Raw genomic sequence first — 55,811 nt, 5'->3', positions numbered from 1 at the left:
CGCGGGAATGAGGTCGTAAAAAAAGCCGACGGCGCGCAAGCGCCATCGGCTTCGATGCTAACAGGCCGGAGGCTCAGCACTCAACAATATTCACCGGCACTTCGATGACGTTGATGGCGAGGCCGCCGCGCGCGGTTTCCTTGTACTTGGTGCTCATGTCCATGCCGGTGTCGCGCATGGTCTTGATCACCCGGTCCAGCGACACGAAGTGCTGGCCGTCGCCGCGCAGCGCCATGCGGGCCGCGTTGATGGCCTTGACCGAGGCCATGGCGTTGCGTTCGATGCAGGGCACTTGCACCAGGCCGCCCACCGGGTCGCAGGTCAGGCCCAGATTGTGCTCCATGCCGATCTCGGCGGCGTTTTCCACTTGTTCCGGGGTGCCGCCCAGCACTTCGGCCAAGGCGCCCGCGGCCATCGAGCAGGCCGAACCCACTTCGCCCTGGCAGCCCACTTCGGCGCCGGAGATCGAGGCGTTGAGCTTGAACAACACGCCGATGGCGCCGGCGGTGAGCAGGAAGCGCACGATGCCGTCGTCGCTGGCGCCGGGCACGAAGCGGGCGTAATAGTGCATCACCGCCGGGATGATGCCGGCCGCGCCGTTGGTGGGCGCGGTGACCACGCGGCCGCCGCCGGCGTTTTCCTCATTGACCGCCAGCGCGTACAGATTGACCCAGTCCATCACCGTCAGCGGGTCGCGCAGCGCCGCTTCGGGCGAGGCCAGCAGCTTGCGGTGCATGTCGGCGGCGCGGCGCTTCACCTTCATGCCGCCGGGCAGAATGCCTTCGCGATCGCAGCCGCGCTTGACGCAGTCCTGCATCACTTGCCAGATCTTCAGCAGTTCGGCGCGCACTTGTTCCTCGCTGCGCCAGGCCAGTTCGTTCTCCAGCATGATCTGGCTGATGGATTTGCCGTGGCGCTGGCACAAGGCCAGCAATTCCGCCGCGCTCTTGAACGGGTGCTTGAGTTCGGTGACGCCCGGCGGGACGAAGCCGGCGTCGATGGCGGCCTCGTCGACCACAAAGCCGCCGCCCACCGAGTAATAGGCGCGCTTGGACAGGCTGGCGCCGGCGGCGTCGAAGGCTTCGAAAATCATGCCGTTGGGGTGGTAGGGCAGGGTTTTCTTCTTGTGCAAAATCAGGTGCTCGCCTTCGATGAAGGGCACGGTCTGTTTGCCCAGCAGCGCGATGGCCTTGTCGGCGCGGATGGCGGCCAGCATGCCGTCCACCGCGTCGGTGTCCACCAGGTCGGGCTGTTCGCCCTGCAAGCCTAGCAGCACCGCGACGTCGGTGCCGTGGCCCTTGCCGGTGGCGCCCAGCGAGCCGAACATTTCGGCGCGCACGCTGGCGGTTTGCGTCAGCAAGCCGTCTTTTTCCAGCCGCGCGATGAATTGGCGCGCGGCGCGCATCGGTCCAACCGTGTGGGAGCTGGACGGGCCGATGCCAATCTTGAACAAATCAAAAACACTGATGGCCATAATGCTTCTCTTTAAGGGCTGTGTCCCGGCAAGCGGGTTGTTGTGAGAACGGCCTGGGCCGTCCTTATTATTGTCGTTGTCATGGTTTCGCATGGTTTTGGCGTCAGGGCCTGCCTGCGCTTCGCCATCTTGCGGCAGCCGGGCAATCTAGACAAGCCGGCGGCGGCTGTCAATTTAGAATTATAGAGTCAGGACTAAGTTGCATCGGGGATTCCGCGAGTCGACGCCGCATCGCACCCGGATGGCATGGTTGGGGCGGACGGAAGGCCCGTTTGGAAAGGCGGGGACGGGGATTGGGCGCGAAAAAGCCCGGGCGCGCCGGGCTTGAGGTTTGGAAGCGGTTTTCGATGGGCCGCGCGTCGGCGCTGGGGGAAACAGACGCATCGACCATTTCGTTCGCCCAGTCGTATGCGCCTGCTCTCGCCCTTGCTCGCGAGACTTTGAACAGGCTTTTAAACTGCGGCGGCGGTGAAGCGACGACGCAGATGCTGCGGTTTTTCCAGTTCGTCGACGATGGCCACGGCCAGGTCTTCCACGCTGATGTCGGCGGGCTTGTCGCCGTTGAACAGCAGTTGATCGCCGCCCAGCCGGTATTTGCCGCTGCGCTCGCCGGGGTGGAGGAAGGCCGGCGGCGAGACGAAGGTCCAGTCCAGCGCGCTTTCCTCGCGCAGGCGGCGCAGCGCCTCGCGTACGCCCAGCGCGCCTTCCTTCCATTCCGCCGGGAATTCCGGGGTGTCCACCAGTTGCACGCCGGGCGCCACTTCCAGGCTGCCGGCGCCGCCCACTTCCAGGAAGCGCTTGACGCCGGCCTGCTTGACGCCGGCGACGATGGCGTCGTGGCCCTTGACCGCCAGCGCCTGGATGTCGGCCTTGTCCCAGCCCGGGTTGAAGGCGCTGACCACGGCGTCGTGACCGGCGACGGCGGCGGCGATCTGGCCGGCCTGGTAGGCGTCGGCGGCGACGCCGCTGAGCTGCGGGTGTTGCGGCAGCTTGGACAGATTGCTGACGATGGCGCTGACTTGATGGTTGCGAGACAGCAGTTCCTGCAGGATGGCCGAGCCGACAAAGCCGCTGGCGCCGATCAGTGCGATTTTCATGAGGATGATTCCTTTCCGCGATTCACGTAATGAAGTTTGACGGCGTTCAGAATAGCAGCTTGATTATAGAGCGATAATCCGGCAAGAATAAGATTGATAGTTTAGCTGAGCTTAATAAATGGATGCATTGCGACGGATGGCGGTCTTCGCCATGGTGGTGGACAAGGGTTCGATGAACGGCGCGGCGCGGGAACTGGGCATGACGCCGTCGGCGGTCAGCCAGCACATCAGCAAGCTGGAGCAGCAGCACGGCGTCAGCCTGCTGCACCGGACTACCCGCAAGCTGACGCTGACCGAGGCCGGCAGCCTGTTCTACCAGGGGTGCGCCGACATGCTGGCGGCGGCGCAGCTGGCCGAGCAGCGCTTGCTGGAGCTGCGCGACGCGCCGGTGGGCGAGTTGCGCATCGCCGCGCCCACCGGTTTTGCCGGCGCGCTATTGAGCGAGGCGCTGACGCCCCTATTGAGCGCGCACTCGGGCCTGAAGCTGCGGTTGTTCTTCCACGATGAAATGATAGACCTGGTGGACAATCGCATCGATCTGGCCTTGCGCGCCGGCGTGCTCAAGGACTCCAGCCTGGTGGCGCGCCATCTGGCTGACTGGCCGAACGTGCTGTGCGCGTCGCCGGCCTATCTCGCGCGTCAGCCGGCGATCACGCGGCCGGAGCAATTGTCCGCGCTGCAATGGGTGGCCTTGTCCGACCGCAAACTGGGTTGGCTGGCCTTCGAGCACGCGGACGGCAGCCGCTTCACCGCCGAGCCGGACGCGCGCTTGGTCAGCAACAACATCGTCGCCGCGCGCCAGTTCGTGCTGGCCGGCATGGGGGTGGCGGTGCAGCCGGAGCCGGAGATACGCCAGGAACTGGCCGACGGCAGGCTGCTGCGGGTGTTGCCGGAGTGGAGCTTGCCGCCGCTGGCGATCTACGCGGTGACGCCGCGTCGCGACATCCAGCCGGCGAAAGTGCGCTACGCGATCGAGGCGCTGCGCGCCAGCCTGAGCAAATGAAAAACGCCGCCGGCAAAGCCGGCGGCGTGATTAGGATTGCGCTTGCTCAGGATCAGAAGGCGACCTTGAAGCCCACGCCGAAGGCTTGCGGGTCGTTGCCGGCGGAGAGCGAAGCGTTGCTGGCGCCCAGGTTGCTGTCGTACACCGGGTTGTTGGCGAAATTGGCCTTGGCCTTGGCGTTGTTGCTGATCTTGGTGTAATAAGCCAGCACTTGGGTGGTTTTGGACAGATTGTAAGTGCCGCCCAGGACCCATTGTTTGGCCTTGAAGTCGTCGCCGTTGACGCCGGCGCCGGTGTTCTTCAGCGTGCCCAACTGACCGTAGGACAGCTTGACCGAAGCCGCGCCGAAGTCCTGGCCCAGCGCGAGCAGCCAGTTGTCTTGCTTCAGCTGGCCGCCGCCAACCTGGTCGAAAGTGCCCCATTCGTAGTTGCCGCCGACAAAGGTGCCGGTGTCGAACTTATAGCTGGCGGCAATGCTGTAGAAGGTGACGTTCTTGCCGGAGTTCAGCGACAGCACCGCGGGGCTGTTGCTGCTGGAAGTGTTGTAGGAGTTGTTGTTGGCGAGAACGGCCATATCGTATTGGCGATCCCAGCCGGCGGCCAGGTTCAGGCCTTGCCAGGTATAGCCCAGGCCCAGGGAGATGCGCTTGGAGTCGTTGCCGGACACGCGGTTCTCGTCCACGCCCCAGGACGCGCCCAGCTTGAAGCCGGCCCAGCTCGGGGAGAAGTAGTGCACCGAGTTGGCCAGGCGGGCTTCGCCGCGGCTGTTGACCGAGCTGCTGCCGAAGTTGTCGGCGGTGGTGTTGGTCATCAGGTCGGTGCCCAGCGCGCTGTTGCCGCTGCCGGTGAACATCTTGTAGGCGGAGTCGTATTGACCCAGCAGCACGCGGCCGAAGTCGGCGTTGTCGATGCCGATGAAGGTGTTGCGGGTGGCGAAGGTAGCCGTCTGGCCCTTGTCGTTGGTGCCGCCCTGCTCGAAGTTGCGCAGGCTGTTTTCCACCTGCCAGATCGCCTTGGTGCCGCCGCCGATGTCTTCAAAGCCCTTGAAGCCGATGCGGGAGTTGTGGTCGACGATGCGAGTGCGGCTGCTGTATTCGGTGCCGCCGGCGCTGGCGCCGGTGGCTTTGCTCGATTCGATGCCGCCGCTCAGGAAACCGTAGATGGTCACGTCAGCGTGGGCTGCAACGGGCAAGGCGAACATTGCGGCAAGCAGTGCTGCCAGATTTTTCTTTTGCATCTTGAATGCTCCAAGTCAGTTTTTGCTTTACTAAAGTCAGGTGCCGAACCTGGCGGCCCCGCAATATTTATTCATCAATAAACTGCGGTATCGCCACAACACTTGTCTTAGTTTAGCCACAAAATATGACGTGGGTGTTGCAATGTTGTTGCATCAAGATAATTCGGACAGGGTTAGTGTTGCAATTACGCCAAGAATTGATTCGGGTAGACCTCGTCCAGCAGGGTGCGGCAGTCGACGATGCGCAGGTCGTTGTCCTTGGCGAAATCCATCAGAAAGCAAAACACCTGCGGGCTGATTTTTTCCAGTTTCTTGTCCACGGCCACGCAGCGGACGCCGTCCAGCATCATCGGGCGGACGTGGGCGTGGTAGTGCAGCTTTTGATCGTCGAAGGAGGCTAGGATACCGGCCAGGCGTTCGGCCCAGTCGCTGGGGCGAAAGGTGCGCCCCTCGGAAGTGATGCCCTGGATGACTATTTCGTATGGATTGCAGATCATGGCGGTGGACCGGAGTGTTTGCTTTTGGTTTAGCCTGTTTTTTATCGTCTGCTAAGCGATTTGCGCTTGGCGTTTTATGTTCAGGCGTTTTGTTTGTTGCTGAATATTTAGCATTTTACCCGAAAATCAGATGCGCTTGAATGGCGGCAGCGAGGCGAGCAGCCGTTTGCCGTAGCTTTGCTTTTGCAGCCGATTGTCCAGGATGGTGACGCGGCCGTAATCGCGCTCGGTGCGGATCAGGCGGCCGACGGCCTGCACCAGCTTGATCGAGGCTTCCGGCACCGTCAGTTCGATGAAGGGGTTGCCGCCGCGTTTCTCTATCCAGCGCGACAGGGTTTTGCCCACCGGGTCGTCCGGCATCGCGAACGGCAGCTTGGCAATAATCACGTGCACGCAGCTTTCGCCGGGAAGGTCCAGGCCTTCGGAGAAGGAGTCCAGGCCGAAGATCACGCTGGGCTCGCCCTGTTTCAGCCGTTGATGGTGCTGTTCTATCAGCAGGCTCTTGGGGATTTCGCCCTGGATCAGCAGCCGCTCGCGCAGCGCGGACGGCAGGCCGGCGGCGACGTCCTGCATCTGCTTGCGGGAGGAGAACAGCACCAGGGTGCCGACCGCTTCCTTCAGATCGATCAGCTTGGGCAGCCATTCGACGATTTCGCGGGTATGGCCGCCGGCGTCCTTGGGGCTGGCCAGCATAGGCGGCAGATAAAGCTCGCCCTGTTCGTCGAAGTTGAACGGGGAGTCCAGCGCCACGCAGCTGACCTCCGGCATCCATTTGAGGCCGGTTTGCGACAGCAGCAGGTCGAATTCGCCCAAGGAACGCAGCGTGGCCGAGGTCAGGATGGCGCCGGCGGCGCGACGCCACAGCGTGGCGGCCAGGCTGGCGGCGGCGCTGACCGGCGAGGCGGAAAACAGGTAATCGCCCTTTCCCTCGGCGCGGCGGGTGATCCATTTGGCGATGGGCGGGCTGCTGGGCTCGGTTTCCTTTTCAAACAACTCCCACACCGCCAGCAGCTGTTCGGCGCGCGCGGTGAGGAAGCCCAGGTCGGAGGCGGTCTTGTCGACTTGGGCCGCTTCGCCGCCCTTGTCCTTGCGCGCCTCGCCCAGCGCGTCGGTCAGCAGGCTCAGTTGCTTGAACAGCGAGCGCGCCGAGGTGGCCATATTGGCGGTGGGGCCTTGGAAGCGCTCCGGCAGCACGCCGTCTTCTATCAGCCAGGTGGGCTCCAGATTGTCGCTGGAGGCGGCCAGCGTGTCTTCGCCCTCCAGCAGCCACAGCCATTCGGTCAGCGTTTCGGAACAGGCGCTGGCGGCTTCTATCGCCTGGCTGACGATTTCCACCTTGTCGGTCAGCGCCTCCACGCGGATGGCGGCGGCGGCCACTTTGTCCAGCCAGGACATGGCCTGAGCCAGCGAATGTTCGGCGGAAAACTGGTTGACCGCCTTTTTGGCCAGGTGGTGCGCCTCGTCGATACAGTAGTAACTTTCTTCCGGCGCCGGCAGGATTACGCCGCCGCCCATGGACACGTCGGCCAGCATCAGGTCGTGGTTGGCCACCACCACGTCCACGTTTTCCAGCACGTCGCGCGCCAGGTAGAACGGACATTCCGGCCGGTTGGGGCAGGCGGCCTTCAGGCAGCCGTGGCGGTCGTTGGTGACGCGCGACCACAGGCCGTCGTCGATCACGCTGTCCCAGGCGTCGCGGTCGCCGTTCCAGCGGCGATAGTAGAAGGCGTCGGCCAGCTGGCGCAGGGTTTCGATCTCGCCGGCTTCCGGTTTGCGGTCCCACAGCGCCAGCGTCGGGTCCAGGTCCAGCAGCTGGCCTTGGGCGTTTTCGGCGGTCAGCGCGTAGATGCGCTGCGGGCACAGATAGCGGCCGCGGCCCTTGGCCAAGGCGAAGGTCAGCGGCAGGCCGCTGTTCTCGACGACGAAGGGCAGGTCGCGGTTGACCAGCTGTTCCTGCAGGGCGATGGTGGCGCTGGTGACCACCAGCTTCTTGGCGCGGGACTTGGCCATCACGCCGCCGGCCAGCAGGTAGGCCAGGCTTTTGCCGACCCCGGTGGGGCCTTCGATCACGGCGATGCTTTCGCCGGCGCGTTCCGGCCAGTCGTCGCCTTCCTTGTCCTTGCTGCGCGACAGGGCGTTGGCGATTTCCGCCAGCATGCGGCGTTGCGCGGCGCGCGGGCGAAAGCCCGGCAGGTTGTCGGCTATGGTCCGGTAATGGTCGCGAATCGCGTCTTTTTCAGCAGGGGTCAGCATGGCGGCGATTGTACCGCAAGGGGGCGGCCTTGTCTGGCCGCGCCGAGCCGGGCGCCGAATATGGGGAAATGCTGATGTGCGACTGCAAAATGACGCCGACGCGCCGATGTGGATAGGATAGGCAAATATAAAAACAAGCGAAATTGCGCGAGCGACTCAGGCAGACAAATCCATCAATAACAGCGCAAAGCAACATCAACAGGAGAAACCCTATCATGACACCCGTTAGCCGAGTGTTGGTGGTCAGCGACGACGCCAAATGGCAGGCCGATGTGCTGGCCGGACTGGGCGCCGCCGCGGTCCGGCTGGAAAACCCATACGGCCTGACTTTCGTCGGCGTCGCCCGCAGCCAGGACGCGCTGGATCAGATCGCCCGAGACGGCGACGTCCAGGTGGTGCTGGTGGACAAGCAGTTGCAGGAGAAGGGCGTCAGCCAGGCGGCGGCGCAGCTGGCCAACCGCATCAGCGCTTTCCGCCCGGAAATTTCGTTGTACGTGCTGTTGTTCGACGACGACGAACGCGCCTTGGTGGAGGACCTGGCCAGCCACGCGGTGGACGGTTATTTCTATCGCGACGAACTGGATTTTCACGGCTGGTTCCGCATCCTGTCGGCGGAGCTGGCGGAGAAGTCCGCGACGCCGTTCTACGACAAGCTCAAGCAATACGTGCGCATGGCCAAGGACTCCTGGCACACGCCAGGCCATTCCGGCGGCGATTCCCTGAAAGGCAGCCCCTGGGTCGGCGACTTCCACGACTTCGTCGGCGAAAGCATGCTGCGCGCCGATCTGTCGGTGTCGGTGCCGATGCTGGATTCGCTGCTGCACCCGACCGGGGTGATAGAGGAGTCGCAGATGCTGGCGGCCAAGGCCTTCGGCGCCAAGCGCACCTATTTCGCCACCAACGGCACCTCCACCTCCAACAAGGTGATCTTCCAGACCTTGCTGGCGCCCGGCGACAAGCTGCTGCTGGACCGCAATTGTCACAAATCGGTGCACCACGGGGTGATTCTGTCCGGCGCGCTGCCGGTGTACCTGGATTCCTCGATCAACAAGCAGTTCGGCATTTTCGGCCCGGTGCCCAAGGAAACCATCTTCGCCGCCATCGCCGCCAATCCGGACGCGCGGGTGCTGATCCTGACCTCCTGCACCTACGACGGCCTGCGCTACGATCTGAAGCCCATCATCGAGGCCGCGCACGAGCAGGGCATCAAGGTCATCGTCGACGAGGCCTGGTACGGCTTCGCCCGTTTCCACCCGGCGTTCCGGCCGACGGCGCTGGAGTCCGGCGCCGACTACGTGACCCAGAGCACGCACAAGGTGCTGTCGGCGTTCTCCCAGGCCAGCATGATCCACGTCAACGACCCCGGCTTCGACGCGCATCTGTTCCGCGAGAACTTCAATATGCACGCGTCGACCAGCCCGCAGTACAACCTGATCGCCAGCCTGGACGTGGCGCGCAAGCAGGCGGTGATGGAGGGCTACCGGCTGCTGGACCGCACGCTGAAGCTGGCGCAGGAGTTGCGCGACAAGATCAACTCCACCGGCGCCTTCCGGGTGCTGGAGTTGTCTGACCTGCTGCCGGAGGAGGTGCGCGAGGACGGCATCCAGTTGGACCCGACCAAGCTGACCGTGGACATCACTCAGTCCGGCTTTACCGCCGACGAGCTGCAGCAGGCGCTGTTCGAGCGCTACAACGTCCAGGTGGAGAAGTCCACCTTCAGCACCATCACCCTGCTGCTGACCTTGGGAACCACTCGCAGCAAGGTGTCGCGGCTGTATGACGCGATGCTGCGGCTGGCCAAGGAAAAGCGCCCGCCGCGGCCGCTGGGGAGGATGCCGGAAATCCCGCGTTTCTCCCGCTTGGCCAGTCTGCCGCGCGACGCGTTTTACGAGGCCGGCGAGCGCCTGCCGCTGCTGGACGACGACGGCCGGCCCAACGCGGCGCTGGTTGGACGCGTCTGCTGCGACCAGATCGTGCCGTATCCGCCCGGCATTCCGGTGCTGGTGCCCGGCCAGGTGATAGACGACACCATCCTCGCTTATTTGGCGCGACTGCAAAAAACCCAGAAATCCATAGAAATGCACGGTTTGGCCGAGGACGGCGGCGAGTTTTTGCTGCGGGTGCTCAAAGAGGGGGAGCTGGCGCAACTGCCGGGACGCGCCTTGTTCAAATGAATGCTTGTCAGACAGGCTGATTTCCGATAAATATAACTCTTGTCGCAATTATGTAAATTATACGCCCTGCGTAGACATGCTTGCGACGCCTGTGAATGACTTGAGACCAGCGTGTAGTAATGTGCCATCGCGCATGAAGGACACTGAAACGGTGTCGAACGCGCGGTGGCCTTTTTTTTGAAATGGAGCACCATGACGTCCCCTAGGCATTACCTGCAATTCAGCGACCTGACCCACGAGGAATACCGCCACATCTTCGAGCGCAGCAAGGTCCTGAAACGACGACGTAGCGACGGCCAGCTGTACCAGCCGCTCGTCGGCAAGGTGATGTCCATGGTGTTCGAAAAGAATTCCACCCGCACCCGCGTTTCTTTCGAGGCGGGCATGGCGCAACTGGGCGGCCACGCGATGTTCCTGGATTCGCAAAGCTCGCAGATGGGCCGCGGCGAGCCCATCGAGGACACCGCCCGCGTGCTGTCCCGGATGAGCGACATCATCATGATCCGCACCTACGAGCAGGCGCTGGTGCAGCGGCTGGCCGCGCACTCCAAGGTGCCGGTGATCAACGGCCTGACCAACGAGTACCACCCGTGCCAGATTCTGGCGGACATCTTCACCTATATCGAGCAACGCGGCTCGATCAAGGGCAAGACCGTGGCCTGGATAGGCGACGGCAACAATGTCTGCCGCACCTGGCTGCAGGCGGCTCGCATCCTGGGCTTCAAGCTCAAGGTGGCGACGCCGGTGGGCTTCGAGCTGAAGGCCTTGGACGGCCAGCATTACGGCTCCGAGCACTTCGAACCCAGCCACAGCGCCAGCCACGCGGCGGCCGGCGCGGACCTGGTGACCACCGACGTGTTCACCAGCATGGGCTTCGAGGCGGAGAAGGAAGCGCGGCTGGAAGCCTTCCGCGACTACCAAGTGACGCCGGAGCTGATGAAGCTGGCCAAGCCGGACGCCTTGTTCATGCACTGTTTGCCGGCGCACCGGGGCGAGGAAGTGGCCGCCGCGGTGATAGACGGGCCGCAGAGCGTGGTCTGGGACGAGGCGGAAAACCGCATGCACGTGCAGAAGGCGCTGATCGAGTTCCTGCTGCTGGGCCAGCGTTACGACTGAACACACGATGCGGGCGAGCGCCCGCCGTTCAAGCGATCCGGCAAGGCCGCGCCAGGCGCGGGCCGGATCCGGCAATCAATGGATTTGAAAGAATACAAAATGTCTGACATCAAGAAAGTGGTATTGGCGTACTCCGGCGGTCTGGATACTTCGGTGATTCTCAAGTGGCTGCAGGACACCTATCAATGCGAGGTGGTGACCTTCACCGCCGACATCGGCCAGGGCGAAGAGGTGGAGCCGGCGCGCAAGAAGGCGGTGTCGCTGGGCATCAAGCCGGAAAACATCTTCATCGACGATCTGCGCGAGGAATTCGTCCGCGACTTCGTGTTCCCGATGTTCCGCGCCAACGCCGTCTACGAGGGCGAGTATCTGCTGGGCACCTCGATCGCGCGGCCGCTGATCGCCAAGCGCCAGATCGAGATCGCCAACCAGGTGGGTGCCGACGCGGTGTCGCACGGCGCCACCGGCAAGGGCAACGATCAGGTGCGCTTCGAGCTGGGCTATTACGCGCTGAAGCCGGACGTCAAGGTGATCGCGCCGTGGCGCGAATGGGACCTGCTGTCGCGGGAAAAGCTGCTGACTTACGCGGAAACCCACGGCATCGACATCAGCAAGAAGAAGAACGGCGGCAGCCCGTATTCGATGGACGCCAACCTGCTGCACATCTCCTACGAGGGCACGGTGCTGGAAGACCCGGCTGCGGAGCCGGAAGAAGACATGTGGCTGTGGACGGTGAGCCCGGAGAACGCGCCGGACCAGGCCGAATACATCGAGCTCAGCTATGAGAAGGGCGACATCACCGCCATCAACGGCGTGGCGATGAGCCCGGCCCAGGTGCTGACCGAGCTGAACCGCCTGGGCGGCAAGCACGGCATCGGCCGGCTGGACATCGTGGAAAACCGCTACGTGGGCATGAAGTCCCGCGGCTGCTACGAAACCCCGGGCGGCAGCATCATGCTCAAGGCGCACCGCGCGATCGAATCCATCACCCTGGACCGCGAAGTGGCCCACCTGAAGGACGAACTGATGCCCAAGTACGCCAAGCTGGTTTACACCGGCTACTGGTGGAGCCCGGAGCGCCAGATGCTGCAAGGCATGATCGACGCCTCCCAGGCCACGGTCAACGGCTGGGTGCGGCTGAAGCTGTACAAGGGCAATGTGATCGTGGTGGGCCGCGAATCCAAGACCGATTCGCTGTTCGACCCCACCATCGCCACCTTCGACGAAGACGGCGGCGCCTACAACCACGCCGACGCGGCCGGCTTCATCCGCCTGAACGCGCTGCGGATGCGGATTGCCGGCAACGCCAAACTGAAACGCGGCTAAAGCCCCGCGCTTGGCCCGAAAAGCCCCCGTTGGGGGCTTTTTTTAATGAAAACTCGATATGGAAACCAATAATCGATCCAACGCCTGGATCCCCTGGGCCTTCGTGCTGCTGTGGAGCACCGGCTTCATCGGCGCCAAGCTGGGCCTGCCTTTCATCGGCCCGTTCACCTTTTTGGCGATAAGGATGGGCCTGACCCTGCTGTGCTTCGGCGCGCTGATCGCCTGCTTCCGGCCCGCCTGGCCGGATCTGGCGGCGGCCAGGCACCAATGGGCTTGCGGCGCCATGTTGCACGGCCTTTATCTGGGCGCCAGCTTCGCCGGCATCAAGCTGGCGGTGCCGGCCGGCATCACCGCGCTGATCGTCGGCCTGCAGCCGATACTGACCGCGGTGCTGAGCTGGCTGATGGGCGAACAGCGGCTGAGCCGGATGCAATGGCTGGGCCTGGCGACGGGTTTCGGCGGCGCGCTGCTGGTGGTGCTGGGCGGCAAGGGCTTGCAGTTAGGCGCCAATCCCGGCCTGTGGCTGACCGCGCTGGCCTTGTGCGCGATCACCGCCGGCACCCTGTACCAGAAACGTTTCGGCCAGGGCGTGCATCCGCTGACCGGCGCCTTTCATCAATACCTGGCGGCCTTCCTGATTACCGGCGCGCTGGCCTTGGGCCTGGAGCGCGGCGATCCCGTCCACTGGAACGGACAGTTGGCCTTGGCCCTGGGTTGGAGCGTGTTGGCGCTGTCGGTGCTGGCCATCCTGCTGTTGATGCGTATGCTGAAGGACGGCGAGGTCAGCAAGGTGGCCAGCTACTTCTATCTGATGCCGGGCCTGGCGGCGGTGCAGGCCTGGTGGCTGTTCGACGAGCAGCTGAGCCTGCTGGCGGTGGCGGGCATGTTGTTGGCCGCGTTGGGCGTCGCCCTGGTGCTGCAGCGGCTGCGCTGGCGTCGATAGCCGCGCGCGGGCATTGAGCCGGCGGGCGATGGCGAGTATCTTATTACGGCCAGGCGGGGCGCATTGCTAAGACCCCGCCGGTCCGTGATCTGCTGTGGACGCAAAGGACAACAAGTGTCGGAAGAACAATTCACCAATATTTCCATGATCGTGTGCCTGGGCGGCCTGATCATTTTCATGGGCTTCATCATCTGGGACCTGGGCAAGAAGGCTCAGGCCGGCAAGATGGGCATGTTCATCCTGTTCCTGGTGCTGGGCTTCGGCGTGTCCGGCTTCCTGTTCAAGAATGTGCTGGTGGAGTTCCTGATCCAGAAGTGAAGACCCGGGATACCGCGAACAGCCGGCAAGCGTGCTTGCCGGCTTTTTTATCGCCTACGGAAAACGCGTGGGCCGCTAGTGGCCGCGGTCCAGTATCAGCTTCAGGCCCAGCGCGATGAACACGCTGCCGGCGACACGGTCCAGCCACTGGCTGGCGCGGCGGCTCTTGGCCAGCCACTGTCCGACCGTGCCGGAAAAATAGCCGAGGCAGCCGAAGATCAACGCGCCTTGCAGCGTGAACACCAGACCGAGCACGGCGATCTGCAGCCCGGCCGGACCTTGGGCCGGATTGACGAATTGCGGCAGGAAGGCGAGGAAAAACAGCACCACCTTGGGGTTGATCGCATTGGCGATCAGGCCTTTGCGGAAGGTGGCGGACAAGGGCGAGGCGTCCTGTCCGGCGGCGCCGGCCCGGAAGCTGGCGCCGGGGCTGCGCAGCGCCTGCCAGCCCAGATAGATCAGGTAGCCGCCGCCGGCGAACTTGAGTAGGCTGAAGGCCAGCGGCGAAGCGGCGATCAGCGCGCTGACGCCGAGCGCGGCCAGCACCGTGTGGTTCAGGCAGCCCAAGGCGCAGCCCAGGCCGAAGGCCACGCCCTGGCGGCGGCCGCGGGCAATGCCCTGGCTCAGCACCATCAGATTGTCCGGGCCGGGCGACAGAGTGATCAGCATCGCGGCGGCGGTAAAGGCGAGCAATTGTTCCGGGGTGACGAGCATGGGTTTCTCTGGCGGTGGTTCGTGTCCGGATGATTCCGCATTTGCCGCCGGGAGACAAGCGCTTTGTCCGACCGCGCCGGCCTCCCTTTGGACCGCAGGTTCAGCCGGCCTCGTCCAGCGCGCTTTCGATTTCGCGGATATGCGCCTGATGGCCCTGGATGCGCTGGCCGGTGGGCGGCCCCTTGAATTGCTTGCGCACGCCCAGCGCGAACCAGAACACCGACAGCACCAGCAACAGCGCGATGGTCAGGTAGAGCACTTTCTCATTGGGCGGCTGCATGCCGACGAAGACCAGCACCGCGCCGCCCAGCGTGGCCAGCGCGGCGATGGGCTTGGACGCCCGGCCCAGGTCGAACGGCCCCTTGTGGGTCCAGCTGCGGCCCTCGGCGAACAGGCCGGCGGCGGAGGGCAGGATGTAGGAGATGTACAGGAACACCGCGGCGCCGGTGGACAGCACCAGGAAGGCGTCGCCGTACAGGGTGACGGCGATGGCGAGCACGGCGCTGACCCAGATCGCCGGGCCCGGCGTGCGGTGTTGCGGATGCACCTGGCGCAGCCAGCGCGAGGCCGGCAGGCCGCCGTCGCGGGCGAAGGCGTACATCATGCGCGAGGTGGAGGTCAGGCAGGCCAGGCCGCACAGATAGTTGACCAGGAAGATGCCTATGCCCAGCGCCGCCTTCAGGGCCGGCGGCAGCGCGCTCAGCAGCAAGTCGAAAAAGCCCATGCCGGCCTTGACCCCGGCGCCCAGGTCCGGCAGCACCAGCACGAAGGCGCAGATCATCAGGTAGCCGAACAGGCCGGACCACAGCACCGAGCGCAAGATGCCCTTGGGCACGTTGCGCGCCGCTTCGCGGGTTTCTTCCGAGGTGTGGGCGGAGGCGTCGTAGCCGGTCAGGGTGTAGACGGTGAGCAGCAGGCCGGCCAGGAACACCATCACGCCATTGTCCATCCGCGGCCAGGCGCTGCCGTCGGCGCCGCTGAAGTTGTGGAAGGTCCACAGCCGGGAGAAGTCCAGCGGTCCGGGCGCGTAGATCAGCAGCGAAGCCACCAAGGCCAGGGTGACGATGAAGATCAGGTAGCCGGACAGATCGGTCAGCCGGGTGGTGAGCTTGATGCCCAGGTGATTGAGCCAGGCCTGGCTCAGCGCCACCGCGCACAGAAACAGGGTCTGATGTCCCCAGCCCAATTGCTCCGGATTGAGGCCCAGCAGCGGCGCGACCAGGGTTTTGAAGAAGGGGTCGTAAACGCCGAAGTTGACCGCGGCGGTGACGAAGATCAGCCCCAGCAGATTGATCCAGGCGGTGGTCCAGCCCAGGCCCTTGCCGCCCAGGATGGACGCCCAGTGATAGAGCCCGCCGGCGGTGGGGTAGGCGGAGGCGATTTGGGCCATCGCCGCGGCGACGATGGCGGCGAACAGCGCGCCCACCGGCCAGCCTATGCCGATGGCCGCGCCGCCGCCGGCGCTGAGTCCGGCCGGGAAGGCGGTGATGCCGCCGGCCAGCACGCAGATGATGGAAAAGGAGATGGCGAAGTTGGAAAAGCCGCTCATGCGCCGAGACAACTCCTGAGCGTAACCCATGCTGTGCAACAGTTTCTCATCCTCGCCGACGGGCGCGGACTCATGCCGAACTGGTTCCATGATGTTCCTCTCTCATTGTGCATGTCTGTTTGCTGCTGTTGTTCCGCCAAGGCGCGGGTACGCGCCGACGCCCGAACGGCGGCGGAGGCCGGCCGGGTTCTGGCCCGGTGGTCCGGGCTTCGTGTCTGTATCTGAATCTGAGGCGAGGCGCGGCCTTGCTCAGCCGGGCGGCGGACTGCCGCTCATGGTGACCAGCGCGTCGAACAGCCTTTGCTGGCCGCTGTCGCGCTCGGCGGAGAGTTCGGGATGCCATTGCACCGCGATCAACTGGGGGAAACCGGCGATTTCTATCGCCTCGATCACGCCGTCCGGCGCCCAGGCCACCGGCACCACGCCGTGGCCGGGGCGGTCTATCGCCTGGTGGTGCCAGGACTGGGTGAGGACTTCGGTGCCGATCAGGCCCGCCAGGCAGGAGTCGGCGGCGACGCGCACCGGATGGGGCGTCGGCGCGCGCGGCGGCGCGCGATGGGGCACGGCTTCGCCCACCACGTCCGGCAGGTGCAGGTGCAGGCTGCCGCCCAGCACGGTGTTGAGGATTTGCAGGCCGCGGCAGATGGCCAGCGTCGGCAGTTTGCGTTGCAGCAGCGCGCGCGCCAGCGCGGTTTCGGTGGCGTCGCGCTCCGGGCTGAGGTTGTAGATGGTTGGATGGCCGCCGCCGTCGAAGCGGGCAGGGTCGATGTCGCCGCCGCCTATCAGCACCACGCCGTCCAGCTTGTCCAGCCAGCTGTCCACCATGTCGGGGCCCAGCGCCGGCAATTGCACCGGCGCGCCGCCGGCGCGCACCACCGCCGCCACGTATTCCAGCGGCGTGTGATAGCCGTGCTCGGGCGCGGCCGGGTAGGTGGTCAGGCCGATCAGCGGGCGCCTCATCACAGCATGCCTTGCTGCGCGGCGAGGAAGATCGCGCGGTAGTCGTCGGCGGACAGCGGCAGCGGGTTGCCGCCGTCGCTGGGGTCGGCCTTGGCCATGCGGCCGATGTCGGCGGCGGCGTCCGCGCCGATGCCGATCTCCGCCAGCGTGTGCGGAATGCCCAGGCCGGCGCGCAATTGCAGCACCCAGGCCAGGAAGCCGTCGAAGCCGGCGTCGGCCAGGCCCAGGTAGCGGGCGGCGGCGCTCAGCCGCTCGGCTATCGCCGGCCGGTTGCGCACCAGCACATAGGGCAGCAGCACGGCGTTGGCCAGGCCGTGGTGGGTGTCGAACACCGCGCCGATGGGATGCGCCAGCGCGTGCACGCCGCCCAGGCCTTTCTGGAAGGCGGTGGCGCCCATGATGGAACAGGACAGCATCTGGGCGCGCGCTTCCAGATTGCCGCCGTCGGCGTGGGCCGCCGGCAGCCAGTTGTGCGCCAGTCGCATGCCTTCCAGCGCCACGCCTTGGGCGATGGGGTGGTAGAACGGCGAGCAGAAGGCTTCCAGATTGTGCACCAGCGCGTCGACGCCGGTGGCGGCGGTCAGCGCCGGCGGCAGGCCGACGGTCAGTTCCGGGTCCGCCAGCACCAGCTTGGGCAGCATGGCCGGATGGAAGATGATGACCTTGCGGTGCGCGGCCTCGTCGATGATCAGGGACGCGCGGCCCACCTCGGAGCCGGTGCCGGCGGTGGTGGGAACCGCCAGCGTGGGCGCGATCCCGGCGGGATCGACGCGCAGCCAGTTGTCGCCCACGTCCTCGAAGTCCCACAGCGGGCGTTTTTGCCCGGACATCAGCGCGATGGCCTTGCCCACGTCCAGCGCGCTGCCGCCGCCGACGGCGACCACGCCGTCGTGGCGGCCGTCGCGGAAGGCGGCGACGCCGGCGTCTACGTCGCGGCCCACCGGGTTGGGGCGCATATCGCTGAACAGCGCCGTCTCCAGGCCGGCGTCGCTCAGCAGGGCTTGCAGCCGCGCCAGCATCGGCAGCCTGGCGAGGCCGGGGTCGGTGACCAGCAGCGGGCGGCGCATGCCCAGTTCGCGGCACAGCGTCGGCAGTTCGGCGGCGCGGCCGGCGCCGAAGCGGATGCTGGTCGGATAGTTCCAGTTGCCTTGCAGTTGCATCGCCTTACCCCTTGAGATGGAAGGATTTGACCCGGGTCAGCTGCTGATAGCCCAGCGTGGACAGGGAGACGCCGCGGCCGGTGTCCTTGACCCCGGTCCAGGCCAGCGCCGGGTCCAGATAGTCGCAGCGGTTCATGAACACGGTGCCGGTTTCCAGCTGTTGGCCGAGATGGACGGCGGCGTCGCGGTCCGCGGTCCAGATCGAGGCGGTCAGGCCGTAAGCGCTGTCGTTCATCAGCCGCAGCGCCTCCTCGTCGGAATCCACCGCCATGATGCCGATGACCGGGCCGAAGCTCTCGTCGCGCATCACGCTCATGGCGTGGTCCACGTCCACCAGCACCTGCGGCGCCAGGTAGGCGCTGCCCGGCGCGTCGGCGGCGAAATGGCCGGCCGGGATCAGCGCGCGCGCGCCGGCGGCCTGCGCCGCCTGGATCTGGCCGCGGACGAAATCGGCGGCGCCGGCGCGCACCATAGGCCCCAGATTGGTGTCCGGGTCCAGCGGGTGGCCGAAGCGATAGGCGCGGGTCAGCTCGACGAAGCCGTCGACGAAGTCGCGGTAGCGCTGGCGCTGCACATAGATGCGCTCGATGCCGCAGCAGGACTGGCCGGAGTTGAAAAAGGCGCCGTCCACCAGGTTTTCCACCGCAGCCGGCAGGTCGGCGTCGGCGCGCACATAGGCCGGGTCCTTGCCGCCCAGCTCCAGGCCGACGCCGATGAAGCGCTCGGCGGCCGCCCTTTGCACCGCGCGGCCGCCGCTCACCGAGCCGGTGAAGGCGACGAAGTCGATCTCGGGCGCGGCCGTCAGCTTCAAGGCGGCGGCATGGTCCAGCTCCAGGGTCTGGAACACGCCGATGGGCAGGCCGGCGGCGGCGCAGGCCTGGCGGAACAGATCGGCGATCAATGGCGTTTGCGAGGAGTGCTTGAGCAGCACGCAGTTGCCGGCGGCCAGCGCCGGCGCGATAGTGTTGATGGCGGTGAGGAAGGGGTAGTTCCACGGCGCCAGCACCAGCACCGTGCCCAGCGGCTCGCGGCGCAGCCAACGCTCGAAGCCGGGCTTGGGCGCGGGATGGAGGTCGGCCAGCGCTTCTTCGGCGATGTCCAGCATATGGCGGGCGCGCTCGGCCAGGCCGCCGATCTCGCCGGGGGACTGGCGGATGGGCCGGCCGATCTGGCGGGTGATGGCGTCGGCGCAGTCGCTCTTGTGGGCGATCAGCCAGTCCACCGCCCGGCCGATCAAGGCCTTGCGCTCGGCCAGCGGCGTAGCGCGCCAGCCGGCCTGGGCGGCGCGGGCGGCGTCCAGCGCGGCCTGGGTCTGGACCGCGCTGGTGTAGCCGCGCTGCAGCAGGGTGGAGCCGTCCAGCGGGGTGATGACGGAGTAGTTTTCGCTCATTTAGATGATCTCGAAGTAGCGTTTCAATTCCCAGTCGGTGACGTGGCGTTGGAACTCGCGCTCCTCCCACTCGCGGGTGGCGGCGAAGTGGTCGACGAAGTCGTCGCCGAACCAGTCGCGGGCGGCGCTGGAGGCGCGCAGCGCCTGGGCGGCTTCCCACAGCGTGCGATGCAGCTTCAGGTGGGGCGGAGCGTCCAGCAAATAGCCGTTGGCGCTGACCGGCTCTTCCGGCTCGATGCGGTGCTCGATGCCGTAGAGGCCGGCGGCCAGGCCGCTGGCCAGCGCCAGATACGGGTTGCTGTCGGCGCCGGGCAGCCGGTATTCGACGCGCTGGGACTTGGCGCTGCCGGGAATCGCGCGGATGGCCACGGTGCGGTTGTCCACGCCCCACAGCGAGCTGGTGGGCGCCCAGTAGCCGGGCACCAGCCGGCGGAAACTATTGACCGTGGGCGCGGCCAGGCTCATGAATTCCGGCATCAGCCGCTGGATGCCGCCGATGAAGTGGCGCATCGCGTCGCTGATCGCGTGTTCGCGGCCAGGCTGGTGGAAGGCGCTGTCGCCGCCGTCGCGGCGGCGCAGCGAGATGTGGATGTGGCCGCCCTGGCCGGATTGCTCCTGGTGCCACTTGGCCATATAGCAGAGCATGCGCCCCTGTTTTTCCGCCAGCACCTTGGAGAAGGTCTTGAAACAGACGGCGTTGTCGGCGGCGCGCAAGGCGTTGTCCACGCACAGCGCGGCCTCCAGCGCGCCGGGCCCGGTTTCCTCGTGCAGGCCTTCGATCGGCATCTGCATCCGCTCGCACAAGTCCAGCAGCGCGCGGTAGAAGTCGGTGTTCACCGAGCTGCGCAGGATGGAGTAGCCGAAGGCGCCGCTGCCCAGCGGCTTGGGGTGTTGGTAGAGGCGCTGCTGCAACGCGTCGTTGTCTTCGTCCACCGCCAGGAATTCGTATTCGAAGCCGGCCAGCACGTCGAAGCCCATGGCGCGCGCGCGCTCCAGCACCCGCCGCAGCAGGCCGCGCGGACAGAGGCTCTCCAGTCGGCCCACCACCTCGCCCTGGACGAAGATCATATCGCCCTCCAGCGGCAGATCGCGGCAGGACTCGGGAATCAAGCGCACCTCGGCGTCGCCGTAGCCGCGGCCCCAGCCGGTGAGCAGGGTGTTGTCGTACAGCTTGTCGCCCACGTCCCAGCCGAACACCACGTCGCAGAAGCCGAAGCCGCCTTCCAGCGCGCACAGGAATTTGTCGCGCGACATGTATTTGCCGCACATCACCCCGTCCATGTCCACCAGGCCCACCTTGATCTGACTCAGGCGGCGTTCTTCGATCAAAACCTTCAAATCCGCGATTGTCTTTACGTCGCGTGCTTCCATCGCTGTCTCTCCCTGATTGCCGCGGTCTGACTTCCCCGATACCGGCCGAGCGTTCATCGTCTGGCTTGCAACTGTCTGTTTTGGCGGTGGTTTATCGCTGCCTTATGGGCTGCTTTTTGTCGCCGCCATGTTGTTTGGGTAGTATTATTCGTTAAAAAAAAATGAATCAAGCCAAATTTGTAATAAATATTAGAATGAGGCCGGCAGTGTGGACGCAATGACACAATGCCGTTTTTACACCGGCGCTGTTATGCTGCGCGGCACGGCAAGCGCCGGCAATCGCCAAAGGGACATCAGAATGAGCCAAAGCCGCTCGATCGCGGAGCAAGTCCGCGAGCTGTTCGAAGCCTTGACCCCCACCGAACGCAAGGTGGGGCGGGCGCTGCTGGCCAACTACCCGGTGGCCGGGCTGGAAACCGTCGCGCAATGGGCGCAGCGCGCCGACGTCAGCGGCCCGACGGTGCTGCGCCTGATCGGCAAGCTGGGCTTCGACAGCTACGCCGCCTTCCAGGGCGCCCTGCGCGCCGAACTGGAGCTGAGGCTGCAATCGCCGCTGATGCGCCACGACCCGGGGCAGTTGCAGGGCGATCACGATTTCCTGGTCAGCCACGCCGAGCGCATCGCCGAACTGATGCGCCAGACCGTGGCCCAGGTGCCGCGCGCCGAGTTCGACGGCGTGGTGGAGTTGCTGGGCGAGCGCAAAAGCCGGATCTGGCTGCTGGGCGGACGGCTGACCGACCCGCTGGCCGTCTATCTCGGACACCATTTGAAGGTGGTGCGGCCGGACGTGGTCCATCTGCGCGGCGTGCCGGCGAGCTGGGCGGATTCTCTGGTGGACATGGGGCGGCACGATGTCTTGGTGATCTTCGACATTCGCCGTTATTGGGACGACGCGCTGCGCATCGCGGAAATGGCGGCGCAGCGCAAGGCCAGCGTGTTGCTGTTCACCGACCAGTGGCTGTCGCCGGTGGCGCGGGTGGCGCGCTACACGCTGGCCGCGCACACCGCCGGCCCGGCCGGCTGGGACAGCAATACGCCGCTGATGATGCTGGTGGACGCGGTGATAGCCGCCTTGAACGCGCGGCACTGGGATCGCATCAGCGGCCGACTCAAGGAGGTGGAGGCAATGCGGGCGCGGCTGGGGGAGGGCGAGGAGGGCAAGGACGACGGGGGGCCGAGTGACAAGGGCGGAGCCAGCCTCTAAAATGGCGGCATCAAGCATTATTAGGAATATTTCATGCCGTCTTTCGATATCGTGTCCGAAGTGAACAAGGTGGAAGTGCGCAACGCCGTGGAGCAGGCCAATAAAGAGGTGTCCACCCGTTACGACTTCAAGGGCAGCGACGCCCGCATCGAAACCGGCGACAAGGAGCTGACCTTGTACGCCGACGCCGAGTTCCAACTGGACCAGGTCAACGACATCCTGGTGAACAAGCTGTCCAAGCGCGGCGTGGACGTGCGCTGCATGGAATATGGCAAGCTGGAAAAAGTCAGCGGCAACAAGGTGAAGAAAGTGCTGACGGTGAAGGAAGGGCTGGAGTCCGACCTGGCCAAGAAAATCGTCAAGCTGATCAAGGACGCCAAGCTCAAGGTGCAGGCCAGCATCCAGGGCGAGGCGGTGCGCGTGTCCGGCGCCAAGCGCGACGTGCTGCAGGAATGCATCGCGCTGATGCGCAAGGAAATCGCCGACGACAAGGAAAACGGCTTCCCGCTGCAGTTCAACAACTTCCGCGACTGAGCGCAGCCGCGCGACGTGAAAAAGGAGCCGACAGGCTCCTTTTTTCATTGCCGGCCGCTTCTCCCGCTCAACAGGAGGCGGCGCGGCGCAGTTGCAGCCCTTCCCATACCCGCCGCGCCTGTTCCTCCTCGGCGGCGCCGGTGGGCGGCAGCGGCAGCCGGCATTGGCCCACCGGCAGACCCTGCGCCCGCAGCATGGCTTTCACCGACATGGAGAACACCGAGGCGTCGGTGTTGGAGAAGGCGAACGATTCCTGCAGGCCGGCGTTGACGCGCCGCGCCTGCGCCGTGTCGCCCTGTTCGAAGGCGGCGATCATGCGCGCGAACTCCGGCCCGGTCCAGTGGGTGGAAGTGCCGACCACGCCCACCGCGCCCACCGCCAGCAAGGGCAGGGTCAGCGCGTCATCGCCGGAATAGAGCGAGAAATGTTCGCCGGCGGCGGCCACCAGCGCGGCGGCGGCGGCCGGATCGCCGGTGGCGTCCTTGAAGGCGACGATATTGTCCACCTCGCGGAACAGCCGCAGCAGCACCTCGGCGGCGATGCGGCGGCCGGTGCGGCCCGGCACGTCGTAGACCATCAGCGGCAGGCGGGTGGCCGCGGCCACCGCGCGGAAATGGGCTTCGATGCCGGCTTGCGGCGGGCGGTTGTAATAGGGGCCGACCACGAAGACGCCGGCGGCGCCCAGGCCTGCGGCCTCGCGCGTCAGCGCGATCGCGTGTTCGGTGTGGCTGCTGCCGGTGCCGGCCAGCACCGGAATGGTCACCGCCTCGCTAACCGCGCGCACCAGATCGCGCCGTTCCTCGTCGCTCAGCGTCGGCGCTTCGCCGGTGGTGGCCGCCACCACCAGGCCGTCGCTGCCGTTGGCGGCCAGATGTCTGGCCAACTGCCGCGCCGCGTCCAGATTCAGCCGGCCTGCCTCGTCGAAGGGCGTGACCATGGCGGTCAGCACCTTGCCCCAATGTTCTGTCATTTTGCTTCCTTTGTTCTTCTTGGCCGCCTGTCTGCGGCTAAGCGGATTCTACTCCTTCCCCCGGTTTCAGCCCAGGCAGGCGCTGAGCGCCGCCTCCAGCTCCGGGCGTAGGGCGGCGAAGTCCGCGGCGGGCCCCTGGCTCAGCAAGGCTTGGGAGATTGCGCCGTAGCACAGACAGTGGGCCATGCTCGCGGCGCCGTCCAGCCGCGGCGGCGGCTCGGCGGCGGCGGCCAGCGCCGCGCGCCAGATGTCCACGTATTGCCGGTAGTGGCGGCGGTAGGCGTCCAGCGGGGACACCCGGCGTTCCAGCTGGAACAAGGCGCTCCAGGCCGCCGCCTGGCGCTGCACCGCGTCCAGCTGCAGCGTCAGCAGCGCGGCGGCGATCTCGCGGCGGTCCGCGCCGCGGCGGGCGGCGGCTTCGCGACGCAACGCGTCGGCCAGCGCGTGCACGTGCTGATGGATGCACAGCGCGGCCAGGCCGTCCATATTGCGCACGTATTGGTAGAAGGTGCCTACCGCCACGCCGGCGACGGCGGACACTTCGCGCACCGTGGTCTTGGCGTAGCCGCGTTCCAGCAAAACCTGAACAAAGGCCTGTTGCAGCGCGGTCAGGCTGGCGCGCGAGCGCGACTGGCGCGGACGCCGGCGCGTGGCCGGCGCGGCCTGTTCCGCTTGTTGCGCCGCGGTGGGGGAAACCCGAACATGTCGCATCGCCGCTTTCCTTATACTTTCGTCATGGCCGCTGCGCGGCGCGAGGAGACGGAACGATGATCTGGCAAACCCATGAAGTGAGCAACCAGTACGAAGAACTGGCGGATTACTCGCTGTACGACAGCGATCCGGCCTTGAACGAAGTCCTGCTGCGCGCCGACGCCGGCTGGGCCGAGGCCGGGTTGCGCGCCTACGGCGAGCGCCTGGGGCGGGCGGACAGTTTCGAACTGGCCGAGCAAGCCAACCGCCACGCGCCGGAGCTGAGGGCCTTTGACCGTCGCGGCCGCCGTATCGATCAGGTGGATTCCCACCCGAGCTGGCACCAGCTGTTGGCGCTGTACCGCGAGCAAGGCCTGGTGAGCATGCCCTTCGACAGCGAACGGACGGGGCGCTGGAGCGCGACGATGGCCGGCCTCTATCTGCACGGCCAGTTGGAAGCCGGCAGCCTGTGCCCGGCGACGATGACCCAGGCCGCCATCCCCTTGCTGCGGCGCGAGCCGGCGCTGTGGGCGCTGCTGGGCGACAAGCTGTTCAGCCGCGTTCACGACAGCCGCGACCTGCCGCTGGAGCGCAAGGCGTCGGCCTGGATAGGCATGGGCATGACCGAGAAGCAGGGCGGCTCCGACCTGCGCGCCAACACTACGCGGGCGACGCCCTTGGGCGCCGGCGGCCGCGGCGGCGAATATCTGCTGCGCGGCCACAAATGGTTCTGGTCGGCGCCGATGTGCGACGCCCACCTGGTGTTGGCCAAAACCGCCGACGGCGCGTCTTGCTGCTTCTACGTACCGCGCTGGCGGCCGGACGGCGAGCGCAACGCGGTGCGGATCCAGCGCCTGAAGGACAAGGTGGGCAACCGCAGCAACGCCGGCTGCGAGGTGGAGTTCCAGGACGCCTGGGGCGTGCTGATCGGCGAGGAGGGGCGCGGCATTCCCACCATCATCGAAATGGCCGGCTACACCCGGCTCAACTGCGTGATCGGCAGCGCCGCGCTGCTGCGCCAGGGCACGGTGCAAGCCTTGGCCTACGCGCGGCGGCGCACGGCTTTCGGCAAGCGGCTGGCCGAGCAGCCCATCATGCGCGCGGTGCTGGCGGACCTGGCGCTGGAGAGCGAGGCGGCGTTGCAGTTGGCGGCGCGGCTGTCCGAAGCCTTCGAGCGCGACGACGCGCCGGCGCTGCGCGGCTGGAAGCGCATCGTCACGCCGGCCGCCAAGTTCTGGGTGTGCAAGCGCGCGGTGGCGCAGAGCGGCGAGGCGATGGAGGTGTTCGGCGGCAACGGCTACGTCGACGGGCCGATGGCGCGTCTGTATCGCGAAGCGCCGCTGAATTCCATCTGGGAGGGCGCCGGCAATGTGATGTGTCTGGACGTGCTGCGCGCGCTGCAGCGAGAGCCCGCCGCCTGGGAGGCTTTGCTGGCCGAGCTGGAGGACTGGGCCGGCGACGAGGCGGCGACGCGGTGCGCGTTGGCTCAGTTGCGGGCGTTGGCCGCCGAGCCGGAACCCTTGGAGTGGCAGGGGCGCCGGTTCGCGCAATTGCTGGTTTTGACGGCGCAGGCCTGCCTATTGCTGCGCCACGCGCCGGCGGCGCTGGCCCGGGGTTTCGTCGACACACGGCTGGACGATGGACAATGGGGGCGCGTGGCCGGCGCGCTGGACGCGCGGCGGCTGGATGTTGAGGCCATTCTGCTGCGCGCCTTGCCCGCCTGAGCCGGGAGGCGTCAGAACGCGTCGCCCGGCACCCGAACCCAGCCTTCCATCAGCACCCGCGCGCTGCGGCTCATCACCGCCTTGGTCACCGTCCATTCGCCGTCTTGCTGGCGCGCCTCGGCGCCGACGCGCAAGGTGCCGGACGGGTGGCCGAAACGCACCACCCGGCGCTTGCCGCCGCCGGCGGCCAGGTTGACCAGGGTGCCGGGAATGGCCGCGGCGGTGCCGATGGCCACCGCCGCGGTGCCCATCATCGCGTGGTGCAGCTTGCCCATGGACATCGCTCGCGCCAGCAGATCGATGTCGGCGGTGCGCACCGTCTTGCCGCTGGAGGCGGCGTAGTCGGCCGGCGGCGCGACGAAGGCGATCTTGGGCGTGTGCTGGCGGCTGGCGATGTCGCCCAGCGTCTTGATCAGGCCCATTTTCAGCGCGCCGTGCGCGCGGATGGCTTCGAAGCGCGCCAGCGCCGCCGGGTCTGAGTTGATCGCGTCCTGCAGCTCGGCGCCGCTATAGCCGATGTCGGCGGCGTTGACGAAGATGGTGGGAATGCCGGCGTTGATCAAGGTGGCCGGGAGCATGCCGACGCCGGGCACGTCCAGCGTGTCCACCAGTTGGCCGGTGGGGAACATCGCGCCGCCGTCGCCGTCGCCTTCGTCGGCCGGGTCCAGGAATTCCAGCGGCACTTCGGCGGCGGGGAAGGTGACGCCGTCCAGTTCGAAATCGCCGGTTTCCTGTACCTGACCGTTGACGATGGGCACATGGGCGACGATGGTCTTGCCGATATTGGCCTGCCAGATGCGCACGCTGCAGACGCCGTCGGCGGGCAGTCGCGCCGGATCGATCAGGCCGCCGGCGATGGCGAAGGGCCCCACCGCCGCGGACAGATTGCCGCAATTGCCGCTCCAGTCGACGAAGGCCTGGTCTATCGCCACCTGGCCGAACAGATAATCGACGTCGTGACCCGGCCGCTCGGACTTGGATACGATCACGGTCTTGCTGGTGCTGGAGGTGGCGCCGCCCATGCCGTCTATCTGTTTGCCGTAGGGGTCAGGGCTGCCGATCACGCGCAGCAGCAGCGCGTCGCGCGCCGCGCCCGGCCGGCGCGCGGCCTCCGGCAGGTCCTGCAGCCGGAAGAACACGCCTTTGCTGGTGCCGCCGCGCATATAGGTGGCGGGGATGCGGATCTGGGCTGGGTGGTTCATATGCTTGTTTTCCTGTGTTTGCCGCTGTGTTCATTTAGCCCGGGCGTTCAGCGCCTGCCATATCGTTTCAAGAACGGTGTCCCGGTGTTGCAAAATATCGTGGTTCCAGAAGCGCATGATGCTGAAGCCCTACGCTTGCAGCCAAGCGTCGCGCGCGGCGTCGCTGCGGCTTTCATGATGTTGGCCGCCGTCCGCCTCTATGATCAGCCGCGCGCCGAAGTGGACGAAATCGACGATGTAGGGGCCGATTATTTGTTGGCGGCGGAATTTCTCGCCGTTCAGCCGGTGAGCGCGGAGTTGCTTCCAGAGCAGCTGTTCGGCATCGGTCATGTTGCGGCGCAAGGATTTGGCGAAATCGAGCTGGCGCATCCCCCTCTCCCCAACCCCTCTCCCGCGGGGGGGAGAGGGGCTTGCTGAGTCGTTGACGCTTGGCCTGCCTACCTTGAGTTTCCTTATTGGCAAACTCAAGTAGTGAGATTGCCAGCCAATGTCAGGAATAAAACAAAATTTAACAGTCACCCCTCTCCCCTTGCGGGAGAGGGGCCGGGGGAGAGGGGTCAGCCTCTCGCCCCCTCCAAAAAGTCCTGCGCGAAGCGCTGCAACACGCCGCCGGCCTCGTAGATCGACACTTCTTCCGCGGTGTCCAGCCTACAGGTCACCGGTACTTGTGCGGTGTCGCCGTTCTTGCGGTGGATCAGCAACGTCAGCTCGGCGCGCGGTTGGCGCAGGCCTGTCACGTCGTAGGTTTCGCTGCCGTCCAGCGCCAGCGTTTTGCGGTTGACGCCGGGCTGGAACTCCAGCGGCAGCACCCCCATGCCGATCAGATTGGTGCGGTGGATGCGCTCGAAGCCTTCGGCGACGATGGCCTCGACGCCGGCCAGGCGCACGCCCTTGGCCGCCCAGTCGCGGGAGCTGCCCTGGCCGTAGTCGGCGCCGGCGACGATGATCAGCGGCTGCTTGCGCCGCATATAGGTTTCGATCGCCTCCCACATCCGCATCGTCTCGCCTTCCGGCTCCACGCGCGCCAGCGAGCCCTGGCGTACCGAGCCGTCTTCGTTCAACACCATTTCATTGAACAGCTTGGGGTTGGCGAAGGTGGCGCGCTGCGCGGTCAGGTGGTCGCCGCGGTGGGTGGCGTAGGAGTTGAAGTCCTCCTCCGGCAGGCCCATTTTCGCCAGGTATTCGCCGGCCGCCGAGTCCAGCAGAATGGCGTTGGAAGGCGACAGGTGGTCGGTGGTGATATTGTCCGGCAGCAGGGCCAGCGGACGCATGCCGCGCAGCGTGCGTTCGCCGGCCAGCGCGCCCTCCCAGTACGGCGGGCGGCGGATATAGGTGGACTGCGGCCGCCAGGCGTACAGCGGGCTGGCCTTGGCGGCGGTGTCGCGCCGGATGGCGAACATCGGCTCGTAGACCTGGCGGAAATGTTCGGGCTTGACCGCCTGGCGCAGCACCGCGTCTATCTCCGCGTCGTCCGGCCAGATGTCCTTGAGCCGGATCTCCTTGCCGTCGGCGACGCCGAGCACGTCTTTCTCGATATCGAAGCGCATGGTGCCGGCGATGGCGTAGGCGATCACCAGCGGCGGCGAGGCCAGGAAGGCCTGCTTGGCGTAGGGGTGGATGCGGCCGTCGAAGTTGCGGTTGCCGGACAGCACCGCCGTTGCGTACAGGTCGCGTTCGACGATCTCCTGCTGAATGCTGGGTTCCAGCGCGCCGGACATGCCGTTGCAGGTGGTGCAGGCGAAGGCGACGATGCCGAAGCCCAGTTGCTCCAGCTCGGACAGCAGGCCGGCTTCCTTCAGATACAGCTCCACCGCCTTGGAGCCCGGCGCCAGCGAGGACTTCACCCACGGCTTGCGGGCGAGGCCCAGCCGGTTGGCGTTGCGCGCCAGCAGGCCGGCGGCGATCACGTTGCGAGGGTTGGAGGTGTTGGTGCAGCTGGTGATGGCGGCGATGATCACCGCGCCGTCCGGCATCAGGCCCTGGGCCTCCTCGGCGCGCGCCTGCGCCAGATTGACGGCGATGCCGCGTTCGGCCAGCGCCGACACCGGCAGCCGCTTGTGCGGATTGGATGGGCCAGCCAGGTTGCGGCCCACGCTGGACAGGTCGAAGCGCAGCACTCTCTCGTACACGACGTTTTGCAGCGTGTCGGCCCACAGGCCGGCGGTCCTGGCGTAGGTCTCCACCAGCCGGACCTGCTCGTCGCTGCGGCCGGTCAGCTTCAGGTAGGCGATGGTCTGTTCGTCGATGAAGAACAGCGCCGCGGTGGCGCCGTACTCCGGCGCCATATTGGAGATGGTGGCGCGGTCGCCCAGGGTCAGCGCCGCCGCGCCCGGGCCGTAGAACTCCAGATAAGCGCCCACCACTTTCTGCTGGCGCAGGAATTCGGTCAGCGCCAGCACCACGTCGGTGGCGGTGATGCCTGGGCCGGGTTTGCCGGACAGTTCCACGCCGACGATGTCCGGCAGCCGCATCCAGGAGGCGCGGCCCAGCATCACGTTTTCCGCTTCCAGGCCGCCGACGCCGACGGCGATCACGCCCAGCGCGTCCACGTGCGGGGTGTGGCTGTCGGTGCCGACACAGGTGTCCGGGTAGGCCACGCCGTTGTCGGCGTGGATCACCGGCGACATTTTCTCCAGATTGATCTGGTGCATGATGCCGTTGCCGGCGGGGATCACGTCGACATTGTCGAAGGCGCTCTTGGTCCACTCAATGAAATGGAAGCGGTCTTCGTTACGCCGGTCTTCGATCGCGCGGTTCTTTTCGAAAGCCTGCGGGTCGAAGCCGCCGCATTCCACCGCCAGCGAATGGTCGACGATCAACTGCACCGGCACCACCGGATTGACCTGGGCGGGGTCGCCGCCCTGATCGGCGATGGCGTCGCGCAGGCCGGCCAGGTCCACCAGGGCGGTCTGACCCAGGATGTCGTGACAGACCACGCGCGCCGGAAACCAGGGGAAATCGCGCTCGCGCTGGCGATGGGCGATCTGCTCCAGGCAGTCGCCCAGCAGCGCCGGTTCGCAGCGGCGCACCAGGTTTTCGGCGTGGACGCGGCCGGTGTAGGGCAGTTGCTCCCAGGCGCCGGGGCGGATGGCGTCGACGGCGGCGCGGGCGTCGAAATAGTCGAGCCCGGTGCTGGGCAAGGGAATGCGGTAAGCGGAATTCATCATGTCTTGGCCAATTTGAAAATCAGGGGCGGGGGCGCGGCGGCCCCCGGTCCGGTCAGCGCTGTTCCAGCGGCACGAAGACCTGGTCTTCCGGGCCGACGTAATTGGCGCTGGGGCGGATGATCTTGCCGTCCTGGCGCTGCTCGATCACGTGCGCGCTCCAGCCGCTGGTGCGGGCGATGACGAACAGCGGGGTGAACATGGCGGTGGGCACGCCCATCATGTGGTAACTGACCGCGGAAAACCAGTCCAGATTGGGGAACATCTTCTTGATGTCCCACATCACGGTTTCCAGCCGTTCGGCGATGTCGAACATCTTGCTGTTGCCGGCGGACTTGGACAGTTCGCGCGCCACGTCCTTGATCACCTTGTTGCGAGGATCGGAGATGGTGTAGACCGGGTGGCCGAAGCCGATGACGACCTCTTTGCGCTCCACGCGCTCGCGGATGTCGGCCTCGGCTTCGGCTGGGCTTTCATAGCGTTGCTGAATGTCGAAAGCCACTTCATTGGCGCCGCCGTGCTTGGGGCCGCGCAAGGCGCCGATGGCGCCGGCGATGGCGCTGTGCATGTCCGAGCCGGTGCCGGCGATGACGCGGGCGGCGAAGGTGGAGGCGTTGAATTCATGTTCGGCGTATAGATTGAGCGAGGTGTGCATCGCGCGCACCCATTCCTGAGACGGTTTTTCGCCGTGCAGCAGGTGCAGGAAGTGGCCGCCTATGCTGTCGTCGTCGGTTTCCACCTCGATACGTTTGCCGTTGTGGCTGAAATGATGCCAGTACAGCAGCATCGAGCCCAGGCTGGCCATCAGCCGGTCGGCGATGTCGCGCGCGCCGGCCTGGTTGTGATCGTCCTTCTCCGGCAGCGCGCAGCCCAGCGCGGAGACGCCGCTGCGCATCACGTCCATGGGATGAGCGCTGGCCGGCAGCGCCTCCAGCACCGCCTTCACTGCCGCCGGCAGGCCGCGCAGCGACTTCAGCTTTTTCTTGTAGCCGACCAGCTCGGCCTTGTTCGGCAGCTTGCCGTGAACGAGCAGATAGGCCACTTCCTCGAATTCGCAACGGCCGGCGAGGTCGAGGATGTCGTAGCCGCGGTAGTGCAGATCATTGCCGCTGCGGCCTACTGTGCACAGCGCGGTGTTGCCGGCGGCGACGCCGGACAGGGCTACGGATTTCTTGGGTTTGATGCCAACAACGGTTTCGCTCATGCTTTTCTCCTGATCGCAGACCTGCGGAATAATTATTTTTCGTAGAAAACAGCCAGCCAGACGCTGTCCCGCCCCGGCGCGGTCCAGACCACGCGGTGGCGGCGGCGCGCCGCGATGGCCACGCAATCGCCCGGCGCCAGCCTGAGGCGCTGGGGCGGGTCCTGGCATTCCAGTTCGGCCGCTCCGGACAGCAACAGCACCCATTCTTCTTCGTCCTGCTCATACCAGAACCCGTCCGGCGAAGAGTGGCCGCGCGAGACGATGCGTTCGACGCGGAATCCTTTCGCGCCGCTGAATAAAGTCTGCAGCAACTCTTCCGGCAACTGGGCCGGGATGTCGCCGAACAGATTGTTAGGCTCCATGGCCTTCCTGGCGGAACAGCGCGTCCAGCTTTTGTTCGTAAGCGTGATAATCCAAATGGTTATAAAGCTCTGCGCGCGTTTGCATCGTGTCCAGCACCGCTTGCTGACCGCCGTCGCGGCGAATCGCCCCGTAGACGCCGAGCGCGGCCTGGCTCATCGCGCGGAAAGCGGACAAGGGGTAGAGCACCAGGCCGACGCCGTGTTCGCCCAGCTCGCGGGTGTTGAACAGCGGGGTGGCGCCGAACTCGGTGATATTGGCCAGCACAGGCACTTTGACCGCTTCTGCGAAGCGGCGGTACATCGCCAGCTCGGTCATCGCCTCCGGAAAAATCATGTCTGCGCCGGCTTCGACGCAGGCGACGGCGCGCTCGATGGCGGCGTCCAGCCCCTCGACCGCCAGCGCGTCGGTGCGCGCCATGATCACGAAGCCGTCGTCGCGACGCGCGTCCACCGCCGCCTTGACGCGGTCCACCATCTCCTCTTGGCTGACGATGGCCTTGTTGGGGCGGTGGCCGCAGCGCTTCTGTTGCACCTGGTCCTCTATGTGCACCGCGGCGGCGCCGGCTTTTTCCAAGCTGCGGACAGCGCGGGCGATGTTGAAGGCGCCGCCCCAGCCGGTGTCGATGTCCACCAAGAGCGGCAGCTCGGTTGCGTCGGTGATGCGGCGCACGTCGATCAGCACGTCTTCCAGCGTGGTGATGCCCAGGTCCGGAATGCCGCAGGAGCAGGCGGCTACGCCGCCGCCGGACAGATACAGGGCTTTAAAGCCGGAGTGTTCGGCCAGCCGGGCGGCGTAGGCGTTGACTGCGCCCACCACCTGCAAGGGCTGTTCTTGTGCTACCGCCTGACGGAAGCGTTGGCCGGGAGTGCTCATCGCGTTGGATTCCTTTGTTGCTGAGACGCGGCAAAGCCATGGCCGGGGAGGGCGGCCGCCGGAATCGCGAAGGCGGTTCCGGGAACTATTCGGCTTCGACCGTTATCTCTATGTCATTCAAGCAAGTGCTTGGTAGGAGTGTAAGGGCTGGTTTGCGCGCTGGCAATACGGTTAAAACAAATGTTCAAGTTTTGTTCGAGGTCTGTTATGTTTCGCTGCTGAATCGCGTGGGGGAACTCATCGCAAGCGCGGTGGTCTAGTCACAGTCCACAATAAACGACCACAAACACGACCAGTGGGCAAATCAGGGAGCATAACAACGACATGAGTGATCGGGATCTCGATCAACAGTTGGTGGAGCGTGCCCAGCGAGGTGAAAAAAGAGCTTTCGATCTGCTTGTTGCCAAGTATCAGCGACGTCTCGCCAGGTTGTTGTCGCGGTTCATCCGCGACGGCGCTGACATCGAGGATGTGACGCAAGAGGCGTTTGTCAAAGCGTATCGTGCCTTGCCGTCGTTTCGTGGCGAGAGCGCGTTTTACACATGGCTGTACAGAATCGGCATCAATACTGCCAAGAATTTCCTTAGCGCCTCCGGACGTCGTCCGGTGGTCAACAGCGAGATAGAGGACGAGGACGGCGAGAGCTTCGACATGGCGTCGCAGCTTCCCGACCTGAACACGCCCGAAACCGAGCTGATGAACAAGGAGATTCTGGCAACGGTCAATGCCGCCGTGGAGGCTTTGCCGGAGGAACTAAGAACCGCAATTTCGCTCAGGGAAATGGACGGTCTATCCTACGATGAAATCGCCAAGGTGATGGATTGCCCGATAGGCACCGTGCGCTCAAGGATTTTCCGGGCGCGCGAGGCGATTGCTGCCGAGCTCAGGCCTTTGCTGGATACGGCCAAGAACAGAAGGTGGTAGGTATGAAAGAAACGATATCCGCGATGATGGATGGCGAACTGGACGACTCTGACATAGCCAGAGCCATCGCTTCCATTTCATCTGACAAGCAACTGGATGCCGCCTGGGGCGAGTATCACTTGATTGGCGACGCGATGCGCGCCAACCGCATGGTTGCGCTCAATGTGCGAGAGCAGGTCGCCAGCCGGCTGGCGGACGAGCCCACGGTGCTTGCGCCGCGGCGCTGGCTGCGTCCGGCTCGCGCCCGCACCGCCGGCGCGGTGGCGCTGGCCGCCAGCGTCAGCTTCGCGGCGGTGGTGGGCTGGCAACAGCTTGCGCATCGCGGCGAGCCGGCCTCGCTGGTGGCGGACAAGGGCGTGCCGGTGCAGGTGGCTCAGCCGGCGCAAGCCAGCCAGCCCGAGCGCGACGACCCCTATCTGCTGGCCCATCAGGAAGTGACCTCCGAACAAGGCAATATGAAAGTATCCTACGGAAACGGAGCTCGCCGTTAAATGCGTGTAATTCCTCTGATCAGCTTGATGGTTGTGGCGGCGGCGCCTGCCGCCCATGCAGAGGATGACTGGCAGCTGCTGCGAAACGTGGCGGCTGCCGGACGCCAGCAGGCGCTGAACGGCACCTATCTGCACCAGATGAACGGCACGCTGGAAACCTTCCACATCGTCAGGGAAGGCCAAGGCGACGCCATGCGGGAGAAGCGGACGTCCCTGGACGGGCCTTCCCGCGAAATTGTCCGCAAAGGCAATGAGCTGGCCTGTTTCGCGCCGGACAAAAAAGCCTTGAACGCGGCCAAGATCAGCGCGATGCGCCTGTTTCCGGCCTTGCTGCCGGAGGACATGAGCGAGATCAATCAGTCGTATGCGCTCAAGCACGTCGGCAGCGACCGGGTGGCTCAGCGCGATTGCAATCTGCTGGAGCTGCGGCCCAAGGACCGGCAGCGCTACAGCCTGCGCATGTGCGTGGAGCCGCTGACCTCGCTGCCTTTGAAGATGGTGACCCTGTCGCCCAAGGGCGAGGCGGTGGAGCAGTTCACCTTCACCGACATCGACCTGACTGGCCCCAAGGACAAGCGCGCCTATCGGCCCAAGTTCGCGCAGAAATTCCTGCTGCGCTCGGGCGGCGCGACGATGCCGCCGGCCGGCGCGCAGGTGGACAACGACGTGTCCGGTCTGCCCAACGGCTTTCATTTGCTGCGCTCGGTGCAGCGCAGCCTGCCGGGCCAGGCGGGCAAGTCGGTGCGCCACATGGTGTATTCGGACGGCCTGGTGATGCTGTCGCTGTTCGTCGAGACGCAGCCGGAAGGCGCGCGTCTGGAGCGCAGCAGCAATCTGCACGGCGCCATCAATATGGCCACCGGTCCGCAGGGCAGCTACCAGCTGACCGCGGTGGGCGACATGCCCGAGCCGGCGATGATGGGGCTGTTGAAAGGGTTGAAAGTCAGCCTTAAGCCATGATGGCCATTCCCGCCGACGTTTCCGCAAGCCCGTCCGGAGGTTCGGCCTCCGGCGGCGAGCTTGCGCGAAGCGGGCCGGGCGGGGTTCGAGCCGGCGCCTTGTCGCCGGCTCGTCCGTTTTTCCTGGCGGCGAAGCGGCTGGGCGCCTGGCGCGCGGCCGCTTCGCCGCCGCAATCCCTCAGCCGGCTTCCGCCGGCGCGTCTCAACCACAACATATCAAGATGGAGCGCTCATGCCGGTTAAAAAACTGATTGTTTCCGCCATGCTGGCGGCCTCTATTATGGCGGGCTCGGCGCCCGCTGCAATGGCCGCGGAACTGCCGGACTTCAGCCAGATCGTCTCTAACGAGGGCAAGGCAGTCGTCAACATCAGCACCAAGTCCACGGTGCGCGAGGTCAGCAATGATCTGCCCGAGGGCATGAGCGGCGACCCCTTCTTTGAATTCTTCCGCCGTTTCGCGCCGCCGCGCGCCCAGGAGCGACAGGAATCGTCGCTGGGTTCCGGCTTCATCATTTCCGCCGACGGTTATATATTGACCAACGCCCACGTGGTGGCCCGCGCCGACGAGATCACCGTCAAGCTGACGGACAAGCGCGAGTACAAGGCCAAGGTGATAGGCTCCGACGCCCGCACCGACGTGGCGCTGTTGAAGATAGAGGCCGACAAGCTGCCGGTGGTGCGCCGCGGCGACGCCAATGCCTTGAAAGTGGGCGAAGGGGTGTTGGCCATCGGTTCGCCGTTCGGTTTCGAGAACACCGCCACGTCCGGCATCGTCTCCGGCAAGAACCGCATGCTGCCGGATGAAACCTTCGTGCCCTTCATTCAGACCGACGCCGCGATCAATCCCGGCAACTCCGGCGGACCGCTGTTCAACGCCCGGGGCGAAGTGGTGGGCGTCAACTCCCAGATCTTCAGCCGTTCCGGTGGTTTCATGGGCATTTCCTTCGCCATTCCCATCGACGTGGCGATGGACGTGGTGGCTCAGCTGAAGGCCAAGGGCCATGTCAGCCGCGGCAAGATCGGCGTGGTGATCCAGGAGTTGAGCCAGGATCTGGCCGCCTCCTTCGGCCTGGCCAAGCCGGCCGGCGCGCTGATCAACGCGGTGGAGCCGAACGGCCCGGCGGCCAAGGCCGGCGTCAAGCCCGGCGACATCATCCAGCAGGTGGACGGCAAGCCGGTGGAATCCGGCTCCGATCTGCAGCGGCTGATCGGCAGCATTCCGCCCGGCAAGCCGGTGACCTTGGGCCTGTGGCGCGGCCGCGCGGCCATCTCGGTCAAGGTGGTGCCGGTGGAGCAGCAGGATCAGGACCCGCGCTTGGCGCAGCGCGAATACCGCGGCTCGCAGCAGGAGCGGCCGTCCGAGCAGAGCTTCTCGCAGATCGGCCTGCGGCTGCAGGTATTGAACCCGGCCCAGTTGCAGCGCGCCGGCATCAAGTACGGCCTGCTGGTGCGCGGCGCCAATAATGTGGCGATGCGCGCCGGCATTCAGCCGGGCGACGTGATCGTGGGCATCGGCAGCGAGCCGCTGGCCAATGTCGAGCAGCTGAAGTCCGCCTTGTCCGCGGCCAAGAAGGGCTCGTCGATCGCGCTGCAAGTGCTGCGCCAGGGGATCACCCAGTTCATCCCGCTGCCGGTGGGCGACGGCAAGTGAAGCTGACGCTGTATTTCCGCGAGTACTGCAGCCTGTGCCATCAGATGCTGGCCGAGCTGCAGCCCTGGCGCGAGCGCTACGGCTTCGAGCTGGACGTCGTCGACGTCGACGCCGACCCGGAGCTGGAGCGCCGCTTCAACGAACTGGTGCCGGTTCTGATGGAGGATGAGACCGAAATCTGCCATTGGCGTCTGGATCAAGCCGCATTGGCTGCACATTTGGGCGAAATCGGCTAAAATCCGCGCCAGTGTGAGTTTATGTCGGGGGCACCTGGGTGCCCCCGCTTGCTGGATGGGCTGTCAACAGCCTGAGAGGTCGCAATCCTGATGATGAGCCGCTTTCATCAGGCCCGCGGCTTCCGTCAGCAGTTCCGGGCACGCTAGCGTGCCCTTATCTTTTGCTGGATATCATGAAAAACATTCGAAATTTCTCGATCATTGCCCATATCGACCATGGCAAATCGACCCTGGCCGACCGCTTCATCCAATTCTGTGGCGGCCTGGAAATGCGCGAAATGAGCGCCCAGGTGCTGGACTCGATGGACATCGAGAAAGAGCGCGGCATCACCATCAAGGCGCAGACCGCGGCCCTGAGCTACAAGGCGCGCGACGGCCAGATCTATCACCTGAACCTGATCGATACCCCGGGGCACGTGGACTTCTCCTATGAAGTGTCGCGCTCGCTGTCCGCCTGCGAAGGTGCGCTGCTGGTGGTGGACGCCTCGCAAGGCGTGGAAGCGCAGACCGTGGCCAACTGCTACACCGCCATCGAGCTGGGCGTGGAAGTGGTGCCGGTGCTGAACAAGATCGACCTGCCGGCCGCCGAGCCGGAACGCGTCAGCCAGGAAATCGAAGACATCATCGGCATCGAGGCCGTCGAGGCGGTGCGCGCCTCGGCCAAGTCCGGCATCGGCATCGAGGACATCCTGGAAGAAGTGGTCAACAAGATTCCGCCGCCGAAGGGCGATGCGGAGGGCCCTCTGAAGGCTTTGATCGTCGACTCCTGGTTCGACAACTACGTCGGCGTGGTGATGCTGGTGCGCGTGATCGACGGTTCGCTGAAACCCAAGGACAAGATCAAGTTCATGGCCACCGGCGCCGAGCATCTGTGCGAGCAGGTGGGCGTGTTCACGCCCAAATCCGTCCAGCGTCCGAGCCTGAACGCGGGCGAGGTGGGCTTCGTCATCGCCGGCATCAAGGAATTGAAATCGGCCAAGGTCGGCGACACCATCACCCTGGTGTCCAAGCCCGCCACCGAGGCGCTGCCGGGCTTCAAGGATGTGCAGTCCCAGGTATTCGCCGGCCTGTACCCGGTGGAAAGCCATGATTACGAGTCGCTGCGCGACGCGCTGGAAAAGCTGCAGCTGAACGACGCTTCGCTGAAGTACGAGCCGGAAGTGTCCCAGGCGCTGGGCTTCGGCTTCCGCTGCGGCTTCCTCGGCCTCTTGCATCTGGAGATCGTGCAGGAGCGCCTGGAGCGCGAGTTCGACATGGACCTGATCACCACCGCGCCCACGGTGAACTACGAGGTGGTGATGAAGGACGGCACGGTGGAAGTGGTGTCCAACCCGTCGCGGATGCCGGAAGCCGGCAAGTACGACGAGTTGCGCGAACCCATCATCACCTCCACCATCCTGGTGCCGCAAGACTATGTCGGCGCGGTGATGACGCTGTGCAATCAGAAGCGCGGCGTGCAGCGCAATATGCAGTACATGGGCCGTCAGGTGATGCTGACCTACGATCTGCCGATGAACGAAGTGGTGATGGACTTCTTCGACAAGCTGAAGTCCACCAGCCGCGGCTACGCCTCGCTGGATTACGAGTTCAAGGAATTCCAGAGCGCAGATCTGGTCAAGCTGGATGTGCTGGTCAACGGCGAGAAGGTCGACGCGCTGTCGCTGATCGTGCACCGCGCCTCCAGCATCTACCGCGGCCGCGAACTGGTGTCCAAGATGCGCGAGCTGATTCCGCGTCAGATGTTCGACATCGCGGTGCAGGCGGCCATCGGCGGCCACATCATCGCGCGCGAGACGGTCAAGGCTTTGCGCAAGAACGTGTTGGCCAAGTGCTACGGCGGCGACATCACCCGCAAGAAAAAGCTGCTGGAGAAGCAGAAGGCGGGCAAGAAGCGCATGAAGCAGGTGGGCAATGTGGAAATTCCGCAGGAAGCATTCCTGGCAATTCTTCAAGTAGGGGACAAATAAGTGGGCGGAAATCTGTTCTGGGTGTTTGTCGTGGCGGTGGCGATCGGCGGCATGCTGATCGCTTTTGGCGGCAAGAAGCAGGAGGGCGCCAAGGATTGGCCGCAGGCGGTGCAGTGGGGCTACCTGGCGGTGCTGATCGGCGGCTTCGGCCTGCTGTCCAACTATATGAGCTTCACCGCGGTGATGCTGGTCTTCGTGCTGATCACCGGCGCGGTATGGCTGGCGGACAAGCTGGTGCTGGCCAAGCGCCGCGTCGCCGAGACCCAGGCCGGCCATTTCGTCGATTATTCCCGCGGCTTCTTCCCGGTGATCCTGGTGGTGTTCCTGCTGCGCTCCTTCATAGCCGAGCCGTTCCAGATCCCCAGCAGCTCGATGCGTCCGGGCCTGGTGGTCGGCGACTTCATCCTGGTGAACAAATTCACCTACGGCCTGCGCGTGCCGGTGCTGAACACCGTGTTCGCGCCGGTGGACAAGGTGGAGCGCGGCGACGTGGTGGTGTTCAACTTCCCGCCCAACCCCAAGGTCAACTACATCAAGCGCGCCATCGGCCTGCCGGGCGACGTGGTCGAGTACCGCGACAAGCGCCTGACCGTCAACGGTAAGCCCTTGCCGGACGCCGACGACGGCAGCTACGAATACCTGGAGCAGGGCTTGATGATGGTCAACGCCAAGCGCTACAAGGAAACCATGGGTCAGCGCACTTACTCGGTGCTGAACAACGAAGGTTCGCCCACCGTGGCCTTGAGCCAGGTGCAGGACTTCCCGTTCCGCGACAACTGCCGCTATGATGACAATGGTTTCGTCTGCAAGGTGCCGGCCGGCCATTACTTCATGCTGGGCGACAACCGCGACAACAGCCTGGACGGCCGCTACTGGGGCTTTGTCGACGACAAGCTGGTGGTGGGCAAGGCCTTCATGATCTGGATGAACTTTGGCGACCTGTCGCGCATCGGCAAAACCATTCACTGATAAACGCAAGATCGCAAGCTCGGAGCGCATTATGCATTTCAGCCGTCAGAAGGGCCTGTCGCTGTTTTCCGTGTTGTTGGTGATGATCGTGCTGGGCGCGGTCCTGGTGCTGGGCATGAAGGTGATGCCGGTGTACTCGGAGTACGCCGAGGTGCGCCAGGCGATCACCGCCTTGTCCGTCCAGAGCAATGTCGGCGAGTCTTCCGTTCGCCGGGATTTCGACCAGCGGGCCGGCGTGGCCGGCATCGCCTCGATCAAGGGCGAAAACCTGGTGGTGGTGGCCGGCGGCAACTTCGTGTACATCCGCGCCGCCTACCAGCGCGAGGTGCCCTTGTTTTCCAATATCAGCCTGCTGTTCAAATTCGATACCCAAGCGGGCAAGCCCCCGCAATAAGCCAAGTGACACCAACCGACAATAGATTCCGGCGCCTGAGTCAGGCGCTGGATTACGCATTTCAGAAGCCGGAACTGCTGCGTCAAGCCTTGACGCACCGCAGCTACGGCGCCGGCAACAACGAGCGTTTCGAATTCGTCGGCGACAGCATCCTCAACTACACCGTCGCCCGCATGTTGTTCGATCAATTCCCCAAGCTGACCGAGGGCGAGCTGTCGCGGCTGCGCGCCAATCTGGTCAACCAGAACACCCTGGCCGAGATCGCCCATGAGTTGAAGCTGGGCGATTACCTCTACCTGGGCGAGGGCGAGCTGAAAAGCGGCGGCTTCAACCGTCCGTCGATTCTGGCCGACGCGCTGGAAGCCACTTTCGCCGCGGTCAGCTTCGACTCCGATTTTCTGCGCGCCGAGCAGGTGGTGCGCCGGCTTTACGCCGAGCGCGTGTCGTCCATCGACACCTCCCGCCAGGCCAAGGACGCCAAGACCCGCTTGCAGGAAGCGCTGCAGGCGCGCAAGCTGGCCTTGCCCAAATACCGGATACTGTCGCAAAGCGGCGAAGCCCATGAGCAATGGTTCCGCGTGGAGTGCGACCTGGGCGAGCTGGCGATAGGCTCCACCGGCGAAGGCGGCAGCCGCCGCGCCGCCGAACAGCAGGCCGCCGAAGCGGCGCTGGACCTGCTGGAACAAAAACTCGCTGCGAGCAAGAAACGTATATGACTGACATCCAATACCACTGCGGCTTCGTCGCCATCGTCGGCCGTCCCAACGTGGGCAAATCCACGTTGATGAACCATCTGATCGGCCAGAAGATCAGCATCACCTCGAAGAAGGCGCAGACCACGCGCCACCGCGTCACCGGCATCCATACCGAGAACAACGCCCAGTTCGTCTTCGTCGACACCCCGGGTTTCCAGACCTTTCACAAGGGCGCGCTCAACGAAACCCTGAACAAGAGCGTCAAGGACTCGCTGGGCAACGTCGATTGCGTGCTGTTCGTGCTGGAGGCGATGCGCTTCACCGGCGCCGACCGCGAAGTGATGGCGCTGCTGCCCAAACGCACCCCGGTGATTCTAGTGGTGAACAAGCTGGACAAGGCCAAGGACCGCGACGCGCTGCAGGCCTTCATCGCCGAGGTGCAGGCGGAATTCGCCTTCGCCGGCGTCGAAGTGGTCAGCGCCAAGCACGGCCAGCGCCTGAGCGAGCTGCTGGAGCAGGTGCGCCCGCATCTGCCGGAATCCATGCCGCTGTATCCGGAAGACATGGTCACCGACAAGAGCGAACGCTTCCTGGCCGCCGAGATCGTGCGCGAGAAGCTGTTCCGCTACCTGGGCGAAGAGCTGCCCTATGAAATGAACGTGGAAGTGGAAATGTTCGAGATGGACGGCGAGCTGCGCCGCATCCATATCGGCGTGCTGGTGGACAAGGAAAACCAGAAGCCCATCGTCATCGGTCGCGGCGGCGAGAAACTGAAGAAGATCTCCACCGAGGCGCGGATGGACATGGAAAAGCTGTTCGACGGCAAGGTTTTCCTGCAGGTCTGGGTCAAGGTTAAATCCGGCTGGGCCGACGACGTCCGCTTCCTGCGGGAATTCGGCCTGGACTGAAGCCCTCATGCACTATCATTTGGCGCCGTCCTGTTGGACGGTGATTTTTTCTCTGCAGCAAGGGCAGGAGATGCCCGGCAGCCGCGAGTTGCTGGAGCGCATCGCCAGGCTGGCGGCCTGCCAGGCCGGCTTCCTCGGCCTGGAGCGCGGCGAGCCGGGGCGGGAGACCGTGTCCTACTGGGACAGCGTCGAGGCCATCGCCGCCTGGCGCCAGTGCGCCGAGCGCCTGATCGCCCAACGCTACGGGCCGGAAGCCTGGTATCGGGTGTTCGCCTTCAACGTCAGCGCCGCAGCCGTCTGCCCGCGGCCGGCGGCTGGGGGCGCCGGATGAGCCAGCCGGGCAGGGTGGACCGCCAGCCGGCCTATGTGCTGCACGCGCAGCCCTACCGGGAAACCAGCTTGCTGGTGGAGGTGCTCAGCCGCGATCACGGCCGTTTCTCGGTGGTGGCGCGCGGCGCGCGCCGGCCGCGCGCCGATCTGCGCGGCCTGCTGCTGCCTTTCCAGCCGCTGACCCTGTCCTGGTTCGGCAAGGGCGAGCTGCGCACCCTGCACAGCGCGGACTGGGACGGCGGCGTGCCGCAGTTATCCGGCCTGCCGCTGATCTGCGGCTTCTATCTGAACGAGCTGATGATGAAGCTGACCGCGCGCGACGACCCCGAGCCGCGCGCCTTCGCCGTTTACGACGCCGCGGTGCGCGGCCTGGCTCGCCAGGGCGGCCTGGCGGCGGTGCTGCGCCGCTACGAGCTGCGGCTGATCCAGGTGCTGGGCTACGCGCCCAGTCTGCTGCGCGACGGCGACGGCGCGGAAGTGGACGCCGGCGCCGATTATTGGTGCCAGGGCAACGCCGCACCGGAGCGCGACGCAGGCCAGAGCCTGGAGCGCGGCTTGCGGCTCAGCGGCGCCAGCCTGTTGGCGATAGAGGCCGACGACTACGCGACGGCGGCCACCCGGCTTGAAGCGCGGGCGCTGATGCGAGTATGGTTGACCGCTTTATTGGGCGAGGAGCCGCTGGCTTCGCGCGAACTGTTACAGGCCGTCAATTCCCTGTCGGATTGAGGCCAAGCTATCGGGAGTGAATATGATTCTGTTGGGCGTAAACATCGATCACGTCGCCACCTTGCGTCAGGCGCGCGGCACCCGTTATCCCAGCCCGGTGGAGGCCGCGTTGGTGGCGGAAACCGCCGGCGCCGACCTGATCACTCTGCATCTGCGCGAGGATCGCCGCCACATCCAGGACGCCGACGTGGTGGCGATGCGCCAGGTGGTCAAGACCCGGGTCAATCTGGAAATGGCGATGACCGATGAAATGCTGGCCAATGCGCTGGCGGTGAAGCCGGAAGACGTGTGCCTGGTGCCGGAAAAGCGCGAGGAAGTCACCACCGAGGGCGGCCTGGACGCCATCGGCCACTTCGCCGACGTCAGCCGCTACACCTGCAGCTTGCGGGACGCAGGCATCCGCGTTTCCATCTTCATCGACCCGGACCGCGAGCAGATTCAGCGCGCCTGGGACGCCGGCGCGCGCGTGGTGGAGTTGCACACCGGCGCTTACGCCGACGCCCATGACGCCGCGGCGCGCGACGCCGAGCTGGCGCGCATCCGCGACGCCGCCGCCTTCGCCGCCGAGCTGGGCATGGTGGTCAACGCCGGCCACGGCCTGAATTACCACAATGTGCAGCCGATCGCCGCGATTCCGCAGATCGCCGAACTGAACATCGGCCACGCCATCGTCGCCCAGGCGCTGTTCGTCGGCTTCGCCGAGGCGGTGAGGGAGATGAAGGCGTTGATGGTGGCCGCGCGCGGCTAAACGCGGTGCCCACCGTCGTCACCCACGCCCTGGCCGGCGCGACGCTGGCCGGCCTGTGCGCGCCGCGGCCGCTGAGCGCGCCCGGCATGGCCGGCTGGCTGCTGCTGTGCGGCGCGGCGGCGATGTTGCCGGACCTGGACGTGATCACCTTCAAACTGGGCATTCCCTACGCCAGCCCCTGGGGGCATCGCGGCATTTCCCATTCGCTGACGCTGGCCTTGGTCGCCGGCGGCCTGCTGGTCGTGTTCGGGCGGCGCTGGTGGCGGCGGCTGGGCCTGGGGCCCATGCGCGCCTTCGCGGTGCTCAGCCTGGCGGTGGCCTCCCACGCGCTGCTGGACATGTGGACCGACGCCACCCATGGCCCGGCGCTGGCGATGCCCTGGCACCCAGGGCGTTTCTTGTTCGACTGGCGGCCGATAGAGGGCTCGCCGCTGACGCCTGGCCGCTGGCTGGGGGCCAAGGGGATCCGGGTAGTGAGTTCGGAGCTGCTTTACGTCTGGCTGCCCTGCCTGCTGCTGTGGCTGGCCCGCGCGGCGTGGCTGCGCGGACGCGGGGAGGGTGGGCGATGATTTACGGCATAGGCACCGATCTGGTGGAAATCGAACGCATGCGCGCGATGTTCCAGCGCTGGGGTTTCAAGCTGGGCCGGCGCATGCTGGCGCCGGCCGAGCGGCAGGCCTTCGTCGACAGCGCCGATCCGGCGCGCTTCCTGGCCAAGCGCTTCGCGGTCAAGGAAGCGCTGGCCAAGGCGCTGGGCACCGGCGTGCGCGAGCCGGTGTTGCTGGCGGCGATCTGGGTCGAGCATGACGAATGGGGCAAGCCCTTGTTGGCGCTAAGCCCCGAATTGGAACAATTTTTAAGCCAGCGCGGCGTGGGCGCGCGTCATCTGTCCATCAGCGACGAGCGCGGTTACGCGCTGGCTTTTGTGGTGCTGGAGCGCTCCGCGCCCGGCTAGAGAGAAAGTAGACCGATGCAGCAGACTCAACAGAGCGCGGCCTTGCCGCGCGGGCCGGTGATGGCGGGCGTGGCCGGCCTGCGGCTGACGGACGAAGAGAAGCGGCGCTTGTCGCATCCGCTGGTGGGCGGGGTGATCCTGTTTCGCCGCAATTTCCAGGACATTGAGCAGCTGAAGGCGCTGAGCGCGGAAATCCACGCGCTGCGCAGCCCGCATCTGCTGATCGCGGTGGACCACGAGGGCGGCCGGGTGCAGCGTTTCCTCGACGGCTTCACCCGTCTGCCGCCGATGCAGGTCTTGGGCCGGCTGTGGGAGCAAGACCGCGCGGCGGCGCTGGAGCAGGCGGAGAACGTAGGCTATGTGCTGGCGGCCGAGTTGTCCGCCTGCGGCGTCGACCTGTCCTTCACCCCAGTGCTGGACCTGGATTGGGGGCGTTGCGCGGTGATCGGCAACCGCAGCTTCCACCGCGATCCGGCCATTGTGGCGGAACTGGCCGAAGCGCTGCAGCGCGGCTTGGCGCGCGGGGGCATGTCCACCTGCGGCAAGCATTTCCCGGGTCACGGCTTTGTCGAGGGCGACAGCCATCATCTGATGCCGGAAGACGGCCGCAGCCTGGCCGAGCTGGAGGCGGACGATTTAATCCCCTTCGGCCGTCTGGCGGCGGCGGGCATGGGCTCTGTGATGCCGGCGCATGTGCTGTACCCGGCGGTGGACGCGCAGCCGGCCGGCTTCTCGCGGGTCTGGTTGCAGCAGGTGTTGCGCGGCCGGCTGGGTTTTGACGGGGTGATTTTCTCCGACGCGCTGGACATGGAGGGCGCGGCCGGCGCCGGCAGCTTCGTGCAGCGCGCCGATGCGGCCTTGGCCGCCGGTTGCGATATGGTGCTGGTCTGCAACGATCCGCGGCAGACTGATCTGATCCTGGCCAATCTGCGGCCGCCGGCGCAGCCGGACTTGGCGCGGCGGCTGGAGCGCATGGCCGGCAGGGCGGCGGATTGGGCGGCGGAACTGGCCGGCCCGGCCTTCGCCGCGGCGCGCTCCCAGGTGGAGCGTCTGAACATGCCGGCGGACGCGATGCGCGGGCCGGATGTGGGCGAGGCTAATTAGCGCCGCTGGCCATCATTGGCGGAAACACGGCCCGAGCGCATGGACGCCCGGGCCGTTGTCGTTTAGGGAAGCGTTTGCTTAAACAAACTGCACCGGCACGTAGAAGTCGCGCCCAGGGCGGCTGACCAGCACTTGCGGCTGGCCCTGAATCACCGCGCGGAAGGCGCGCGGCAGCCGGCGCCAGTCCATGAACTTCATCTTGATGCTGTCGTATTGCGCTTGAGTGTGTTCCATGGTGTTCTCCCGAAGGTTCAGTCCACTTTGTGGATGACGTTGGTGACGACGCCCCAGATATGGAAGGCGGCGTCTTCCGGCACCGGAATCGGCTGGAATTCCGGGTTTTCCGGCAGCAGGCGGATGCCGCCGGCGGTCTTCTCCAGCCGCTTCACCGTCAGCTCGCCATTGAGCGCGGCCACGACGACCTTGCCGTTGCGCGCTTCCGCCGCGCGGTCCACCACCAGCAGGTCGCCGTCGTGGATGCCGGCGCCCAGCATGGATTCGCCCTTGACCGTGACCAGGAAGGTGCTGCCCGGGCGCGGCGCCAGCCGGGCGTTGAGGTCCACGTCGTCTTCCTTGAGATCGTCCGCCGCCACCGGCGAGCCGGCCGGCACGCTGTTGGCGAACAGCGGCAGCGACAGTTCGCTGAGGTGGCGCGCCAGCGTGCGCACGTCGTCGGCCTGGGCGTTGTGGGCGGTGCGCCAGCTGCGGTAATCGTGCAGCCAGTCTTCCAGCACCGGCTTCAGCGGTTCCGGCACGCGGATGGCGACGGTCTTGTCGCCGCCGTAGCTGGACTTGCGGCCGGCGCCGCTGCGTTTGCCTCCGTGGCTCATGGCTAATCCTCTGTAATGCAAGCAGATTTGATTGTGTACATTATCAAACTCCAGGGCAAGTTTTTTTTGCGCGCGGCGGCGGCGGACGCAAAAAAGCCCGCTGGCGCGGGCGGGCTTCGGCGGGCAAGGCGGAGTGTCAGAGCTGGTAGAAGCAGCGGGCGCAAACCGCGCGGTAGCGGGCGTTGCCGCCGATTTCCACCTGTGGGCCCTCTTTGACGCGGCGGCCGTCGGCGTCGATGCGGATGTGCATGGTGGCTTTTTTGCCACATTCGCAAATGGTCTTGATTTCTTCGATTTCGTCGGCCAGCGCCAGCAGCATGCCGGAGCCGACAAAGGGCTCGCCGCGGAAGTCGGTGCGCAGGCCGAAGCAGATCACCGGGATGTTGCGGGTGTGGGCCAGCTCGTGCAGCTGATGCACTTGCTCCGGCGTCATGAACTGGGCTTCGTCGATCAGGATGCAGGCGGTCTGGCCGAAGTCCTCGGCCAGGAAGTTCATTTCCGGCGAGAAGGTGCGGGCTTCGCGCTGCAGATTGAGCCGCGAGGTGATCTTGCCGAAGCCGTAGCGGTCGTCCATCGCGCTGGTGAACAGCGCCACGGTCTTGCCCATGGATTCGTAGTTGTTGGCGATTTGCAGCAACTGGGTGCTCTTGCCGCTGTTCATCGCGGCGTAGCGGAAAAAGAGTTTTGCCATCGAAGGGGCCTAGGTGGGCTTGGGGCGTGTTAAAGATCGCCGCCGGTTTCCAGAACATAGCTGGCGCCGGCGTCTTGAGCCAGGTGCTGGGCGAGGTAGGGCAGCACTTCCCGCAGCGTCTGCGGCAGGGTCCACGGCGCGTTGAGAATGAACATGCCGCTGCCGTGCATGCCGAAGCCGTCGCTGGACGGCTTTTGCACGTGCAGCTCGGCGCGCAACCAGTTCTTGGCGCCCAGCTTCTTCATGTCCTTGGGCAGTTCCTTCATTTCCGCGCGCTGCAGGCAGGGATACCAGACGGCGTAGACGCCGGTGGCGAAGCGCTTCAGGCTTTCCTTCAGCGCGGTGATCACGTGCTGGTAGTCGCGCTTGTCCTCGTAGGGCGGGTCGATCAGCACCAGCGCACGGCGCGGCGGCGGCGGCAGAATCGCCTTGATCGCCTCGAAGCCGTTGGCCTGCTGGATCTGCACGCGGCGGCCGGCGTCGGCGAAGGTGTCGGCCAGCAGTTGGTGGTCGGTGGGGTGCAGCTCGAACAGGCGCAGCTTGTCGCTGGCCGGCATCACTTCCGCCGCGCACCACGGCGAGCCGGGGTAGAGCTTGAGTTCGCCGTCGGCGTTCAGCGTGCGCACCACCTCGACGTAGTTGGCGACGGCTTCCGGCAGGTCGTCGCGTCGCCACAGCCGGGCGATGCCGGATTCGAACTCGGCGTTCTTGGTGGCGTAGCCTTCCACCAGCGAGTAGGCGCCGGCGCCGGCGTGGGTGTCGATATACCAGTAGGGCTTGGCTTTCTGGCCTAGGTAGTTCAGGAGTTCGATCTGGATCAGGTGCTTGAGCACGTCGGCGTGGTTGCCGGCGTGGAAGGCGTGGCGGTAACTGAGCATGGCTGCGGGGTATGGCGTTCGTCAGCCGCGAATTGTACCGGATTCGGCGTGGCCGCGCAGCGCGTCCTCCAGCGCGGCGCGCCAGCCCAGCTGTTCGACCAGTTGCATGAAGTCGTCCGCCGGCGGCGCTTGCAGCAGCAGCGGCAGGCCGCTGTCCGGGTGGCTCAGCCGCATCGCGACGCAGGCCAGCAGCAGGCGCCGGCTGCCGAAGTGTTCGGCGAACATGCGATTGTGGCGGCCCTTGCCGTGAGTGGCGTCGCCGATGATGGGGTGGGCGATGTGCTTCAAATGGCGACGCAGCTGGTGGCGGCGGCCGGTGTGCGGGGTCAGCTCCAGCAGGCTGTAGCGGCTGCTGGGGTAGCGCTCGACTTCGATAGGCAGCTCGACGCGCGCCAGCGTGCGGTAATCGGTGACGGCGGCCTGCGGCGCGGTGTCCACGGTTTCACCTATCCATTCCAGGTCGTCCGGGCGCCGGCTCAGCGGGTAGTCGATATGGCCGGCGTCGTCGGTGTGGCCGCGGACCACGGCGACATAGCGCTTGTCCACCTGTTGGCGTTCGAACTGCCAGCTCATTTCCCGGCACATGTCCTTGTCCAGCGCGAACAGCAGCGCGCCGGAGGTGCCCTTGTCCAGCCGGTGCACCGGGTAGACCCGCTGGCCGATCTGGTCGCGCAGCAGCTGCACAGCGAAGCGGGTTTCATTGCGGTCCAGCGCGGTGCGGTGCACCAGCAGGCCGGAGGGCTTGTGGATGGCGATCAGCCGGTCGTCGCGGTAAAGAATGGGCAGCATGGGACGGGTGGAAACGGGTGGGGAAGGCCGGCATTGTAGGCGCAGCCGGCCGGCTTTGGAAGGCGGGCGATGCCGCTGTGCTGTAGTTTTATGTCTTACGCTTCCATTACGCGAAAACAACAGTGGTTTTACATGCCATCGGCGTTTTTGCGCGCGGTCCCGGGCTTTGCCGGCTTTCGTTGCGACATGATATTTCAAAGTAGAGAGGAAGTTGTTTACAGGCCATGGGTGCGTCATTACAATTCGCCGCGCTCAAACAAGAATGACAGGGCGGCGTCTGTGCCGATTGCGATCCCGTTTGCCATGGGATGGCGGCAGGACCGCTTCCGCGCAACCTGGCGTGTAGTTGCGACGCTACATGACGAAGGGTTGGCGGGCGCTTTGCTTCGCTGCACGGCACGGGAACCACAGGGGGTGATCGGCGTGCGGGTTGACCAACAAACTCCATAGAGTCATAGAGATGAAAATCCAGCTGAAACGAATGAGCTTTGCCGTAGCGGCCGCGGTGCTGTCCACCTCCGCCTTCGCCAAAGAGTTCTCGCCCGCCGTGGTCTACGACATGGCCGGCAAGTTTGACAAGAGCTTCAACGAGTCCGCGTACAACGGCGCCGAGCGTTTCAAGAAGGAATTCAAGATCAATTACCGCGACGGTCAGATCGCGTCCGAAGCCCAGAAAGAGCAGCTGCTGCGCAATATGGCGCGTCGCGACGCCGACATCGTGGTGGCGATCGGCTTCTCCTTCACCCAGGCTGTGGAGACCGTGGCCAAGGAATTCCCCAAGGTCAAGTTCACTCTGATCGACGCGGTGGCAAAAGGTTCCAACGTTCAAAGCATCGTGTTCAAGGAACAGGAAGGCGCCTTCCTGACCGGCGTGGCCGCGGCGATGGCTTCCAAGAGCGGCAAGGTGGGCTTTGTCGGCGGCATGGACGTGCCGCTGATCCGCGCCTTCGGCTGTGGCTATGTGCAGGGCGTCAAGTTCACCAATAAGAACGCCAGCGTGATCCAGAACATGACCGGCACCACCCCGCAGGCCTTCAACGACCCGGCGCGCGGCACTGAGCTGGCCAAGAGCCAGTTCGACCGCGGCGTGGACGTAGTGTTCGCCGCCGCCGGCGGCACCGGCCTGGGCGTGCTGCAAGCCGCCAAGGCCGCCGGCAAGTACTCCATCGGCGTGGACAGCAACCAGAACCACCTGTACCCGGGCTCGGTGCTGACCTCCATGGTCAAGCGCGTGGACGTGGCGGTGTTCAACACCTTCAAGGACGCCAAGAACGGTTCCTGGAAGCCGGAAGTGAAGATCCTGGGCCTGAAAGAGGCCGGTGTGGATTGGGCGCTGGACGCCAACAACCGCAAAGTGATCACTCCGGCGATGGAGAAGAAGATCAACGCCGCCAAGGCCGACATCATCGGCGGCAAGATCAAGGTGGTGGATTACCGCTCCAACAACAGCTGCCCGGTGCAATAAGCTGAGCTGAGTTTTCCCTGATCCGTTTCGGGGACGCAGGCACGATGAGCTTCATCGTGCCTGTTTGTTCATGCCGCAGCGGAATCAGATTGACCCTAACCAGGGAATATGAATAAGCATGACCGAGTTTGCCATTGAGCTGGCGGGCATCAACAAGAGTTTTGGTGCCGTCAAAGCCAACCGCGACGTCTCGATGAAAATCGCCAAGGGCACCGTCCATGGCGTCATCGGCGAAAACGGGGCCGGTAAATCCACGTTGATGAGCATTCTGTACGGCTATTACCAGGCCGACAGCGGCGCCATCCGGGTGAACGGCAAGGAAGCGCCGATCCGCAACAGCCAGGAAGCCATCGAGCTGGGAATCGGCATGGTGCATCAGCATTTCATGCTGGTGGACACCTTTACCGTGCTGGAAAACATCGTGCTGGGCGCCGAAGGCGGCCTGGTGCTGAAAAAAGGGCTGGACGAGGCCCGCGAGCATCTGAAAGAGCTCAACCGCAATTACTCGCTGGAGGTGGATCCGGACGCGCTGGTGGGCGATCTGGGCGTGGGCCTGCAGCAAAGGGTGGAAATCCTCAAGGCGCTGTACCGCGGCGCCGACGTGCTGATCCTGGACGAGCCCACCGCGGTGCTGACGCCTCAGGAAGCCGACCACCTGTTCCACATCCTGCGTTCGCTGAAGGCGCAGGGCAAGACGGTGATCCTGATCACCCACAAGCTGCGCGAGGTGATGGACATCACCGACGGCGTCAGCGTGATGCGCGCCGGCACCGTGGTGGCCAATGTCGCCACCTGCGACGTGGACAAGGAAAAGCTGGCCGACCTGATGGTGGGCCGCAAGGTCAGCCTGAAAGTGGACAAGGCCGAGCGCGAGCCGGGCGCGGCGGTGCTCAGCGTCAAGAATCTGTGCCTGACCGACGCGCGCGCGGTCAAGCTGCTGGACCAGCTGAACTTCGAAGTGCGCGCCGGCGAGATCGTCGGCATCGCCGGCGTGTCCGGCAACGGCCAGTCCGAGCTGTTGGAAGTGCTGGCCGGCATGCTGGAGCCCAGCGCCGGCGAGATGGTCTACAAGGGCGAGGACCTGCTGCGCCGCCGTTGCGGCGGTGAGCCGCGCGCCGCGCTCTACCGCAAGCTGGGCATCGCCCACGTGCCGGAGGACCGTTCGCGCGAGGGCCTGGTCAAGGCCTTCTCCAGCTATGAAAACGCCATTCTTGGCTATCACGGCGAAACCGGCCTGGGCCGCGGCCCGTGGTATTCGCGCAAGCGCTTGCTGGCGCGCACCCGCGACTTCATCCAGCAATTCGACATCCGTCCGGGCAACCCGCTGCTGCGCGTGGGCCTGCTCTCCGGCGGCAATCAGCAGAAAGTGGTGCTGGCGCGGGAAATCCACGCCAACCCGGACCTGCTGCTGATCGGCCAGCCGACGCGCGGCGTCGACATCGGCGCGATCGAATTCATTCACAAGCGGCTGGTGGAATTGCGCGACGAAGGCAAGGCCATTTTGCTGGTCTCGGTTGAACTAGAAGAAATCCTGGCGCTGGCCGACCGCATCCTGGTCATGGCCGGCGGGCAGATCACCGGCGAAGTGGCGGCCAAGGACGCCGACACCATTTCGCTGGGCCTGCTGATGGGGGGGCACAAGCATTGAAATTCGGACAACCTTCCACCTTGCCGCGCTGGGCGCAGCTGACGGTGCTGCCGGCGCTTAATCTGCTGGCGGCTTTGCTGGTGACCGGCCTGGTCACCTGGCTGATAGGCGAAGACCCTTGGGAATGCCTGAAGCTGCTGATCAACGGCGCCTTCGGCTACGGCGAGGGCATAGGCTATACCCTGTTCTACACCACCGGCTTCATCTTCACCGGCCTGGCGGTGGCCACCGCCTTCCACGCCGGCCTGTTCAATATCGGCGGCGAAGGACAGACCTATCTGGCCGGCCTGGGCGTCACCCTGGTGGTGCTGGGCTTCGACCACAGCCTGCCGCCGGCGGTGCTGGTGCCGCTGGCCATTCTGGCGGCGATGGGCTTTGGCGCGGCCTGGGCCTTTGTGCCGGGCTGGCTGCAGGCCAAGCGGGGCAGCCACATCGTGGTGACCACCATCATGTTCAACTTCATCGCTTATTCCTTGATGTTGTACCTGATCAGCCATCACCTGATCGAAGCCGGCTCGCAGAACCCGACCACCCGCGAATTCGGCCAGGCGGCCTGGATTCCCGCTATCCATGAAGTGGCGGCGCGCTTTGGCGTGGAGATTCCCACCTCGCCGCTGAACCTGACCTTCGTGATGTCCTTGCTGGCCGCCGCGTTGTTCTACCTGGTGGTGTGGCATAGCCGCTGGGGCTTCGAGCTGCGCACCGTGGGCACCAGCGAGCCGGCCGCGCGCTACGCCGGCATGAGCGTCAGCCGCGTCATCATCATCGCCATGTGCGTGTCCGGCGCGCTGTCCGGCCTGGCCGCGGTCAACGAGCTGATGGGCTCCGCCCACCGCATGAACGTGATGTTCACCAACGGCGTCGGTTTCGTCGGCATCGCCGTGGCGCTGATGGGCCGCAACCACCCGGTGGGCATCATCCTGTCCGCGCTGTTGTTTGGCGCGCTGACCCAGGGCGGCTCCGATCTGTCCTTCGAGAAGCCGATGATCACCCGCGAGATGATCATCTTCATCCAGGGCCTGATCATCCTGTTCTGCGGCGCGCTGGAAAACCTGTTCGAGCCGTTCATCGCCGGCCTGTTCAAGCGCAAGGACGACAAATAATGGAAATCTTCTTCAGTCTGCTCGATTCCACGCTGCGCGTGGCCACGCCGCTGATCCTGGCCGCGATGGCCGGCATGTTCTCCGAGCGCTCCGGCGTGGTGGACATCAGCCTGGAAGGCAAGATGCTGGTGGCGGCCTTCGCCGCCGCCGCGGGGGCCTTCGCCACCCAGAACCCGTGGATAGGCATGGCCTGCGGCATCGCCGCCTCGGTGGCGATGGCGATGATCCACGCCTTTGTCTCGGTTACCTACAACGGCAACCAGCTGATTTCCGGCATGGCGCTCAACACCGTCGCCTCCGGCATCACCCCGGTGCTGGGCCTGGCCTGGTTCCAGCAGGGCGGCAACACCCCGCAGCTGCCGGACGAGGGGCGCTTCCACGAGATCGCGCTGCCGTTCGCCAACGAATTGCGCGACGTGCCGCTGCTGGGCCAGCTGTACAGCAAGCTGCTGTCCGGCCACAGCATCCTGGTGTATCTGACCTTGTTCCTGATCGTGCCGCTGGTGGCCTGGGTGCTGTACAAGAGCCGCTTTGGCCTGCGCTTGCGCGCGGTGGGCGAGAACCCGCACGCGGCGGACACCGCCGGCATCTCGGTGGCCAAGGTGCGTTACACCGCCTTGTTCTGGGGCGGCGTGCTGTGCGGCATCGCCGGCACCTATCTGTCGGTGTACCAGACCGGCAGCTTCATCAAGGAAATGACCGCGGGCAAGGGCTTCCTGGCGCTGGCCGCGCTGATCTTCGGCAAGTGGAAGCCGCTGCCGGCGGTGCTGGGCTGCCTGGTGTTCGCTTTCGCCGACGCGATCCAGATCCGCCTGGAAGGCGTGGCGCTGCCGGGCATAGGCCAGATCCCGTCGCAAGCCATCGCGGTGATTCCCTATGTGCTGACCGTGCTGCTGCTGGCGGGCTTCGTCGGCCGCGCGGTGGCGCCCAAGGCGATAGGCATTCCCTTCGTCAAGAGCCGTTAACAGGCTTTTGAGCCAGGCCAGAAACCGCCAGAGGGCTTTGCCCCTGGCGGTTTTTTGTTTTATATCGCATACGGGAACCTTGCCGTCGTTTGTTATTCATAGTGATTCCTAATCTCAACTGTAATTGCGTACTCCGTCAGTTGTTCAGAAAATTTGAATCTTTTGCGCTAATAATTTCGCTATGACGGCAATGGGCGCGCTTTTATGATTAACGGGCATGACAAGGTTTAATTTGCCGCTCATTTGTAATAAGGAATTCGATGCAACGCTACAGCCCGACACAGATTGCCCTGCATTGGCTGATCGCGCTGTTGATCATTGCCGCCCTGATCATGGGCTGGTACTTCAACAGCATGCAGATCACCTCGCCGGCCAGTTTCAAACTGAAAGCCTCCTTGATCGCCTGGCACAAATGGGTGGGCATCAGCGTGCTGGCGCTGGCCGTGCTGCGCCTGATCTGGCGCGCGCGCCGCGGCGCGCCGGCGCCGCTGCCCGGGCAGCCGGCCTGGCAGCTCAAGGCAGCCGGCCTGATCCACTTGCTGCTGTACGCGCTGATGCTGGCCATGCCGCTGGTGGGCTGGCTGATGAGCTCCGCCAAAGGCTATCCGGTGGTGTGGTTCAACCTGGTGCAGCTGCCGGACCTGGTGGAGAAAAACGAAGCGCTGGGCCATGTGCTGGGCTGGACCCACGCGCTGATGGCTTACGCCATCGTCGCCATCGTTGGCCTGCACGCGCTGGCGGCGCTGAAACATCACTTTATCGATCGCGACGCCACGTTGGCGCGGATGCTGCCGTCCTGTCGCAAAGGAGATCCTCAAGCATGAAATTTCTGACTTCCCTCGCCCTGAGCGCCGCCGCGGCGCTGGCCATGGCGCCGGTTCAGGCCGCGCAAACGCTGAACGCGGCCAAGAGCACGCTGGGCTTTACCTTCAAGCAAATGAACGTGCCGACCGAAGGCCGCTTCAAGAGCTTCGCCGCCAACGTCAGCTTCGACGCGGCCAAGCCGGAAGCCGCCAAGGCGGTGTTCACCGTGGACTTGGGCAGCGTGGACGTGGGCAGCGCCGACGGCAACACCACGGTGCGCGGCGCGTCCTTCTTCAATATCGCCAGCCTGCCCAAGGCCACCTTCACCTCCAAATCGGTGAAGGCATTGGGCGGCGGCAAGTTCGAAACCCGCGGCACGCTGAGCCTGAAGGGCGTCAGCCGCGAGGTGGTGTCCACCTTCACCGCCGCCAGCGCGGGGAATGAAACCACGCTGCAAGGCAGCTTCCCGCTGCAGCGTCTGCAGTTCAAGGTGGGCGACGGCGCTTGGGACGACACCGAGGCGATCGCCGACCTGGTGACCGTCAAATACAAATTCGTTCTGACCGGCAAGTGATCTTGCCTTTCTTTACCCTGGAGAAAACCGACGTGACGACCAAAATGAAAACTCTGTTTGCCGCCGTGATGACGCTGGGCGTGCTGGGCAGCGCGCAAGCCGCCCCGGTCACTTACGAAGTGGACAGCTCGCACACCCATGCCGGCTATTCCTTGAGCCACCTGGGCTTTTCCACGCTGAGCGGCCGCTTCAACGACACCAAGGGCACCGTGGTGCTGGACCAGGCCAAGAAAACCGGCTCGGTGGACATCGTGATCAAGACCGCCAGCCACGACAGCGGCTGGGCGGCGCGCGACAAGCACATCGCCAGCCCGGACTTCCTGGACGTTGAAAAATATCCGACCATCACGTTCAAGTCCGACAAATTCACCTTCAACGGCGACAAGCTGGCGGCGGTGGACGGCCAACTGAGCCTGCACGGCGTGACCAAGCCGGTGACGCTGACCGTGACCAACTTCAAGTGCGTGGATGCCCACCCGATGGCCAAGAAGCCGTGG

54 protein-coding genes and 2 pseudogenes (1 of these 56 only partly in view) are annotated in these 55,811 nt (G+C 65.3%); 32 read left to right on the top strand and 24 right to left on the bottom strand.

Annotation, left to right across the window (positions count from 1 at the left end; all coding sequences use genetic code 11):
• Window positions 1–73: 73 nt before the first annotated feature.
• Window positions 74–1,474, bottom strand: a complete 1,401-nt coding sequence (locus tag VK98_RS00465; protein WP_048412149.1) for an L-serine ammonia-lyase — start codon at window positions 1,472–1,474, stop codon at window positions 74–76.
• Window positions 1,475–1,926: 452 nt separating this feature from the next.
• Window positions 1,927–2,571: an NAD(P)-dependent oxidoreductase gene (locus VK98_RS00460; RefSeq protein WP_048412148.1), complete on the bottom strand. Its 645-nt coding sequence runs from the start codon at window positions 2,569–2,571 to the stop codon at window positions 1,927–1,929.
• Window positions 2,572–2,689: 118 nt separating this feature from the next.
• Between VK98_RS00460 and VK98_RS00455 the strand changes: the two genes are divergently transcribed.
• Window positions 2,690–3,574, top strand: a complete 885-nt coding sequence (locus VK98_RS00455) for a LysR family transcriptional regulator (protein ID WP_048412147.1) — start codon at window positions 2,690–2,692, stop codon at window positions 3,572–3,574.
• 52 nt (window positions 3,575–3,626) lie between these two features.
• On the opposite strand, the gene VK98_RS00450 is transcribed toward VK98_RS00455, so the two are convergent.
• From VK98_RS00450 to dinG, 3 genes and pseudogenes are all read right to left on the bottom strand, one after another.
• A complete protein-coding gene (locus VK98_RS00450) occupies window positions 3,627–4,811 on the bottom strand; it encodes a porin (RefSeq protein WP_048412146.1) in 1,185 nt (394 codons plus the stop codon).
• A gap of 212 nt (window positions 4,812–5,023) precedes the next feature.
• A pseudogene (locus VK98_RS00445) lies at window positions 5,024–5,308 on the bottom strand (DUF3579 domain-containing protein); the annotation flags it as partial.
• A 126-nt stretch (window positions 5,309–5,434) separates the two neighbouring features.
• The gene (dinG, locus tag VK98_RS00440) at window positions 5,435–7,561 is read right to left on the bottom strand and encodes an ATP-dependent DNA helicase DinG (protein ID WP_048412145.1); all 2,127 of its coding nucleotides are present in this window, start codon (window positions 7,559–7,561) and stop codon (window positions 5,435–5,437) included.
• 215 nt (window positions 7,562–7,776) lie between these two features.
• Here dinG and VK98_RS00435 point away from each other — a divergent pair, with 215 nt between their 5' ends.
• The 5 genes from VK98_RS00435 to VK98_RS00415 all read left to right on the top strand — a co-directional run bounded on the left by VK98_RS00435 (window position 7,777) and on the right by VK98_RS00415 (window position 13,438).
• Window positions 7,777–9,735 (top strand): aminotransferase class I/II-fold pyridoxal phosphate-dependent enzyme, encoded by a 1,959-nt coding sequence (locus VK98_RS00435; protein ID WP_048412144.1) that lies wholly within the window; start codon window positions 7,777–7,779, stop codon window positions 9,733–9,735.
• A gap of 192 nt (window positions 9,736–9,927) precedes the next feature.
• On the top strand, window positions 9,928–10,851 hold the full coding sequence (argF, locus tag VK98_RS00430) for an ornithine carbamoyltransferase (protein ID WP_048412143.1): 924 nt from the start codon (window positions 9,928–9,930) through the stop codon (window positions 10,849–10,851).
• A 99-nt stretch (window positions 10,852–10,950) separates the two neighbouring features.
• Entirely contained in the window at window positions 10,951–12,177 is a 1,227-nt protein-coding gene (locus tag VK98_RS00425) for an argininosuccinate synthase (RefSeq protein WP_048412217.1), read from the top strand.
• A 58-nt stretch (window positions 12,178–12,235) separates the two neighbouring features.
• The gene (locus tag VK98_RS00420; protein WP_048412142.1) at window positions 12,236–13,120 is read left to right on the top strand and encodes a DMT family transporter; all 885 of its coding nucleotides are present in this window, start codon (window positions 12,236–12,238) and stop codon (window positions 13,118–13,120) included.
• Window positions 13,121–13,234: 114 nt separating this feature from the next.
• Window positions 13,235–13,438 carry a DUF2788 domain-containing protein gene (locus tag VK98_RS00415; protein ID WP_019099892.1) on the top strand — a complete coding sequence of 68 codons (204 nt, stop codon included), beginning with the start codon at window positions 13,235–13,237 and terminating at the stop codon, window positions 13,436–13,438.
• A gap of 75 nt (window positions 13,439–13,513) precedes the next feature.
• Here VK98_RS00415 and VK98_RS00410 read toward each other — a convergent pair whose 3' ends face one another.
• From VK98_RS00410 to VK98_RS00385, 6 genes are all read right to left on the bottom strand, one after another.
• Window positions 13,514–14,152 (bottom strand): LysE family translocator, encoded by a 639-nt coding sequence (locus VK98_RS00410; RefSeq protein WP_048412141.1) that lies wholly within the window; start codon window positions 14,150–14,152, stop codon window positions 13,514–13,516.
• Between the two features lie 100 nt (window positions 14,153–14,252).
• Window positions 14,253–15,791, bottom strand: a complete 1,539-nt coding sequence (locus VK98_RS00405) for an amino acid permease (protein ID WP_048412140.1) — start codon at window positions 15,789–15,791, stop codon at window positions 14,253–14,255.
• A 159-nt stretch (window positions 15,792–15,950) separates the two neighbouring features.
• Window positions 15,951–16,661 (bottom strand): gamma-glutamyl-gamma-aminobutyrate hydrolase family protein, encoded by a 711-nt coding sequence (locus VK98_RS00400; RefSeq protein WP_048412139.1) that lies wholly within the window; start codon window positions 16,659–16,661, stop codon window positions 15,951–15,953.
• Window positions 16,661–17,821, bottom strand: coding sequence for an iron-containing alcohol dehydrogenase (locus VK98_RS00395; protein WP_048412138.1), 1,161 nt, complete (start codon window positions 17,819–17,821; stop codon window positions 16,661–16,663). Before VK98_RS00395 ends, VK98_RS00400 begins: the two co-directional genes overlap by 1 nt.
• Window positions 17,822–17,825: 4 nt before the next feature.
• Complete coding sequence (locus VK98_RS00390; RefSeq protein WP_048412137.1) at window positions 17,826–19,211, bottom strand: aldehyde dehydrogenase family protein; 1,386 nt, start codon at window positions 19,209–19,211, stop codon at window positions 17,826–17,828.
• A complete protein-coding gene (locus VK98_RS00385; RefSeq protein ID WP_231589176.1) occupies window positions 19,212–20,549 on the bottom strand; it encodes a glutamine synthetase family protein in 1,338 nt (445 codons plus the stop codon).
• Window positions 20,550–20,880: 331 nt separating this feature from the next.
• Here VK98_RS00385 and VK98_RS00380 point away from each other — a divergent pair, with 331 nt between their 5' ends.
• A complete protein-coding gene (locus tag VK98_RS00380; RefSeq protein WP_048412135.1) occupies window positions 20,881–21,786 on the top strand; it encodes a MurR/RpiR family transcriptional regulator in 906 nt (301 codons plus the stop codon).
• 33 nt (window positions 21,787–21,819) lie between these two features.
• Window positions 21,820–22,320: a YajQ family cyclic di-GMP-binding protein gene (locus VK98_RS00375; RefSeq protein ID WP_019099884.1), complete on the top strand. Its 501-nt coding sequence runs from the start codon at window positions 21,820–21,822 to the stop codon at window positions 22,318–22,320.
• 67 nt (window positions 22,321–22,387) lie between these two features.
• Here the strand turns inward: VK98_RS00375 and dapA are convergent, their stop codons facing one another.
• Window positions 22,388–23,290, bottom strand: a complete 903-nt coding sequence (gene dapA, locus VK98_RS00370) for a 4-hydroxy-tetrahydrodipicolinate synthase (RefSeq protein ID WP_048412134.1) — start codon at window positions 23,288–23,290, stop codon at window positions 22,388–22,390.
• Window positions 23,291–23,356: 66 nt separating this feature from the next.
• Window positions 23,357–24,001, bottom strand: coding sequence for a TetR/AcrR family transcriptional regulator (locus tag VK98_RS00365; RefSeq protein ID WP_048412133.1), 645 nt, complete (start codon window positions 23,999–24,001; stop codon window positions 23,357–23,359).
• A gap of 56 nt (window positions 24,002–24,057) precedes the next feature.
• Here VK98_RS00365 and VK98_RS00360 point away from each other — a divergent pair, with 56 nt between their 5' ends.
• Window positions 24,058–25,704 (top strand): acyl-CoA dehydrogenase family protein, encoded by a 1,647-nt coding sequence (locus VK98_RS00360; protein WP_048412132.1) that lies wholly within the window; start codon window positions 24,058–24,060, stop codon window positions 25,702–25,704.
• An 11-nt stretch (window positions 25,705–25,715) separates the two neighbouring features.
• On the opposite strand, the gene prpF is transcribed toward VK98_RS00360, so the two are convergent.
• The 6 genes and pseudogenes from prpF to prpB all read right to left on the bottom strand — a co-directional run bounded on the left by prpF (window position 25,716) and on the right by prpB (window position 32,510).
• Window positions 25,716–26,906, bottom strand: coding sequence for a 2-methylaconitate cis-trans isomerase PrpF (prpF, locus tag VK98_RS00355; protein ID WP_048412131.1), 1,191 nt, complete (start codon window positions 26,904–26,906; stop codon window positions 25,716–25,718).
• Between the two features lie 30 nt (window positions 26,907–26,936).
• Window positions 26,937–27,275, bottom strand: a pseudogene (locus VK98_RS00350) (endonuclease domain-containing protein).
• A 188-nt stretch (window positions 27,276–27,463) separates the two neighbouring features.
• On the bottom strand, window positions 27,464–30,070 hold the full coding sequence (acnD, locus tag VK98_RS00345; protein ID WP_048412216.1) for a Fe/S-dependent 2-methylisocitrate dehydratase AcnD: 2,607 nt from the start codon (window positions 30,068–30,070) through the stop codon (window positions 27,464–27,466).
• A gap of 55 nt (window positions 30,071–30,125) precedes the next feature.
• Window positions 30,126–31,274, bottom strand: coding sequence for a 2-methylcitrate synthase (prpC, locus tag VK98_RS00340; RefSeq protein WP_048412130.1), 1,149 nt, complete (start codon window positions 31,272–31,274; stop codon window positions 30,126–30,128).
• A gap of 32 nt (window positions 31,275–31,306) precedes the next feature.
• Window positions 31,307–31,636 carry a cupin domain-containing protein gene (locus VK98_RS00335; RefSeq protein WP_048412129.1) on the bottom strand — a complete coding sequence of 110 codons (330 nt, stop codon included), beginning with the start codon at window positions 31,634–31,636 and terminating at the stop codon, window positions 31,307–31,309.
• On the bottom strand, window positions 31,626–32,510 hold the full coding sequence (prpB, locus tag VK98_RS00330; protein WP_048412128.1) for a methylisocitrate lyase: 885 nt from the start codon (window positions 32,508–32,510) through the stop codon (window positions 31,626–31,628). The genes VK98_RS00335 and prpB overlap by 11 nt, the downstream gene beginning before the upstream one ends.
• A gap of 324 nt (window positions 32,511–32,834) precedes the next feature.
• Here prpB and rpoE point away from each other — a divergent pair, with 324 nt between their 5' ends.
• The 16 genes from rpoE (at window position 32,835) to nagZ (ending at window position 45,567) form a co-directional block, all read left to right on the top strand.
• A complete protein-coding gene (rpoE, locus tag VK98_RS00325) occupies window positions 32,835–33,434 on the top strand; it encodes an RNA polymerase sigma factor RpoE (protein WP_043641588.1) in 600 nt (199 codons plus the stop codon).
• A 2-nt stretch (window positions 33,435–33,436) separates the two neighbouring features.
• Window positions 33,437–33,925 (top strand): sigma-E factor negative regulatory protein, encoded by a 489-nt coding sequence (locus VK98_RS00320; protein ID WP_048412127.1) that lies wholly within the window; start codon window positions 33,437–33,439, stop codon window positions 33,923–33,925.
• Window positions 33,926–34,885 (top strand): MucB/RseB C-terminal domain-containing protein, encoded by a 960-nt coding sequence (locus tag VK98_RS00315; RefSeq protein WP_048412126.1) that lies wholly within the window; start codon window positions 33,926–33,928, stop codon window positions 34,883–34,885.
• A 231-nt stretch (window positions 34,886–35,116) separates the two neighbouring features.
• On the top strand, window positions 35,117–36,535 hold the full coding sequence (locus VK98_RS00310; RefSeq protein ID WP_048412125.1) for a DegQ family serine endoprotease: 1,419 nt from the start codon (window positions 35,117–35,119) through the stop codon (window positions 36,533–36,535).
• Window positions 36,532–36,771, top strand: coding sequence for a glutaredoxin family protein (locus VK98_RS00305; RefSeq protein ID WP_043641595.1), 240 nt, complete (start codon window positions 36,532–36,534; stop codon window positions 36,769–36,771). Before VK98_RS00310 ends, VK98_RS00305 begins: the two co-directional genes overlap by 4 nt.
• A 173-nt stretch (window positions 36,772–36,944) precedes the next feature.
• Window positions 36,945–38,738: a translation elongation factor 4 gene (gene lepA, locus VK98_RS00300; RefSeq protein ID WP_048412215.1), complete on the top strand. Its 1,794-nt coding sequence runs from the start codon at window positions 36,945–36,947 to the stop codon at window positions 38,736–38,738.
• A complete protein-coding gene (gene lepB, locus VK98_RS00295) occupies window positions 38,739–39,707 on the top strand; it encodes a signal peptidase I (RefSeq protein ID WP_048412124.1) in 969 nt (322 codons plus the stop codon).
• 31 nt (window positions 39,708–39,738) lie between these two features.
• A complete protein-coding gene (locus VK98_RS00290; protein ID WP_048412123.1) occupies window positions 39,739–40,101 on the top strand; it encodes a DUF4845 domain-containing protein in 363 nt (120 codons plus the stop codon).
• Between the two features lie 5 nt (window positions 40,102–40,106).
• Entirely contained in the window at window positions 40,107–40,817 is a 711-nt protein-coding gene (gene rnc / locus VK98_RS00285; RefSeq protein WP_048412122.1) for a ribonuclease III, read from the top strand.
• Window positions 40,814–41,704: a GTPase Era gene (era, locus tag VK98_RS00280; protein WP_048412121.1), complete on the top strand. Its 891-nt coding sequence runs from the start codon at window positions 40,814–40,816 to the stop codon at window positions 41,702–41,704. Before rnc ends, era begins: the two co-directional genes overlap by 4 nt.
• 7 nt (window positions 41,705–41,711) lie before the next feature.
• Complete coding sequence (locus tag VK98_RS00275) at window positions 41,712–42,035, top strand: antibiotic biosynthesis monooxygenase (protein WP_048412120.1); 324 nt, start codon at window positions 41,712–41,714, stop codon at window positions 42,033–42,035.
• Entirely contained in the window at window positions 42,032–42,760 is a 729-nt protein-coding gene (recO, locus tag VK98_RS00270; RefSeq protein WP_048412119.1) for a DNA repair protein RecO, read from the top strand. The genes VK98_RS00275 and recO overlap by 4 nt, the downstream gene beginning before the upstream one ends.
• A 25-nt stretch (window positions 42,761–42,785) precedes the next feature.
• On the top strand, window positions 42,786–43,508 hold the full coding sequence (pdxJ, locus tag VK98_RS00265) for a pyridoxine 5'-phosphate synthase (protein ID WP_197082922.1): 723 nt from the start codon (window positions 42,786–42,788) through the stop codon (window positions 43,506–43,508).
• Between the two features lie 5 nt (window positions 43,509–43,513).
• Complete coding sequence (locus tag VK98_RS00260) at window positions 43,514–44,077, top strand: metal-dependent hydrolase (RefSeq protein WP_053077150.1); 564 nt, start codon at window positions 43,514–43,516, stop codon at window positions 44,075–44,077.
• Window positions 44,074–44,463: a holo-ACP synthase gene (acpS, locus tag VK98_RS00255; protein ID WP_048412117.1), complete on the top strand. Its 390-nt coding sequence runs from the start codon at window positions 44,074–44,076 to the stop codon at window positions 44,461–44,463. The genes VK98_RS00260 and acpS overlap by 4 nt, the downstream gene beginning before the upstream one ends.
• 15 nt (window positions 44,464–44,478) lie before the next feature.
• Entirely contained in the window at window positions 44,479–45,567 is a 1,089-nt protein-coding gene (nagZ, locus tag VK98_RS00250) for a beta-N-acetylhexosaminidase (RefSeq protein WP_048412116.1), read from the top strand.
• 78 nt (window positions 45,568–45,645) lie between these two features.
• Here the strand turns inward: nagZ and VK98_RS23970 are convergent, their stop codons facing one another.
• The 5 genes from VK98_RS23970 to VK98_RS00230 form a co-directional block, all read right to left on the bottom strand.
• Entirely contained in the window at window positions 45,646–45,801 is a 156-nt protein-coding gene (locus VK98_RS23970; protein WP_167604380.1) for a hypothetical protein, read from the bottom strand.
• Window positions 45,802–45,818: 17 nt separating this feature from the next.
• Window positions 45,819–46,397, bottom strand: coding sequence for a LexA family transcriptional regulator (locus VK98_RS00245; RefSeq protein ID WP_048412115.1), 579 nt, complete (start codon window positions 46,395–46,397; stop codon window positions 45,819–45,821).
• Between the two features lie 136 nt (window positions 46,398–46,533).
• Entirely contained in the window at window positions 46,534–47,088 is a 555-nt protein-coding gene (locus VK98_RS00240) for a thymidine kinase (protein ID WP_048412114.1), read from the bottom strand.
• Between the two features lie 29 nt (window positions 47,089–47,117).
• Window positions 47,118–47,966, bottom strand: a complete 849-nt coding sequence (locus VK98_RS00235) for a 23S rRNA (adenine(2030)-N(6))-methyltransferase RlmJ (protein ID WP_048412113.1) — start codon at window positions 47,964–47,966, stop codon at window positions 47,118–47,120.
• A gap of 21 nt (window positions 47,967–47,987) precedes the next feature.
• The gene (locus VK98_RS00230; protein WP_048412112.1) at window positions 47,988–48,755 is read right to left on the bottom strand and encodes a tRNA pseudouridine(65) synthase TruC; all 768 of its coding nucleotides are present in this window, start codon (window positions 48,753–48,755) and stop codon (window positions 47,988–47,990) included.
• Window positions 48,756–49,236: 481 nt separating this feature from the next.
• Here VK98_RS00230 and VK98_RS00225 point away from each other — a divergent pair, with 481 nt between their 5' ends.
• The 7 genes from VK98_RS00225 to VK98_RS00195 form a co-directional block, all read left to right on the top strand.
• Window positions 49,237–50,220: a BMP family protein gene (locus VK98_RS00225; protein ID WP_162835137.1), complete on the top strand. Its 984-nt coding sequence runs from the start codon at window positions 49,237–49,239 to the stop codon at window positions 50,218–50,220.
• A 118-nt stretch (window positions 50,221–50,338) separates the two neighbouring features.
• A complete protein-coding gene (locus VK98_RS00220; RefSeq protein ID WP_048412111.1) occupies window positions 50,339–51,868 on the top strand; it encodes an ABC transporter ATP-binding protein in 1,530 nt (509 codons plus the stop codon).
• On the top strand, window positions 51,865–52,971 hold the full coding sequence (locus tag VK98_RS00215; RefSeq protein WP_197082917.1) for an ABC transporter permease: 1,107 nt from the start codon (window positions 51,865–51,867) through the stop codon (window positions 52,969–52,971). Before VK98_RS00220 ends, VK98_RS00215 begins: the two co-directional genes overlap by 4 nt.
• Complete coding sequence (locus VK98_RS00210) at window positions 52,971–53,936, top strand: ABC transporter permease (protein WP_048412109.1); 966 nt, start codon at window positions 52,971–52,973, stop codon at window positions 53,934–53,936. The genes VK98_RS00215 and VK98_RS00210 overlap by 1 nt, the downstream gene beginning before the upstream one ends.
• A gap of 260 nt (window positions 53,937–54,196) precedes the next feature.
• Complete coding sequence (locus VK98_RS00205; protein ID WP_048412108.1) at window positions 54,197–54,760, top strand: cytochrome b; 564 nt, start codon at window positions 54,197–54,199, stop codon at window positions 54,758–54,760.
• Window positions 54,757–55,314, top strand: coding sequence for a YceI family protein (locus tag VK98_RS00200; RefSeq protein ID WP_048412107.1), 558 nt, complete (start codon window positions 54,757–54,759; stop codon window positions 55,312–55,314). The genes VK98_RS00205 and VK98_RS00200 overlap by 4 nt, the downstream gene beginning before the upstream one ends.
• Before the next feature lie 44 nt (window positions 55,315–55,358).
• Window positions 55,359–55,811 carry the 5' portion of a YceI family protein gene (locus tag VK98_RS00195; protein WP_048412213.1) on the top strand. Its footprint extends 117 nt past the window's final position, so the window shows 453 of its 570 coding nt (coding positions 1–453); the start codon lies at window positions 55,359–55,361; its stop codon lies beyond the right edge, outside the window.

This window comes from Chromobacterium sp. LK11, from assembly GCF_001043705.1.
In the GTDB taxonomy this organism is placed as follows: domain Bacteria; phylum Pseudomonadota; class Gammaproteobacteria; order Burkholderiales; family Chromobacteriaceae; genus Chromobacterium; species Chromobacterium alkanivorans.
The sequence above is the reverse complement of the archived record's forward strand: the minus strand, read 5'-3'. Positions and strand labels throughout refer to the sequence as shown.

Excerpts from the sequence above, each read along its gene's own strand:
- VK98_RS00315 (WP_048412126.1), top strand. The coding sequence starts at position 33,926 with ATGCGTGTAATTCCTCTGATCAGCTTGATGGTTGTGGCGGCGGCGCCT.
- VK98_RS00420 (WP_048412142.1), top strand. The coding sequence starts at position 12,236 with ATGGAAACCAATAATCGATCCAACGCCTGGATCCCCTGGGCCTTCGTG.
- VK98_RS00245 (WP_048412115.1), bottom strand. The coding sequence starts at position 46,397 with ATGAGCCACGGAGGCAAACGCAGCGGCGCCGGCCGCAAGTCCAGCTAC.
- VK98_RS00225 (WP_162835137.1), top strand. The coding sequence starts at position 49,237 with ATGAGCTTTGCCGTAGCGGCCGCGGTGCTGTCCACCTCCGCCTTCGCC.
- VK98_RS00290 (WP_048412123.1), top strand. The coding sequence starts at position 39,739 with ATGCATTTCAGCCGTCAGAAGGGCCTGTCGCTGTTTTCCGTGTTGTTG.
- dinG (WP_048412145.1), bottom strand. The coding sequence starts at position 7,561 with ATGCTGACCCCTGCTGAAAAAGACGCGATTCGCGACCATTACCGGACC.
- prpC (WP_048412130.1), bottom strand. The coding sequence starts at position 31,274 with ATGAGCGAAACCGTTGTTGGCATCAAACCCAAGAAATCCGTAGCCCTG.
- VK98_RS00390 (WP_048412137.1), bottom strand. The coding sequence starts at position 19,211 with ATGAGCGAAAACTACTCCGTCATCACCCCGCTGGACGGCTCCACCCTG.
- rpoE (WP_043641588.1), top strand. The coding sequence starts at position 32,835 with ATGAGTGATCGGGATCTCGATCAACAGTTGGTGGAGCGTGCCCAGCGA.
- prpB (WP_048412128.1), bottom strand. The coding sequence starts at position 32,510 with ATGAGCACTCCCGGCCAACGCTTCCGTCAGGCGGTAGCACAAGAACAG.
- VK98_RS00360 (WP_048412132.1), top strand. The coding sequence starts at position 24,058 with ATGATCTGGCAAACCCATGAAGTGAGCAACCAGTACGAAGAACTGGCG.
- VK98_RS00200 (WP_048412107.1), top strand. The coding sequence starts at position 54,757 with ATGAAATTTCTGACTTCCCTCGCCCTGAGCGCCGCCGCGGCGCTGGCC.
- VK98_RS00455 (WP_048412147.1), top strand. The coding sequence starts at position 2,690 with ATGGATGCATTGCGACGGATGGCGGTCTTCGCCATGGTGGTGGACAAG.
- acpS (WP_048412117.1), top strand. The coding sequence starts at position 44,074 with ATGATTTACGGCATAGGCACCGATCTGGTGGAAATCGAACGCATGCGC.
- VK98_RS00205 (WP_048412108.1), top strand. The coding sequence starts at position 54,197 with ATGCAACGCTACAGCCCGACACAGATTGCCCTGCATTGGCTGATCGCG.
- nagZ (WP_048412116.1), top strand. The coding sequence starts at position 44,479 with ATGCAGCAGACTCAACAGAGCGCGGCCTTGCCGCGCGGGCCGGTGATG.
- VK98_RS00240 (WP_048412114.1), bottom strand. The coding sequence starts at position 47,088 with ATGGCAAAACTCTTTTTCCGCTACGCCGCGATGAACAGCGGCAAGAGC.
- VK98_RS00375 (WP_019099884.1), top strand. The coding sequence starts at position 21,820 with ATGCCGTCTTTCGATATCGTGTCCGAAGTGAACAAGGTGGAAGTGCGC.
- VK98_RS00220 (WP_048412111.1), top strand. The coding sequence starts at position 50,339 with ATGACCGAGTTTGCCATTGAGCTGGCGGGCATCAACAAGAGTTTTGGT.
- dapA (WP_048412134.1), bottom strand. The coding sequence starts at position 23,290 with ATGACAGAACATTGGGGCAAGGTGCTGACCGCCATGGTCACGCCCTTC.
- argF (WP_048412143.1), top strand. The coding sequence starts at position 9,928 with ATGACGTCCCCTAGGCATTACCTGCAATTCAGCGACCTGACCCACGAG.
- VK98_RS00405 (WP_048412140.1), bottom strand. The coding sequence starts at position 15,791 with ATGGAACCAGTTCGGCATGAGTCCGCGCCCGTCGGCGAGGATGAGAAA.
- VK98_RS00365 (WP_048412133.1), bottom strand. The coding sequence starts at position 24,001 with ATGCGACATGTTCGGGTTTCCCCCACCGCGGCGCAACAAGCGGAACAG.
- VK98_RS00310 (WP_048412125.1), top strand. The coding sequence starts at position 35,117 with ATGCCGGTTAAAAAACTGATTGTTTCCGCCATGCTGGCGGCCTCTATT.
- VK98_RS00335 (WP_048412129.1), bottom strand. The coding sequence starts at position 31,636 with ATGGAGCCTAACAATCTGTTCGGCGACATCCCGGCCCAGTTGCCGGAA.
- recO (WP_048412119.1), top strand. The coding sequence starts at position 42,032 with ATGAGCCAGCCGGGCAGGGTGGACCGCCAGCCGGCCTATGTGCTGCAC.
- VK98_RS00380 (WP_048412135.1), top strand. The coding sequence starts at position 20,881 with ATGAGCCAAAGCCGCTCGATCGCGGAGCAAGTCCGCGAGCTGTTCGAA.
- VK98_RS00410 (WP_048412141.1), bottom strand. The coding sequence starts at position 14,152 with ATGCTCGTCACCCCGGAACAATTGCTCGCCTTTACCGCCGCCGCGATG.
- lepA (WP_048412215.1), top strand. The coding sequence starts at position 36,945 with ATGAAAAACATTCGAAATTTCTCGATCATTGCCCATATCGACCATGGC.
- VK98_RS00230 (WP_048412112.1), bottom strand. The coding sequence starts at position 48,755 with ATGCTGCCCATTCTTTACCGCGACGACCGGCTGATCGCCATCCACAAG.
- VK98_RS00450 (WP_048412146.1), bottom strand. The coding sequence starts at position 4,811 with ATGCAAAAGAAAAATCTGGCAGCACTGCTTGCCGCAATGTTCGCCTTG.
- VK98_RS00460 (WP_048412148.1), bottom strand. The coding sequence starts at position 2,571 with ATGAAAATCGCACTGATCGGCGCCAGCGGCTTTGTCGGCTCGGCCATC.
- acnD (WP_048412216.1), bottom strand. The coding sequence starts at position 30,070 with ATGAATTCCGCTTACCGCATTCCCTTGCCCAGCACCGGGCTCGACTAT.
- VK98_RS00435 (WP_048412144.1), top strand. The coding sequence starts at position 7,777 with ATGACACCCGTTAGCCGAGTGTTGGTGGTCAGCGACGACGCCAAATGG.
- VK98_RS00320 (WP_048412127.1), top strand. The coding sequence starts at position 33,437 with ATGAAAGAAACGATATCCGCGATGATGGATGGCGAACTGGACGACTCT.
- VK98_RS00465 (WP_048412149.1), bottom strand. The coding sequence starts at position 1,474 with ATGGCCATCAGTGTTTTTGATTTGTTCAAGATTGGCATCGGCCCGTCC.
- VK98_RS00235 (WP_048412113.1), bottom strand. The coding sequence starts at position 47,966 with ATGCTCAGTTACCGCCACGCCTTCCACGCCGGCAACCACGCCGACGTG.
- VK98_RS00425 (WP_048412217.1), top strand. The coding sequence starts at position 10,951 with ATGTCTGACATCAAGAAAGTGGTATTGGCGTACTCCGGCGGTCTGGAT.
- VK98_RS23970 (WP_167604380.1), bottom strand. The coding sequence starts at position 45,801 with ATGGAACACACTCAAGCGCAATACGACAGCATCAAGATGAAGTTCATG.
- VK98_RS00275 (WP_048412120.1), top strand. The coding sequence starts at position 41,712 with ATGCACTATCATTTGGCGCCGTCCTGTTGGACGGTGATTTTTTCTCTG.
- prpF (WP_048412131.1), bottom strand. The coding sequence starts at position 26,906 with ATGAACCACCCAGCCCAGATCCGCATCCCCGCCACCTATATGCGCGGC.
- VK98_RS00400 (WP_048412139.1), bottom strand. The coding sequence starts at position 16,661 with ATGAGGCGCCCGCTGATCGGCCTGACCACCTACCCGGCCGCGCCCGAG.
- era (WP_048412121.1), top strand. The coding sequence starts at position 40,814 with ATGACTGACATCCAATACCACTGCGGCTTCGTCGCCATCGTCGGCCGT.
- VK98_RS00210 (WP_048412109.1), top strand. The coding sequence starts at position 52,971 with ATGGAAATCTTCTTCAGTCTGCTCGATTCCACGCTGCGCGTGGCCACG.
- VK98_RS00395 (WP_048412138.1), bottom strand. The coding sequence starts at position 17,821 with ATGCAACTGCAAGGCAACTGGAACTATCCGACCAGCATCCGCTTCGGC.